The organism is Pseudarthrobacter sp. RHLT1-30-1 (assembly GCF_059383415.1).
The window spans coordinates 57,179-113,385 of the sequence record NZ_JBWZCG010000011.1; the positions used below are offsets into that span (position 1 = coordinate 57,179).

Annotated in this window: 55 protein-coding genes and 2 pseudogenes (2 of these 57 running past the window's edge); 29 read left to right on the forward strand and 28 right to left on the reverse strand. The window is 66.4% G+C overall.

The annotated features are described in order from the left end of the window. Positions 1-1,330, reverse strand: partial view of an amino acid permease gene (locus AC50YM_RS09970; RefSeq protein ID WP_494956788.1) — the 5' portion only. 80 nt of this gene lie to the left of the window's left edge; only the first 1,330 of its 1,410 coding nucleotides appear in the window; its start codon is at positions 1,328-1,330; its stop codon lies off the left edge, out of view. 47 nt (positions 1,331-1,377) lie between these two features. Then, complete coding sequence (gene hisC / locus AC50YM_RS09975) at positions 1,378-2,475, reverse strand: histidinol-phosphate transaminase (RefSeq protein WP_494956789.1); 1,098 nt, start codon at positions 2,473-2,475, stop codon at positions 1,378-1,380. A gap of 93 nt (positions 2,476-2,568) precedes the next feature. On the opposite strand from hisC, the gene AC50YM_RS09980 reads away from it, so the two are divergent. From AC50YM_RS09980 to AC50YM_RS10005, 6 genes are all read left to right on the forward strand, one after another. After that, positions 2,569-3,075: an Lrp/AsnC family transcriptional regulator gene (locus AC50YM_RS09980; RefSeq protein WP_494956790.1), complete on the forward strand. Its 507-nt coding sequence runs from the start codon at positions 2,569-2,571 to the stop codon at positions 3,073-3,075. A 119-nt stretch (positions 3,076-3,194) separates the two neighbouring features. After that, the gene (locus tag AC50YM_RS09985; RefSeq protein WP_494956791.1) at positions 3,195-4,868 is read left to right on the forward strand and encodes a thiamine pyrophosphate-binding protein; all 1,674 of its coding nucleotides are present in this window, start codon (positions 3,195-3,197) and stop codon (positions 4,866-4,868) included. A 35-nt stretch (positions 4,869-4,903) separates the two neighbouring features. Further along, positions 4,904-5,881, forward strand: coding sequence for a lipid kinase (locus AC50YM_RS09990; RefSeq protein WP_494956792.1), 978 nt, complete (start codon positions 4,904-4,906; stop codon positions 5,879-5,881). A 255-nt stretch (positions 5,882-6,136) separates the two neighbouring features. Continuing rightward, positions 6,137-6,436, forward strand: coding sequence for a hypothetical protein (locus AC50YM_RS09995; protein WP_494956793.1), 300 nt, complete (start codon positions 6,137-6,139; stop codon positions 6,434-6,436). Between the two features lie 191 nt (positions 6,437-6,627). Then, positions 6,628-6,981 (forward strand): hypothetical protein, encoded by a 354-nt coding sequence (locus AC50YM_RS10000; protein ID WP_494956794.1) that lies wholly within the window; start codon positions 6,628-6,630, stop codon positions 6,979-6,981. Positions 6,982-7,263: 282 nt separating this feature from the next. Further along, entirely contained in the window at positions 7,264-7,968 is a 705-nt protein-coding gene (locus AC50YM_RS10005) for a potassium channel family protein (protein WP_494956795.1), read from the forward strand. Positions 7,969-8,221: 253 nt separating this feature from the next. Here AC50YM_RS10005 and AC50YM_RS10010 read toward each other — a convergent pair whose 3' ends face one another. The 3 genes from AC50YM_RS10010 to AC50YM_RS10020 form a co-directional block, all read right to left on the reverse strand. Continuing rightward, on the reverse strand, positions 8,222-8,602 hold the full coding sequence (locus AC50YM_RS10010; protein ID WP_494956796.1) for a VOC family protein: 381 nt from the start codon (positions 8,600-8,602) through the stop codon (positions 8,222-8,224). A gap of 306 nt (positions 8,603-8,908) precedes the next feature. After that, positions 8,909-9,274 carry a hypothetical protein gene (locus AC50YM_RS10015; protein ID WP_494956797.1) on the reverse strand — a complete coding sequence of 122 codons (366 nt, stop codon included), beginning with the start codon at positions 9,272-9,274 and terminating at the stop codon, positions 8,909-8,911. A 222-nt stretch (positions 9,275-9,496) separates the two neighbouring features. Beyond that, positions 9,497-9,745: a hypothetical protein gene (locus AC50YM_RS10020; RefSeq protein WP_494956798.1), complete on the reverse strand. Its 249-nt coding sequence runs from the start codon at positions 9,743-9,745 to the stop codon at positions 9,497-9,499. Between the two features lie 261 nt (positions 9,746-10,006). On the opposite strand from AC50YM_RS10020, the gene AC50YM_RS10025 reads away from it, so the two are divergent. The 6 genes and pseudogenes from AC50YM_RS10025 (at position 10,007) to AC50YM_RS10050 (ending at position 16,046) form a co-directional block, all read left to right on the forward strand. Next, positions 10,007-10,459 (forward strand): SRPBCC family protein, encoded by a 453-nt coding sequence (locus tag AC50YM_RS10025; protein WP_494956799.1) that lies wholly within the window; start codon positions 10,007-10,009, stop codon positions 10,457-10,459. 39 nt (positions 10,460-10,498) lie between these two features. Beyond that, the gene (locus AC50YM_RS10030) at positions 10,499-10,999 is read left to right on the forward strand and encodes a hypothetical protein (RefSeq protein ID WP_494956800.1); all 501 of its coding nucleotides are present in this window, start codon (positions 10,499-10,501) and stop codon (positions 10,997-10,999) included. Beyond that, positions 10,996-11,202 carry a hypothetical protein gene (locus AC50YM_RS10035; RefSeq protein ID WP_494956801.1) on the forward strand — a complete coding sequence of 69 codons (207 nt, stop codon included), beginning with the start codon at positions 10,996-10,998 and terminating at the stop codon, positions 11,200-11,202. Before AC50YM_RS10030 ends, AC50YM_RS10035 begins: the two co-directional genes overlap by 4 nt. Positions 11,203-11,307: 105 nt before the next feature. Further along, positions 11,308-11,553: pseudogene (locus AC50YM_RS10040) on the forward strand (SWIM zinc finger family protein); the annotation flags it as partial. Positions 11,554-11,832: 279 nt separating this feature from the next. Beyond that, a complete protein-coding gene (locus tag AC50YM_RS10045) occupies positions 11,833-14,844 on the forward strand; it encodes a DEAD/DEAH box helicase (RefSeq protein WP_494956852.1) in 3,012 nt (1,003 codons plus the stop codon). A gap of 131 nt (positions 14,845-14,975) precedes the next feature. Next, complete coding sequence (locus AC50YM_RS10050; protein WP_494956802.1) at positions 14,976-16,046, forward strand: glycerophosphodiester phosphodiesterase family protein; 1,071 nt, start codon at positions 14,976-14,978, stop codon at positions 16,044-16,046. Between the two features lie 101 nt (positions 16,047-16,147). Here AC50YM_RS10050 and AC50YM_RS10055 read toward each other — a convergent pair whose 3' ends face one another. Then, a complete protein-coding gene (locus AC50YM_RS10055; protein WP_494956803.1) occupies positions 16,148-16,567 on the reverse strand; it encodes an ester cyclase in 420 nt (139 codons plus the stop codon). A gap of 341 nt (positions 16,568-16,908) precedes the next feature. Between AC50YM_RS10055 and AC50YM_RS10060 the strand changes: the two genes are divergently transcribed. Further along, positions 16,909-18,000, forward strand: a complete 1,092-nt coding sequence (locus AC50YM_RS10060; RefSeq protein ID WP_494956804.1) for a sigma-70 family RNA polymerase sigma factor — start codon at positions 16,909-16,911, stop codon at positions 17,998-18,000. Here the strand turns inward: AC50YM_RS10060 and AC50YM_RS10065 are convergent. Genes AC50YM_RS10065 through AC50YM_RS10075 form a run of 3 tightly spaced genes read right to left on the reverse strand, consistent with a single transcriptional unit; the run spans position 17,936 to position 20,022 of the window. Next, a complete protein-coding gene (locus tag AC50YM_RS10065; protein WP_494956805.1) occupies positions 17,936-19,297 on the reverse strand; it encodes an MFS transporter in 1,362 nt (453 codons plus the stop codon). The two genes, AC50YM_RS10060 and AC50YM_RS10065, sit on opposite strands and share 65 nt — an antisense overlap. Positions 19,298-19,355: 58 nt before the next feature. Then, complete coding sequence (locus AC50YM_RS10070; protein ID WP_494956806.1) at positions 19,356-19,793, reverse strand: DUF2510 domain-containing protein; 438 nt, start codon at positions 19,791-19,793, stop codon at positions 19,356-19,358. 52 nt (positions 19,794-19,845) lie between these two features. Continuing rightward, entirely contained in the window at positions 19,846-20,022 is a 177-nt protein-coding gene (locus AC50YM_RS10075; RefSeq protein ID WP_494956807.1) for a hypothetical protein, read from the reverse strand. 445 nt (positions 20,023-20,467) lie between these two features. Here AC50YM_RS10075 and AC50YM_RS10080 point away from each other — a divergent pair, with 445 nt between their 5' ends. Both AC50YM_RS10080 and AC50YM_RS10085 read left to right on the forward strand, forming a co-directional pair. Then, the gene (locus AC50YM_RS10080; protein WP_494956808.1) at positions 20,468-21,412 is read left to right on the forward strand and encodes a TM2 domain-containing protein; all 945 of its coding nucleotides are present in this window, start codon (positions 20,468-20,470) and stop codon (positions 21,410-21,412) included. A 119-nt stretch (positions 21,413-21,531) separates the two neighbouring features. Continuing rightward, the gene (locus AC50YM_RS10085; protein ID WP_494956809.1) at positions 21,532-21,936 is read left to right on the forward strand and encodes a hypothetical protein; all 405 of its coding nucleotides are present in this window, start codon (positions 21,532-21,534) and stop codon (positions 21,934-21,936) included. 91 nt (positions 21,937-22,027) lie between these two features. Here AC50YM_RS10085 and AC50YM_RS10090 read toward each other — a convergent pair whose 3' ends face one another. The 7 genes from AC50YM_RS10090 to AC50YM_RS10120 all read right to left on the reverse strand — a co-directional run bounded on the left by AC50YM_RS10090 (position 22,028) and on the right by AC50YM_RS10120 (position 28,908). Further along, positions 22,028-22,669: a class I SAM-dependent methyltransferase gene (locus tag AC50YM_RS10090; RefSeq protein ID WP_494956810.1), complete on the reverse strand. Its 642-nt coding sequence runs from the start codon at positions 22,667-22,669 to the stop codon at positions 22,028-22,030. After that, positions 22,666-23,433 carry an amino acid ABC transporter ATP-binding protein gene (locus tag AC50YM_RS10095; protein WP_494956811.1) on the reverse strand — a complete coding sequence of 256 codons (768 nt, stop codon included), beginning with the start codon at positions 23,431-23,433 and terminating at the stop codon, positions 22,666-22,668. Before AC50YM_RS10095 ends, AC50YM_RS10090 begins: the two co-directional genes overlap by 4 nt. Further along, the gene (locus AC50YM_RS10100) at positions 23,430-24,464 is read right to left on the reverse strand and encodes an amino acid ABC transporter permease (protein WP_494956812.1); all 1,035 of its coding nucleotides are present in this window, start codon (positions 24,462-24,464) and stop codon (positions 23,430-23,432) included. The genes AC50YM_RS10095 and AC50YM_RS10100 overlap by 4 nt, the downstream gene beginning before the upstream one ends. A 6-nt stretch (positions 24,465-24,470) precedes the next feature. After that, positions 24,471-25,379, reverse strand: coding sequence for an ABC transporter substrate-binding protein (locus AC50YM_RS10105; protein ID WP_494956813.1), 909 nt, complete (start codon positions 25,377-25,379; stop codon positions 24,471-24,473). 15 nt (positions 25,380-25,394) lie between these two features. Beyond that, positions 25,395-26,735: an alpha-hydroxy acid oxidase gene (locus AC50YM_RS10110; protein ID WP_494956814.1), complete on the reverse strand. Its 1,341-nt coding sequence runs from the start codon at positions 26,733-26,735 to the stop codon at positions 25,395-25,397. A 174-nt stretch (positions 26,736-26,909) separates the two neighbouring features. Continuing rightward, positions 26,910-27,245, reverse strand: a complete 336-nt coding sequence (locus AC50YM_RS10115) for a cupin domain-containing protein (protein ID WP_494956815.1) — start codon at positions 27,243-27,245, stop codon at positions 26,910-26,912. 52 nt (positions 27,246-27,297) lie between these two features. Beyond that, the gene (locus AC50YM_RS10120; protein ID WP_494956816.1) at positions 27,298-28,908 is read right to left on the reverse strand and encodes an HNH endonuclease; all 1,611 of its coding nucleotides are present in this window, start codon (positions 28,906-28,908) and stop codon (positions 27,298-27,300) included. Positions 28,909-29,123: 215 nt separating this feature from the next. Here AC50YM_RS10120 and AC50YM_RS10125 point away from each other — a divergent pair. Then, a pseudogene (locus tag AC50YM_RS10125) lies at positions 29,124-30,859 on the forward strand (RecQ family ATP-dependent DNA helicase). Positions 30,860-30,889: 30 nt separating this feature from the next. Here the strand turns inward: AC50YM_RS10125 and AC50YM_RS10130 are convergent. Continuing rightward, positions 30,890-31,195, reverse strand: coding sequence for an acylphosphatase (locus AC50YM_RS10130; RefSeq protein WP_494956817.1), 306 nt, complete (start codon positions 31,193-31,195; stop codon positions 30,890-30,892). A gap of 261 nt (positions 31,196-31,456) precedes the next feature. Here AC50YM_RS10130 and AC50YM_RS10135 point away from each other — a divergent pair, with 261 nt between their 5' ends. The 4 genes from AC50YM_RS10135 to AC50YM_RS10150 all read left to right on the forward strand — a co-directional run bounded on the left by AC50YM_RS10135 (position 31,457) and on the right by AC50YM_RS10150 (position 34,819). After that, positions 31,457-31,720: a YegP family protein gene (locus tag AC50YM_RS10135; protein ID WP_494956818.1), complete on the forward strand. Its 264-nt coding sequence runs from the start codon at positions 31,457-31,459 to the stop codon at positions 31,718-31,720. A gap of 54 nt (positions 31,721-31,774) precedes the next feature. Continuing rightward, a complete protein-coding gene (locus AC50YM_RS10140; RefSeq protein ID WP_494956819.1) occupies positions 31,775-32,731 on the forward strand; it encodes an ABC transporter ATP-binding protein in 957 nt (318 codons plus the stop codon). 4 nt (positions 32,732-32,735) lie between these two features. After that, the gene (locus tag AC50YM_RS10145; RefSeq protein WP_494956820.1) at positions 32,736-33,998 is read left to right on the forward strand and encodes an ABC transporter permease; all 1,263 of its coding nucleotides are present in this window, start codon (positions 32,736-32,738) and stop codon (positions 33,996-33,998) included. A gap of 233 nt (positions 33,999-34,231) precedes the next feature. Continuing rightward, positions 34,232-34,819 (forward strand): PASTA domain-containing protein, encoded by a 588-nt coding sequence (locus AC50YM_RS10150; RefSeq protein WP_494956821.1) that lies wholly within the window; start codon positions 34,232-34,234, stop codon positions 34,817-34,819. A gap of 134 nt (positions 34,820-34,953) precedes the next feature. Here the strand turns inward: AC50YM_RS10150 and AC50YM_RS10155 are convergent, their stop codons facing one another. Both AC50YM_RS10155 and AC50YM_RS10160 read right to left on the reverse strand, forming a co-directional pair. Further along, complete coding sequence (locus tag AC50YM_RS10155; protein WP_494956822.1) at positions 34,954-35,676, reverse strand: hypothetical protein; 723 nt, start codon at positions 35,674-35,676, stop codon at positions 34,954-34,956. Positions 35,677-35,737: 61 nt separating this feature from the next. After that, positions 35,738-36,457 (reverse strand): hypothetical protein, encoded by a 720-nt coding sequence (locus tag AC50YM_RS10160; protein WP_494956823.1) that lies wholly within the window; start codon positions 36,455-36,457, stop codon positions 35,738-35,740. Positions 36,458-36,646: 189 nt separating this feature from the next. Here AC50YM_RS10160 and AC50YM_RS10165 point away from each other — a divergent pair, with 189 nt between their 5' ends. Then, the gene (locus tag AC50YM_RS10165; RefSeq protein ID WP_494956824.1) at positions 36,647-37,924 is read left to right on the forward strand and encodes a mechanosensitive ion channel family protein; all 1,278 of its coding nucleotides are present in this window, start codon (positions 36,647-36,649) and stop codon (positions 37,922-37,924) included. A gap of 329 nt (positions 37,925-38,253) precedes the next feature. Next, a complete protein-coding gene (locus AC50YM_RS10170; protein ID WP_494956853.1) occupies positions 38,254-38,655 on the forward strand; it encodes an alpha-amylase family glycosyl hydrolase in 402 nt (133 codons plus the stop codon). 301 nt (positions 38,656-38,956) lie between these two features. Here AC50YM_RS10170 and AC50YM_RS10175 read toward each other — a convergent pair whose 3' ends face one another. From AC50YM_RS10175 to AC50YM_RS10195, 5 genes are all read right to left on the reverse strand, one after another. Then, a complete protein-coding gene (locus tag AC50YM_RS10175; RefSeq protein WP_494956825.1) occupies positions 38,957-39,901 on the reverse strand; it encodes a hypothetical protein in 945 nt (314 codons plus the stop codon). Then, positions 39,888-40,424, reverse strand: coding sequence for an RNA polymerase sigma factor (locus tag AC50YM_RS10180; RefSeq protein WP_494956854.1), 537 nt, complete (start codon positions 40,422-40,424; stop codon positions 39,888-39,890). Before AC50YM_RS10180 ends, AC50YM_RS10175 begins: the two co-directional genes overlap by 14 nt. Before the next feature lie 98 nt (positions 40,425-40,522). Next, a complete protein-coding gene (locus AC50YM_RS10185; RefSeq protein WP_494956826.1) occupies positions 40,523-41,404 on the reverse strand; it encodes an amidohydrolase family protein in 882 nt (293 codons plus the stop codon). Positions 41,405-41,669: 265 nt separating this feature from the next. Further along, complete coding sequence (locus AC50YM_RS10190) at positions 41,670-42,617, reverse strand: pullulanase X25 domain-containing protein (protein ID WP_494956827.1); 948 nt, start codon at positions 42,615-42,617, stop codon at positions 41,670-41,672. A 228-nt stretch (positions 42,618-42,845) separates the two neighbouring features. Further along, entirely contained in the window at positions 42,846-44,024 is a 1,179-nt protein-coding gene (locus AC50YM_RS10195) for an adenosine deaminase (protein WP_494956828.1), read from the reverse strand. A 48-nt stretch (positions 44,025-44,072) separates the two neighbouring features. Between AC50YM_RS10195 and uvrA the strand changes: the two genes are divergently transcribed. Together uvrA and AC50YM_RS10205 are read left to right on the forward strand one after the other, a co-directional pair. Further along, positions 44,073-46,637 carry an excinuclease ABC subunit UvrA gene (gene uvrA, locus AC50YM_RS10200; protein ID WP_494956829.1) on the forward strand — a complete coding sequence of 855 codons (2,565 nt, stop codon included), beginning with the start codon at positions 44,073-44,075 and terminating at the stop codon, positions 46,635-46,637. Between the two features lie 258 nt (positions 46,638-46,895). After that, a complete protein-coding gene (locus tag AC50YM_RS10205; protein ID WP_494956830.1) occupies positions 46,896-47,588 on the forward strand; it encodes a transglycosylase family protein in 693 nt (230 codons plus the stop codon). Positions 47,589-47,717: 129 nt separating this feature from the next. Here the strand turns inward: AC50YM_RS10205 and AC50YM_RS10210 are convergent, their stop codons facing one another. Next, the gene (locus AC50YM_RS10210; protein ID WP_494956831.1) at positions 47,718-48,245 is read right to left on the reverse strand and encodes a hypothetical protein; all 528 of its coding nucleotides are present in this window, start codon (positions 48,243-48,245) and stop codon (positions 47,718-47,720) included. Positions 48,246-48,459: 214 nt separating this feature from the next. On the opposite strand from AC50YM_RS10210, the gene AC50YM_RS10215 reads away from it, so the two are divergent. From AC50YM_RS10215 to AC50YM_RS10235, 5 genes are all read left to right on the forward strand, one after another. Continuing rightward, complete coding sequence (locus AC50YM_RS10215) at positions 48,460-49,362, forward strand: MSMEG_6728 family protein (RefSeq protein ID WP_494956832.1); 903 nt, start codon at positions 48,460-48,462, stop codon at positions 49,360-49,362. A gap of 320 nt (positions 49,363-49,682) precedes the next feature. Further along, a complete protein-coding gene (locus tag AC50YM_RS10220) occupies positions 49,683-50,594 on the forward strand; it encodes an SDR family oxidoreductase (protein ID WP_494956833.1) in 912 nt (303 codons plus the stop codon). A gap of 48 nt (positions 50,595-50,642) precedes the next feature. Beyond that, a complete protein-coding gene (locus AC50YM_RS10225; protein WP_494956834.1) occupies positions 50,643-51,032 on the forward strand; it encodes a DUF1622 domain-containing protein in 390 nt (129 codons plus the stop codon). A 716-nt stretch (positions 51,033-51,748) separates the two neighbouring features. After that, positions 51,749-52,324, forward strand: coding sequence for a DUF3592 domain-containing protein (locus tag AC50YM_RS10230; protein WP_494956835.1), 576 nt, complete (start codon positions 51,749-51,751; stop codon positions 52,322-52,324). 72 nt (positions 52,325-52,396) lie between these two features. Continuing rightward, a complete protein-coding gene (locus AC50YM_RS10235) occupies positions 52,397-53,143 on the forward strand; it encodes a YqjF family protein (protein WP_494956836.1) in 747 nt (248 codons plus the stop codon). A 34-nt stretch (positions 53,144-53,177) separates the two neighbouring features. On the opposite strand, the gene AC50YM_RS10240 is transcribed toward AC50YM_RS10235, so the two are convergent. The 3 genes in view from AC50YM_RS10240 to AC50YM_RS10250 are tightly spaced (at most 40 nt apart) and all read right to left on the reverse strand, a layout consistent with a single transcriptional unit that may run on beyond the window. Then, positions 53,178-55,019: a gamma-glutamyltransferase family protein gene (locus AC50YM_RS10240; protein WP_494956855.1), complete on the reverse strand. Its 1,842-nt coding sequence runs from the start codon at positions 55,017-55,019 to the stop codon at positions 53,178-53,180. A 40-nt stretch (positions 55,020-55,059) separates the two neighbouring features. Continuing rightward, positions 55,060-55,203: an MFS transporter small subunit gene (locus AC50YM_RS10245; RefSeq protein WP_494956837.1), complete on the reverse strand. Its 144-nt coding sequence runs from the start codon at positions 55,201-55,203 to the stop codon at positions 55,060-55,062. A gap of 1 nt (position 55,204) precedes the next feature. Further along, positions 55,205-56,207, reverse strand: partial view of an OFA family MFS transporter gene (locus AC50YM_RS10250; RefSeq protein WP_494956838.1) — the 3' portion only. It continues 392 nt past the right edge of the window; 1,003 of the gene's 1,395 nt are visible here — the last part of the coding sequence; its start codon lies off the right edge, out of view; the stop codon is at positions 55,205-55,207.

A 56,207-nucleotide genomic window follows, 5' to 3' on the forward strand; every position in this document is an offset into this window, starting at 1 on the left:
TCGCCACCGCCAGCAGCGCCACAAGCGAGAAGGTGCTCAGCAGCTGGGGGCGTGAGTCCTCGCCGATGAAGCCCACCGTGAAGATCGCCGCGAGGATGAGCAGGCCAAAGCCCGTCAGCCACGGGAAGCCGGGCATCCGCAGGGGAAGCTCCGTCCCCTCGCGGTCGGCGCGGAGCCGCAGCGCGAGCTGGGCCAGGAGCGCGGACGTCCACACCAGCAGGCAGGTCGAGCCCACAATGTTGAGCAGGACGGGAAGGACCTTCTCGGGGAACGCCAGCTCCAGCCCGACCGTGACAACGCCGAAGGCGACGCTGGCGAGGACTGCGATAACCGGGACCCGCGCCTTGGACACCGATGCGAGCAGGCGCGGCGCGTCGCCGCGCTCGGCGAGGGAGAACGCCATCCGGGAGGCGCCGTAAAGGTTGGCGTTGAGCGCGGAGAGCAGTGCCACCACGGCCACCAGGGTGATGGCGGTGGCTGCGCCGGGCATGCCGGCGGCGTCCAGTACCGCCGCGAACGGGCTCTTCAGCCCCGCCGAACCCACGGGAACCACGGCCGCAATAATGAAGATGGAACCGATGTAGAACACCAGGATGCGCCACAGCACCGTACGGACCGCTTTCTTCACGCTGCGGGCCGGCTCGGCGGTCTCAGCTGCCGCCACGGAGACAATCTCGGTGCCGCCGAACGCGAAGGCCACCACGAACAGTGCCGTGGCAATCCCGGCGAAACCGCTGGGTGCGAATCCGGCACCGGTGAAGTTGGACAGGCCCGGCGACTGCACGCCCGGAAGCCAGCCGAAGAGCAGGGCTGCGCCCACCAGCAGGAACCCGAGGATTGCTGCCACCTTGAGCAGGGCGAACCAGAACTCGAACTCGCCGAAGTTCTTCACACTGGTGAGGTTCACGGCGGTGAGCAGCACGATGAACACGAAGGCCATCAGCCACACCGGCAGGGCCGGGAAGATGGTGGCCAGCAGGCCTGCCGCGCCGAGCGCTTCGGCGGCGATGACCACCACGAGCTGCAGCCACCAGAGCCAGCCCACCGTGGCACCGGCCACCGGCCCGTAGGCCTTGGCGGTATAGACGGAGAAGGCTCCGCTGTCCGGGTTGGCGGCGGCCATCTCGCCGAGGGCCCACATCACCAGGATGATGAGGGTGCCGGCCACGAGGTAGGAGATCAGCACGGCCGGGCCGGCGGCCTGGATGCCGGCCCCGGAGCCGATGAAGAGGCCCGCACCGATGGCGCTTCCCAGGCCCATCATGGTGAGCTGGCGGGGTTTGAGTGTGGCGCCGAGCGGGCGGCCAGACGTCTTTGTCTGTTGTTCCATGGAGAGTCCTCTGGTTGTGGAACGGATTGATAAGGGTCAGAAAGTTCCTAGGCTGCGTGGGCTTCCAAAACCCGGAGCACGCGGTTGTTGGCGGCGGGGCCGGCAACGCTGATCCGCACCCCGTCACCCGGGTAGGCCCGGACCATGATGCCCGCGCGGTCAAACGCATCCACGAGCCTTGCCTGGCGGCTCTCATCCGCACGGATCCACAGGAAGTTTCCCTGGCTCGGCGGCAGCTTCCAGCCCTGGGCTTCGAGCTGCGCGGCCATCCGGGCGCGCTCCTGCTTGACTGCGGCCACCCGGGTTTCCATCTCCGCGCCGGCGTCCAGCGACGCGACGGCGGCCTTCTGGGCCAGCGCGCTCACGGCGAAGGGAAGGGCGGTCCGGCGCAGCCCCTCAGCGATGGCCGGCGCCGCCACGGCGTAGCCCACGCGCAGGCCGGCGAGGCCGTAGGCCTTGGAGAAGGTGCGCAGGATACAGACGTTGGGGTACCGGCGGTAAAGCGCCAGGGAATCGGGGCCGCTGCCCGCTTCGGCGTACTCCACGTAGGCCTCGTCGATCACCACGAGGATGTCGGAACGGACAGAGCGCAGGAAAGCCTCGATGCGCTCGTGGCTGATTGGCACGCCGGTCGGGTTGTTGGGGGTGCAGAGCAGGATCACCTTCGTGCGGGCGGTGACGGCTGCGGCCATGGCATCGAGGTCGTGGCCTTCAAAGGTGTCCAGCGGAACGCGGACCGGCCGGGCGCCGGCCAGCTCCACCAGGAGGGGGTACGCCTCGAAGGAGCGCCAGGCGAAGATCACTTCATCCCCGGCATCGCACAGGCCGGTGATGATCTGCTGGAGGACGCCCACGCTGCCGGGTCCCACCGCGACCTCTCCGGCGGTGACGCCGAAGTGGCTGGCGATCCGTTCACGGAGTTCGACGGCGGAACTGTCGGGGTAGCGGTTCATGGTACCGGCCGCTGCGGCCACCGCGGCGGCGGCAGCGGGCAGCGGCTCGTAGTGGCTTTCGTTGCTGGCAAGGGCGGCAATGTCCAGGCCGGCGCTGCGCCGGCCCGGGACGTAGGGCGGGAGGCCGGACACAGCGCCACGCAGGGCGGGGAGTGTTGCGTCCGGTGCGGTGAGGAGCTGATCACGGGTCATGAGGACTGATCATGGGTGTGACTCCGCCCACAATGCAAGGTACGCTCAACCCATTGGGACTTCTGCTCAACTTCTACTGTCTCTGGTGAAAATGTGACCACCCCGCACCCCCGCACCCTGGATTCACTCGACGGCAGGATCATCCTGGCCCTGGACAAGGATCCGGAGGCCAGCGCCCTGGCACTCTCCCGGACACTCGGCGTCGCGCGGAACACGGTCCACGCCCGGCTGGCACGGCTCGAGCGCAGCGGGGCCCTCCGCTCCTTCAGCCGGCGGCTGGATCCCGCCGCACTCGGCTATGGCCTGATGGCCTTCCTCTCCCTGTCCATCAGCCAGACCCGGACAGGTGCGGTGGAGGACGGGCTCGCCGCGATCCCGGAGGTCATCGAGGTGCACGCCACCACCGGAGACGCGGACCTCATGGCCAAGGTGGTGGCACGCGGCACGGCGGATCTTTATCGCATCACCAACCAGATCCTGGAAATCGAGGGGATTCAACGGACCAGCACGGCCATCTCCGTGCTGGAACTCATGCCGCCCCGCTACGACGGCCTGCTGAGCCGGCTCTCCGAGCAGCAGGGGCCCCACACCGCAGGCTAAGTGCGGGTGACGCAGGCCACAATTGGTCATATTTTCAATCAGGCCTCTTGTGACTGCCAAATCTTCTAGCCAAACATGACTCCCTTGCCTATCTGAGAACCAGCGCACAAGATTTCTGCATGACTACTCTCACCGTGTCCGGCCGCGTGGCGCAGATTCTCAGCAGCCATCTCAGCGATGTCTTCGGCGTCATGGGCAACGGAAACGTCTACTTCCTGGACGCCGCGGAAAAGCTGGGCCTCCGCTTCTCCGCCGTCCGCCATGAAGGCGCCGCCATCGCCGCGGCCGACGCCTACTACAGGACGTCGGGACGTCTCGCCGCGGGCACCACCACCTATGGCCCCGGCTACACCAATGCACTGACCGCCCTCGCCGAGGCGGTCCAGGCGCAGATCCCCGTCGTGCTGGTCACCGGGGACGCCCCCACCACCGGCGCCCGGCCCTGGGACGTGGACCAGGCGGCCATCGCCGCAGGCCTCGGCGCCGCCACGTTCACCGTCACCCGCGACGCCGCGGGTTCCATCACCCGGCAGGCGGTGGAGTACGCACTCACCAAGCGCACCGCCGTCGTGATTGCCATCCCCTACGACCTCGCGGCCCTCGAGGCTGCGGACGAGGAACTTCCGGCGGCACCGGCACGAATGGTGACGGACGACGTCGACGCCGGCCTTGGGCAGGTAGCCCGCCTGCTCGCCGGGGCGAAGCGGCCCCTGATCCTCGCTGGCCGCGGCGCGCACCTTGCCGGAGCCGGCCCGGAGCTGCGGGAGCTCGCCGACCGCCTCGGCGCCGTGACCGCCGGAACCGCCCTGGCGCTCAACCTCCTCGAAGGCGAGGGATACCTCGGCGTGGCGGGCGGCTTCGGCACGGACACCGCAGCCGGGCTCATGGGTGAGGCCGATGTGGTCCTCGTGGCCGGGGCAAGCCTGAGCGCCTTCACCATGCGGTTCGGGCATCTGCTCGGCCCGGACAGCACCGTCGTCCAGATCGACACCGCCCTGCAGCCGACGCACCCGCGGGTGGATACGTTCGTCAGCGCGGACGCGAAGTCTGCGGCCGGACACCTCCTGCGGATGCTGGAGGGCGCGGCCTCGCCGGACGCCGGCCGTGGCGGAGCGTGGCGCGCGGAAGCCCGGAAACGGCTGGCCGAAGGACCGGCCCACCACCCGGGCTCCGAGGAGACCGCGGACGGCCGGCTGGACCCGCGTTCCCTGGCCACCGCGTTGGACGCCGTGCTGCCGGCGCGGCGCACGGTGGTCCAGGACGGCGGGCACTTCCTCGGCTGGGCACCGATGTACTGGAACATCCCGCGGCCCCAGGACCTGGTGATGGTGGGGACCGCGTACCAGACCATCGGGCTGGGCCTCGCCAGCGCCGTCGGGGCAGCCCGCGCCGTGGAGGACGGCCGCACCCTGGTGCTGGCCTCCGGCGACGGCGGTTTCCTGATGGGCCTGTCCGACCTCGAATCGCTCATCGGCGCGGCAACCAGCGCCGTCGTGGTGATCTACAACGACGCCGCCTACGGCGCCGAAATCCACCAGTACGGCTCCCAGGGCCTGACCGAAAAGCCCATGCTGATCCCTGAGGTGGACTTCAGCGGCGTCGCCCGCGCTTTGGGTGCCGAGTCCGCGATCATCCGCTCCTTGTCCGACCTTTCCGCGTTGCAGGACTGGATCAATGCCGGCGCCAAGGGAACCTTTGTGGCCGACTGCCGGATCACCGCCAGCGTCCGGGCCCCGTGGCTGAGCGAATGGATGGAGGCCTCGCGGGCGGCGAAGGCGGCGGTGGCCGGCTAACGGAATTCACAGGTCCGCGGCCTACCATGTTCCGCATGAAGGCTGCCCGGGACGCACGCTCTGCCGCCGTTGTGATCAACGCCGGATCACGCCGAGGGGCGGCCCACGAACTTGCCGTGGACGCGATGCGAAAGGCAGGCGTACCAATCTCCGCCGTGCACCGCGTGCTGTCCGGGGCAGACCTGGCCGGGACGCTTGATCGGGTGCTTGCGAACGGGCACGACCTAATGGTTGTCGGCGGCGGCGACGGGACTGTCTCCTACGCCGCCGGCCGGATTGCCGGCAGCAACGTTATGCTCGGCGTTCTTCCACTGGGCACCGCCAACGACTTCGCCCGCACGCTGGAGATACCGAACAATCTGGCCGAGGCGTGCGCCACCGTCGCCGAAGGCAAGGTGGTGGACATCGACCTCGGCCGGGCCAACGGTGAGCCGTTCCTCAACGTCGCATCCGTGGGCCTCTCGGTGGCGGTTACCGAAGCGCTCAGCCCCCGCTTGAAGCGGTACATCGGGCCATTGGCCTACAGCATCGCCACGCTTCGGGCTTATGCCCGACACAAGCCGTTTCGGGCCCGCCTCGAGTTCCCGGAGGGCGACCACCAGCCGCTGGTGCTCGAGGATCTGCTTCAGGTGGCGGTCGGCAACGGCCGACATTACGGCGGCGGCAACACGGTCTCCCCCACCGCAGGGATCGATGACCACATCCTTGACATCTACGCAATTCTGGCCGGCCCGCTCCGGGAGCATGTGAGTATCGCACGGTTGCTCAAGGACGGAAGCTTCATCGAACACGACCGGGTCTACCACCTGACCACCAGACGTGTCCGACTGGTCACCGACCAGCCGCTGCCGGTGAACCTCGACGGCGAGATCGCGACCACCACGCCCGCCGACTTCACCGTCCAGCGCAACGCCGTCCACGTCGTGGTGCCCCAGAGCAGCACTAGCGCATTGTTCGACGGACCGGGCGCTGCGAACTGGCCGGCGAAAAGCTCACCACCCCCTGCTCCCTGAGCCACGAGTACAGGCGAGCGAATCCCAGCGCTACGCCATGGGCTGGTTCGCCCGGCCGCCGGTGGAGTCCGCCAATCCCGCAGCACCGCCCGCCCCAGCTGAGACGTTGCCTCTGCTCCTGGAGCACCGGGGGAACGGGGCAAATAGCCACACCTACCTGGCGGTGGTTCCGTCCGCCGCTTTGGCGTCGCGCTGGCCATCAACGGCAATGACGCCGCTGCCCAGTCACTGCTGAAAGCGATCGACACCAACCTCATGCCGACTCTCCACGGCCCCCCGCCGGTACACGAGGACTGGCTTCAGCGCTCAAGCTGCGCGGTCGCGCTCGGGCTGCTGCTGGCGCAGCTGCTGAGCCTGATACTCTCGCTCCGGTTCCTATTGCAGCGAAGTGTCCCTGCCCGAAAGCTGCGGGTTCCCCTGGCCTGGGCCGACGCGGCCCTCGCCCTCGATGGGTTTGCGATTTGGCTCTGCCTCATCTTCGCCCCCGCCCGGTTCGACATCAATCCATCGTCCGCCAGTTTCCCGACGTCGGCCTCACGCTGGCGCCGGTTCTGATCCTGGCGATCATGTGGCCGGTCCCTCGGACAGTGTGCTTGCTGGTGAGGATGCGCGCCCCGCGGTTGGCGCTCCGAGCGGGTACTGACCCCCTGCCGCGGCTTGCTCGCCGGTGGCGGCACCGCCGGAGCTCCACGGGCACCGTAGATAGACTGCACTAGTACGTGACCCTCGACTTTTAGGAGAAGTTCATGAGCTACAGCGGAAGTCAGTCCGAGAAGCCGGTAGCAGCCGGTGACCTGGACCGCAGCCACATCGGTCAGACAGTGAGCTTTCAGGCGAACGATTTCACCGTTGTCTTCGGAACAATCTCCGGCGTTGCCCGGACCGACGCCATGGTTTACCTGTCTCTTCAGGGCGTGGGCGGCGGCACTCATCTGAAGGACGAGTACGACCTCCCTGTAAGTCAGAACGTCTATCTCCAGATGGATCCCCTCAGCACCGCCGGCAAAACCCTCGCCGACGCGGAACGGGTCATCAAGGAGAAGTTCGACGAGATCAAGAAGAACCTCCGGGATCGGGAACAGAAACCCGGTTCCGAGTAACCTGGATCCAACCAGCGAGGAACCCCGCAGTGCCCGGCACTGCGGGGTTCCTCTGTTTGTCACTGGGCCCAGGGTGACGCCCCTAAGATGAGACATGGACTTTGAGGACACGCTCTGGACGGTTTTGGGCGCCGGGCTGGTTCTCCTGATGCTCGTCGACGTCTTCCGTACGCTGCTTTATCCCCACGGTTCAGGTCCCGTGGGCCGGGCGATCATGCGTGGATTCTGGCTGGTATCGAGAAAACTGCGGGGCCGGGGCTCCTTCATCGCAGCCCCCTGGCCATGGCCGCTGTCATTGGCACCTGGGCGGCCCTCGCGGCCATCGGCTGGGCCCTGCTGTACCTGCCCCATCTGCAGGCGGGCTTTATTCATGGAGTCGGGGTGCCGCGGGAGGGCGACTTCGCCGAGGCGCTCTACATCTCCCTGGTCACGCTTTCCACGGCGGGGTTCGGCGAGATCGTGCCGGCGTATCCGCTACTGAGGCTGGTTGTGGCCCTCGAGGCCGTCACCGGTTTCGGGTTGCTGACGGCAACGGTGACCTGGATTCTGCAGATGTACCCGGCCCTGAACCGCCGCCGGGCCCTTGCCCACGAGCTGAACCTGTTCAGGGAGGCCGCGGGTCCTGCAGGTGTACTGTCCCCCGATCCCCGGCATGCTGCCGGGCTGCTGGAGTCAATGGCTGGGAACGTGGCGTTGGTGAGCATAGATCTGCTTGCGTTCCACGAGACCTATTACTTCCGCGAAGTCGAGCAGCGCGGCTCTTTGCCGGCCACAGTCGCCTACGCCCAGAATTTGGCATCCCAGGCCCAGCGCAGCGAGAACTCTGAACTCCAGTTCGCCGGACGGATGCTCCACGCGGCCCTGGACTCACTCGCGGACGTCCTTCGCGGCAAGTTCGGCCATTCAGGAACGACCTCTACGGATGTGTTTGACAGCTACGAGCTGCACTACCGACACCTACGGGGTGGGGAAGTAGGCACGAATTAGCGTGCGGGTAGCCGCTGCTGCGTACCCTGCCGCTCTGACCGTGCTCGTTGCCCTCTCCAGCGAAAGAGCACGGGCTGAAGCTGCCCACGGCATAAAAGTTCGAGGGCTGATGCGCACCGATTTCCAGGTCCCGCGTTCTAATCTCTCGTAGCCAGCTGAAACCGGCTCCGGCTTTGAAGGCCGGAGCCGGTCCCCGTCGGCTTCACTGACGGCGTCGTCGATGCATCGCGGCGTGCCGGTGCCAGACTCCGACTTAGACGCGCTGGGAGATGTTGAGGATATTGCCCTCGCTGTCCAGGAACCAGGCAGACTTCCCCCAGTCAGCGGTAGCGACGCCGTTCTCCGTCTTCAGGCCGGGGAAATCGTAATCTTCAAAGACGACGCCGCGGCCGCGCAGTTCTTCCATTTCTTGTTCGAGATTGTCCGTTTCCCAGCCCATCTGGGTGTTCTTGGCTGTCCCTGCATTCTCTGTCTGGTAGACGAGGAAGCCCGTTCCTTGGCCGCAGCTATACTTCACCGTGCCCTCCTCCATGGAATCGGAGGGTTCCATTCCCATCTTGTCCCGGTAGAACTCCTTCGCCCTGTTGATGTCCTTCGCGGGGAGGACAGCGATGATGTTTGAATCCTTGAGCATGATGATTCCCTTCAGTGCGTTGATGATCGCAGCGATGGCGTTGCTCCCCCGGTTTGGGTCCCCGGAAGTCTTGTCCGGAGCCCGTGACCACCCCTTGCGCCGAGCCGGGGCAGCCACCTGGAACTCTTCATCGCCGCGCCACCCATCACCAGCGCGAGGGGTCCCCGAAGCTTATGTGGCCATTATGGACTGATTTGGACCTGCGGAAATAGGGGTGAACGATGTTTCGGTTCACGATGGGCCCCGGTCTCCCAACGGGGCTGCCAGCCTTACAATTCCGCTGTCCGCAGGGCGTTCCCGCTGCCTTTAGCGTCTCTTGCCCGCTTCGGTGACGGTGACGGTGAACGAGGCATCCAATTTCACTGTCGCCGATGTCCCGTCGGCCTTCCGGATATGTGCCTCGTAGGCAGCCCCCTCCGCATCGGTTTCGACGCGGACTATGGTCGCCCCAGGGTTGGCGGCCTTCGCCGCCGCTTCCACACGGGCGGCAATGTCGCCCGTCAGCAGCTGCTCGGTGATGCCGTTGGCTTGGTGGCTACCCTTGTGCGGGGAAGCAGACTGTGTTGTGGAGGTCGCTGCGCCGTCCGGAGCGGCCATTGCGAGATACATGCCGCCGCCGGCGAGGGCGGCAGTTAATGCTGCACCCGCTGCGACGTTTTGAACTGTTTTCATCCCTAGCTCCTGACTTCTGCGATCAGGCCCATCGGTGCTTTCGCTGACCGCTGTATCGTCCTGGCCATCGCGTCCCAGCAACGCCCCGCGCGGGTGGATCCAGACAGTGTGGATTCTACGCAGTTGTCAGGGCGGCGACTAGGAGCATTCACGACCATGGTTTTCCCGGGTTGGTACAGTCCGTCCCGCCGCCGTGGTTCGACTCACCCCTGCGTCTTCTGGCTACCGTGCCGCTCTCTCCATAAACGTGGAAAACAGGGCCGCCAATGGCGGGCCGGCGATCGCCAGAAGTCCTGCGAGCACAACGGCCGAAAGCAGTGCGACGATAACCCACACCCTCACGCCTCCGCGCGCTGGGTGGTCGTCACCGGCGAGGTCCCTCTGGGACCTCAACGGCACGACGGCGGCCGGCCCGGGCACCATGCCGACCGCCCAGGCCAGAAGAGTCATGATGATCCTGCTGTTCTTCACGTTGCCCTCTTTCCCGTACCTCGCAGCACCTCGGCCGATGCGCCGCCCGTGCCTCGCATTCTCGTCCAGCGTGCTTGGGTCTTCCTAGAGCCAATGGCCCCTTCCCCTGCGCGCACCCCTGACGGCCGACGCCTTGGCGGGCATCGCCGTCGCCGCGCCAAACGCCGAAGCCGGCCCCGCGCCGTCGTCGAACGCTGCCGTCACGGCAATACCCGGCGCCATCCCCTTACAAGAGCGTTCGCAGCATGCCAGAGTGGAACAATGGATGCGGAAACTGGCGGGCTGGTCCTGAACCTGGAATGCGTACTCGATGCTCCCCCGGAGGAAGTCTTCGGGATGCTGACGGAGCCGGACGAACTGGTGAAGTGGTGGGGTCCGCACGGCTTCACCATTCCCTCAGCCGAGCTGAACCTTACGGAAGGTGGCAGCTACGGGTTCCGCATGACGCCACCGGAGGGCGAACCGTTCCACCTCTCGGGCGAGTTCCTGGAGATCGATCCTCCATGGCGTCTGGTGTACACCTTCCGCTGGGAGGAACCGACCCCAGACGACCGGGAGACCGTCGTCGACCTCTCCCTCGGGAGTACCGGCGAAGCCACGCGCCTGCTGCTCTCGCAGGGACCGTTCCTGACGGAAGAACGGCTGAACCTGCACCGCACCGGATGGACCGAGTCGTTCGAGAAACTGGAGTCGGTACTGAACAGCCGCACCTGAGCCACCTTGATCGTCGGGGCTCCGACTTAAGCTGGTCGCATGCCACCGATTCCGTCACCGACCCCGATCGAGGTCCTAGTACACACCGGCCCTGCCGACTGGTGGCAGATTCTTGCCGCTTTAGGTCCGCTGGCGGTCCTCCTTGGGGCCTTGGTCGCCGGAGTGATCGGCTGGCGGACTTTGAAACAGAAAGCAGATGCGGACAACCGCGCGGAGTGGTGGAGGCGGACCCAGTGGGCCCTGGACGCCGTTTACTCCGGGGACAACAAGCGCGGCACGATCGGGCTGAAAGTCCTCAAAGTCCTGGGTGAAAGCCCGTTGGCCGGCGACGGAGAACTCGCCGTCCTGGAAGCCGCCTCGGAGCGGCCTCTCGACCATGCGGCCCAGGCTCGTGCGGCCCGCGCAATGGCCGAAGCGCAGCCCCCATGGGTGGCTCGGGCCCGAGTCCCGCACAGGGGCGCCGGTGTGGACGGCGAACCCGCGCCGCGGGACAATGGAGAAGACCACGAGCCCGGCGAGCCTGACGGAGGAGCACGATGAGCACGGCGGCCCGCCCGATCGGGCACGGCGCACACGCCGGGCCCCCACAGGTCGAGCACGAAGACATCTTCGACGACGATGACCGCGCCATGCAGATCGCGGCGGCCCAGCTTCGCGAAGTCACGGACCGCCGCCTCGGCAAGGTGACCCCGGAATGGGTCAAAGCTCTCGCCCAGGAACAGCCCCCCAGCCACACCGCCTGAGCGTTGCAGGCGAGTGACGCCTTCGCGACCGGACCGGCGCCCCCCGCTCTGAACCGGTACCGTTAAGCCGTGACATCCGAGTCCCCTCCCCAGCTCGCCGACCCTGTGATCAGCCGTCTTGTCGGCAGCACCTCCCTGAGCCGCGGCCGAACCTACGCGCGCAAGGGCGCCGTTTTCAACGTCGAGTGGAATCCCAGGAACTTGGAGTTAAGAGGCAAGGTCCAAGGAAACCGCAGCGCCCCGTACCGGACCAAAGTATCGTTTAAGGAGGGCATCAGCGGTTTGCGTCTTGAGTGGGGCGATTGCTCCTGCCCTATGGGCGCCAACTGTAAACACGTAGCTGCTTTGCTCGTGGAAATCAGCAGCGGGCCCGCCCTGGAGCAGCCGGCGCTAGTGGATCTTCCGCTGGCCCCGGCGAACGCTCAATCGTCCAAGCAGCCCGCGCCCTTCGTTCAGAACCCCGCCGTTCAGAATCACGGGGTTCAGGTAACCGTCCAGAAGCAGCCGCCCCCGGCGCCGTGGCAGGAGCAGATCCATTCCCTTCTCCACCCGGAGCCAGTTTCACGGTACTCGGGTTTCTCTGGCGTACCTACCATTCGAAGCGCCAGCAAGCCGACGCTGCGCCTCGGTGTGCAGCTGGAACTGCAGGAATCCAGTACCAGCCAGCCCGCCTGGTACCAGCGCGGCCGCGTTGACCCGTGGAAACATCAGTCCGCGCCGCAGGTCAGCCTGACGGCCAGACCGGTGAGGCTGAATGCCAAGGGCAAGTGGGTGGTGGGCCAGCTGCGCTGGGATACTTTTGGGCGTTCCTACTATGGAGCCCACCTCGAGGAATTCGGCCCGGAACAGGTTCGATGGATGCGCACCTTTGCCACGCTCTACGCTGCCGAGGCCGCGTCGGCTCCATACACCCATCTGTCCCTGGACGGCTTCAACAACCCTCTGCTCTGGCAGCTCCTCGCCCAGGCAAACGACATTGGTGTGGCGCTGGTGGCCGCAAAGTCCGGCGACGCCGTGGTGGTTCATGAGCCGGTCAGCATTTCACTGGACATCCGCGATCACGACGGCGGACTGCGCCTGACGCCGTACGTCGCCACCGGCGGGGGTTCCGCGGATCGCACCGCGATGGGCGTGATTGGCCGACCCGGTCACGGCCTGTTTTGGTGGGACACCGCCACCGGCCCGGGCACCTCCTCGGCTCCCGGTGTTTTCCATCTGGCCCCGAGCGCAGCGCCCGTTCCTGACGTCATTCGTCCGCTGATCAGCCACCGCACGGAACTGCTGGTTCCGGCGCCGGCCCGCGATTCCTTCCTCGGTGCGTTTTTCCCGCAACTGGCCCAGGCCGCCGATGTTATCAGCAGCGACGGCTCCGTGAAGCTGCCGCAGATCCTGCCGCCGGAGCTGGTGCTGACGGCCGCCCACGTCCCGCATGAATCCACAGCCGGGCGTGCACCGTCGAGCCGGACCCGGCGCCGCCCTGCGGCAGGAGCGCCGCAGGATCCCGGCGCCCTGCAGCTTCAATGGCACTGGGAGTATTCCTCCGCCGGCACCATCACCCGGCAGCCCCTGCCGGACGCGGGCACCGGCTACCGCGACCGCGGATTTGAAGGGCAGCTCCTGGCCCGGGTGGCCGGGGCCCTGGCCCCGTTCACGGCCGCCTGGCAGGAGCAGTTCCCGGACACAGTGTCCGGCCATCCTGGCAGCACAGAGCCGGCAGTGCTCAGAAACGTCGCCGCCGGCCGGTTCACCACCGAGGCGATGCCGGCCCTGGAACGGCTCGAGCACGTCCGGGTCGTGACCACCGGCACCGTGCCGGACTACAGCGAGCTGACGGACAGCCCGCTTATCGGCGTCAGCACCCAGGGAACGGACGACAGCGACTGGTTTGACCTAGGCGTCACCGTCACCCTGGGCGGGGAGGACGTACCCCTCGACCAGCTCTTCCGCGCCCTGGCTGCAGGCGAGGAACACCTGATGCTGTCCAACGGCAACTACTTCCGGCTCGACCAGCCCGAATTTCTCCAGTTGCGCCGGCTGATCGAGGAGGCCCGGTCCCTGCAGGACCACGAAGGGCCCCTCCGGATCAGCCGGTACCAAGCCGGGCTCTGGGACGAGCTCGAGGAACTGGCTGCCACGGCAGAACAAGCCGAATCCTGGCGGCAGAGCGTGGGCGGGCTGTTGCGGTTCTCGGAATTGCGGGATGTGCCGCTGCCGGCGGGCCTCAATGCCTCACTGCGCCCCTACCAGCAAGACGGCTTCAACTGGCTGGCCTTCCTCTGGGAGCACGGACTCGGCGGTGTACTTGCCGACGATATGGGTCTGGGCAAGACCCTGCAAGCCATCGCCTTGATCTGCCACGCCAAGAACGGCGTCGGCGCTCCGGAGCGCGACGAAACTGCGCGCCACCCCTTTTTGGTGGTTGCCCCTACTTCCGTGGTGCCGAACTGGGCAGCGGAAATTGGGCGTTTCGCCCCCGGGCTGCGGGTCACCGCCGCAACGGACACACTGCGCCGCAGCGGGACGGATCTGGCGTCACTCACGGCAGCGTCCGACGTCGTGGTTGTTTCCTATACGCTCTTCCGGCTCGACTACGAGGCCTACGCCGCACAACGATGGGCCGGGCTGCTGCTGGACGAGGCACAGTTTGTAAAGAATCCGGCCACCAAGGCCAGTCAAAATGCCCGCCGTTTCCCGGCCCCGTTCAAGCTCGCCATTACGGGCACGCCCATGGAGAACAACCTGATGGAGTTGTGGTCCATGTTCGCGATCACCGCGCCCGGGTTGTTCCCGTCGTCGAAGAATTTCGCCGAGTATTACCGGACGCCGGTGGAGAAGGAAGGGGACGCAGAAAGACTGGCGCAATTACGACGCCGGATCCGGCCCCTGATGATGCGCCGAACCAAGGACCTTGTCGCAAGGGATCTGCCCGCCAAACAGGAGCAGGTGCTGGAGCTGGACCTGGCGCCACGCCATCGCACCATTTACCAGCGGCATTTACAGCGCGAACGGCAGAAGGTGCTGGGGCTGCTGGACGACATGGACAAGAACCGGTTCGCGATTTTCAAGTCCCTCACGACGCTGCGGAGGCTCAGCCTGGACGCGTCCCTGGTGGACGAGAAATACGCCTCCGTGCCGTCCAGCAAGCTCGATGCCCTGTTGGAGCAGCTCGTCGACATCGTGTCCGAGGGACACCGCGCCCTGATCTTTAGCCAGTTCACCGGCTTCCTGGGCAAGGCCGCTGCCCGGCTGGACGCAGAGGGCATCCAATATGCCTATCTGGACGGCCAGACCCGGCGGCGCGGCGAGGTGATCGAGCAGTTCAAGTCCGGAAGCGCCCCGGTGTTCCTGATCAGCCTCAAGGCCGGCGGATTCGGACTGAACCTGACCGAGGCGGACTACGTCTTCCTGCTGGACCCGTGGTGGAACCCCGCTTCGGAGGCGCAAGCCGTCGACCGCACCCACCGTATCGGCCAGACCCGGAATGTCATGGTCTACCGGCTGGTAGCCAAGGACACCATCGAGGAGAAAGTCATGGCGCTCAAGGAAAAGAAAGCCAAGCTGTTCACCGCCGTCCTTGACGACGACGCGATGTTTTCCTCGGCACTGTCAGCGGAGGACGTTCGCGGCTTGTTCGACGGCTGAGACACGGCCAGAGCCGACGAAGTGTTCACCCGAGGTCCAGTTTCCCGCACACGGCAGTCCATCTCGCCTCCCTAGGGTGGTCGGGTCGCCGGCGCAGCGCCGGCAACCGCCACCCAGGAGGAACCACACCCATGCGCACAGTCCTGACTGCCGCGGCCACCGCCGCGCTCCTCGCCTCGCTGGCGAGCCCCGCCGTCGCCGCTTCACACACCGAAGCAGGCGCCGCGCCGTCGTCGAACACTGCCGGCACTGCCACCTCCGAGATCAAGACCAACGAGCGCAACGGCTCCTTTGACCTGCAGTCCCACCGCGGAGGCCGCGGCGAGTGGACCGAGGAATCCCTGGCCGCGTTCGCCAACTCGCTGAAGCTGGGCGTGACCACCCTCGAGCTGGACACCCACCTGACGTCCGACGGCAAGGTCATCGTCTGGCACGACGACACCATCCAGGCGGACAAGTGCCTGGACACCGCGCCGGCCACGCCGGGCGACGCCGCCTTCCCGTACGTCGGCGACCGGGTTGCAGAGCTGTCGCTGGCGCAGATCACGACGCTGGACTGCGGCTTCACCCAGCTCAAGGGGTACCCGGAGCAGGACGTGATCGAGGGGAACCGGATCGCCGAACTCAAGGACGTGTTCCAGCTGGTGCGCGACGCCGACGCCAAGAAGGTCAGCTTCAACATCGAGACCAAGGTCGAAGACGGCAGGTCCGGCGGCGAGGGCATGGTGGCGCTGACCAAGGCGGTCGTCGCGGAGATCCAGGCCTCCGGCATGGCGGACCGCACCACCGTGCAGTCCTTCGACTGGTCATCGCTGAACCTGACCAAGGAGCTCGCCCCGGAGCTGCCGCTGGTTGCACTGTCCAGCGGCGATGCCTGGCTCCAGGTCGGCCAGCCCGGCGCCAGCCCCAACCTGGGCGGCATCGACATCGACACCTACGGCGGCTCCCTCACCAAGGCAGCCGCGGCCCAGGGCTACGACGTCATCTCCCCCGCGTTCCGCTCCGTCACCGAGGGAATGATCGCCGAAGCCCACGAGCTCGGCCTGCCGGTCGTCCCCTGGACCGTCAACACCACGGCGGACATGGAGCGCCTGATGGAACTCGGCGTCGACGGCATCATCACCGACTACCCCACCCGCCTGCGCACTGTCATGGAGGAGCGCGGACTGAAGCTGCCGAAGGCCTACGCCCCGACCGTGTAGCCGTCCGCAGAAAAGGCTGTCTGCGTTCCCTTTCGGAACGTGGACAGCCTTCGTTGTACCTGGCGGTCGATCGGGCCGCCGTAGTACGTCGGTTCCTACTTTTAGGCCATGGCCATGGCGCCGATCTGCCGCATGATGCCCATGTTGTCAGTGGTGCCCCAATGCTCGGCTACCTTGCCGTCCTCGACGCGGACGATGTCGGTGCAGTCAAATTCCACCGTCTTGCCTGTTGGCGGGACACCGGCGAGTTCCCCACGGTGTGTGCCGGTCAGGACCACGTGGCATGCCTCCATGTTTCCGGCGCTCAGGGATGGCGTGAGTTCCTTGACTTTGATGTCCGGGAACGCCGACCGAATCGTCGTCACGAAGTACTTGACGCCGTCCCTGCCCGGCGGTTGCCCGGGGAGCCCCTCCTCGTGATCCACATAGCTGTCCAGCGCCAGCTCATCAACGAGGTCGAGGTTTCCGCTCTCCATGACGTCCTTGTAGAACCGCTCTATCAACTTCAGCTCTTCAGACATTTTCGACTCCTGGTAGATGCGAGACCGAATTGGATCCCCCCAGCGTCCAGCCCCGGCAGGACGCGCGTACGCCACCCGGTGAGGCCATCCTTCCGGGCAGCGGCCCCGCGCAGAGCGCCGGGAAACAGTGTGAAAAAGTGGTTAGGATCGGGCGAAACGCCCCGTTAAGGCTGAACTTATTCCCGGGTTTTGAGCCTGTCAAGGGGCACAAGATCGCGTTCGCCGCGCTGCTCCTGGGCCTCGGTAGCGGGCAGGCTTATGCTGCCCCGCGCACTCCGGAGATTGTCACACCGCCCCCGTAGTCTGCCGTCAGGAGCTTGAAGCGTCTGACAGGGGATGACATGGCTGAGCTGATCCACGAGGCAACCGGCGAATTCACCGACCACGCCGCCGCGGACTACCTGCACCGGCTGCGCCATTACGACCTGCTCACCGCCGGGCAGGAAGTGGAACTCGCGCAGGAAATCGAGGCAGGACTCTTCGCGGAGCGGCTCTTGGCGGACGGCACCTTGAAGCCTGACCTGGACCCAGTGGAGCTTCGGACCATCACCATTCTGGGCAGACATGCCGAAGAGGAGCTGCTGCACGCCAACCTCCGGCTCGTGGTCTGGATCGCCAAGCACTACACCAACCGCGGACTCGACTTTCTGGACCTGATCCAGGAAGGAAACCTGGGACTGCACCGGGCCGTCCGCACCTTCGACTTCACCAAGGGTTTCAGGTTCTCCACACACGCCGCATGGCCTATCCGGAGCGCCATCACACTGGCCGTGGCCAATCAGGCTCGTCTCATCCGGCTGCCGCTTCCCGTCGGTGCACAGCTGAAGACGGTGCGGGCAGCGCAACAGGCGGCCGCCATGACAGGGACCGTCTGCAGCATGGAGGAGCTCAGCCAGCTGACCCACACTTCGATCGGGAACATCGAATGCCTACTGGCTTTGGACCAGCCGCTCCTTTCACTGGAATTGTGGGTGCCTGACGGCAGGGGCGGAGCAGAAGCCCTGGCCGAACAGCTGTGGGATTCCTCCGAACCAGACGCGGACGAGGTAGTTTTCCATGAACAGCTGCGGGCCCAGGTCCACGCCGTACTCGCCACGCTCGAGGACCGGGAGGCCCGGGTCATTGCGATGCGTTTCGGATTATTGGGCGGTGAAGGGAAGACCCTGGAGGCCGTCGCGAGGGCGTTCGGCACGACCCGCGAATGCATCCGCCAGATCGAGATCGCAGCTATGCAGAAACTCAGGGACCCGTCCCGGTCCAACGTGCTGCGGCAGTACCACTTTGACTGCGAGAGCCCGTTCGGTGACGCGTCCTCACCCGCCGCGGAGACGGCGTCGGAGTCTCCGCCGGAGTCCGCACCCGCGGCCCTCATCCTCTCCGTTCCTGCCACAGCAGCGACACGGCAAACACGACCGCGCCGAGTCCCAGCATGACGAAGACCATGAGCCCCCAGTTGGCCTGGTTGACGCCTGTGCCGTAGAAAATCCCGATCAGGACCGTGGCCGTGATCGCCCCGATATAGCGGCAGGTCTGGAAGATCCCGGCGGCCACCCCGCGCTCCTCCGGCCGGGTGGACAGGTACATGCCCTGGCTGGAGGCGATGCTGACCACCCCGTACGGCACCCCCATCAGGGCCGTCACGGCGAGGACCAGCGGAACCGCGAACGAGGCGGTCAGCAGCCACATGGTCCCGGAGGCGATCAACAGCAATACGACGCCGGCGATCAGCACCCGCTTGACGCCGACCCGGTCCATCGTTCGGACCGCCAGGGGCGTCACCAGCACCGACATCGCGGCCAGCGGCAGCATCAGCAGTCCGACGACCCCGGGCTCGTAGCCCCCGGCCTGCTGGAGCAGCTGCGGGAGGCCGAAGAAGGAGAAGTAGTAGACGCCGTTGAACAGGGCGAAGCCCAGATAGACCAGCAGCAACGGCCGGTTCCGGCCCAGCAGCCGCAGGTCCAGGAACGGCGGGGCGAACCTCAGCTCCCGCCCGACGAAGAGCACCGCCAGCACCGTGCCCGCTCCGAGCAGCCACCAGCGGTAGGCCGGCAGGACGTTCAGCAGCGCCATCATCACCAGGACCATGGAGCCGATGAAGGCCAGAATGCCCGGGATGTCCGAGTCGCGCAGCAGCTCCGAGGCCCGGCCGCGTTCCCCGTCCTCGTCGGCCGGGGCGAACTTTTGGACCAGGAGGATCGCGGCCAGAGCCAGCGGGACGTTGACCAGGAACAGGGCCTCCCAGCCAACGAAACCCACCAGCAATCCGCCGACCACCGGGCCGACGGCGGCCGCGGAGGTGTTCGCCATCTGGATCCGGCCCAGCGGCCGCGTGGACCGCACTTTCGCCTGCCGGGCCAGCGCATTGACCATGACGACGGCGCTCGGGTACGCGGTCGCCGTGCCCAATGCCATGACGGCGCGCGACACGCAGAGCAGGATGAAGTTCGGGGCGAACGGAGCCAGCGCGCAAGTCACGGCCACCAGCGCCATGCCGAGGATGAACAGCCGCCGCGGGCCGAAACGGTCCGCAAGCCGGCCCATCAGCGGCTGGCCCGCCGCGGAGGTGAGGTAGAAGGAGGTGATCACCCAGGTGACGGTGGCGAAGTCGAGCCCGAAGTCGGCGCGCAGCACCACGAGGGCGACGGCGATCATCGAGGAGTTCAGCGGGTTCAGTGCCGTGCCCAGGCTGAGTCCTGCGACGGCAAGACCCGTCCGGGGAGAGTTGCTCACGGCAACAGTCTGTCCCACGGCGTGCAGCACCCGGAACTCTGTGACGTGCCACCCCGGGCTAGACACAAAAGCTGAGGAGGTGTCTCCGGCAACAGCAACAAAGGTCGGAAAGGCCGGCCAGCGTTCTCGTAACCGGAATTTGACCTATTCCGACCGGGTCTGGCCCCGTCCACGAGGTGCCGTCCCAGAAACCAAGGACACCGGGCGCTCCGGTCGGATACCAGCCCGATGGCGGCATCGGTGGCGCGGGCGGCTCCTCCATGTGAGGCTGTATCAGGGTCGCCGATTCGACAGCTGCTTGGGGCCGAATTGAGGCCGGACTTGATTCGTGGGCGGGGAGGGTCGGACCTGCGCTGTTGGCGTAGCTCTCGGCCGCTAGTCGTTTGACCAACTCCCGAGCAGTGTCCAGCGACGTGGTGTGGTGTGTCCACGCACTTCCGTCCCAATAGCGGGCGGTACTTCCCTCGTTGTACCAACCGGCCCGGGCACCCCCCACATTGACTCAGACGCCCTGCAGAGACTTCCGCGTCTGCCCACTGGCACAATCGCTAGTACTCCGCGGTGAGTTGCTGGTGCCGCATGTGAGCAAGCTGCGCTGCGGCCAGTTCCGCTTGGACGGCATTTTGTTCCATTAGCGTCCGCTGCACGTTTAGTTGCTGACGGCCGGCGATAAACGTTCCGACATTTGCCGCCGTGTTGTGGCGGTTTCCCTTCATCTTGCCCATCGGGACCGTCCATTCCGAGATTTATATTGCCGGGTTGCCTGCGGGCCACAGCTGTTCTGTTGCTCGAACGCTGAATCGCCGAGGTTCGGCTGACTTGGACTTTGTCCCAACTCTTCAGGCGATTCAGCCATTCAGGAACTTTGTGATTCAAACGCCGCCGGGGGCAACCACCGGTCACAGGGCGGCCATTCCGCTTAATATCGAGTCAAAGTCGACGGCCCCGCCAATTTTCTGTGTATTCTCTGAACGTGCGGCGATACCGCACATTTGCTTTGGGGGAAAATGGGCATAGATGCCTTTCTTGGCGCGCTAATTCCGCGAGCGGTCCCGTCTGCTCCCAGGGCAAATGTCGCCCCCACAATTGGCCAAGTTGCCAGTTACTTCGCACTGCATCCAACACGCATCCACAGTTGCCCGCCACAGGGCTGCCCATGAAAGGGTCTCAATGAGCCAGCCAACACCCCCTCCCGTCGGTCCAAAGGCAGACTACCCGCCGGCCCCTGCCCCCTACCCGGGCGCCACCGCAGCCTACCCGGGCGCCCCGGCACCCTACCCGGGGGCTCCCGCAGCTTACCCGGGGGCCCCCGGCGCTTTTCAGGGACAGCAGCCCGGAAATCAGTCCGCCGTCGGGAGCAAGTCTTTCCTGACGGCTTGGCTTCTGTCGCTGATCGTCGGCGTCTTTGGTGTTGATCGCTTCTACTTGGGCAAGGTCGGCACTGGCATCCTCAAGCTCATCACGGCAGGCGGCGCCGGTATCTGGGTTCTTGTGGACCTGATCCTCCTTCTCACCAACAAGCAGACGGACAAACGCGGTTACAAGCTTGCCGGTTACGACCAGCACAAAAAGGTCGCCTTGATCGTCACTGGGGTCGTCATGGTGCTCGGCTTCATCTTCAACGCTACGCGGCCTGCTCCGTCGTTGACGCCGGCCGCAACCCCGGCCACGACAACTGCTGCCTCCGCCGCTCCCGCTGACACGAATGCGGCTGCAGCTGCCACCGGGGCCAAAGTCGGCGAGCCATTCACTGCTGACATGGGCAACGGAAACGTCGCACGGATCACCATCGTCTCGGCATCCTACGGACCCGCTGCGTCCACGGGCCCGCTGGCAACCCCGGCGACGAACGGCGGCTACTTGATCCTGGACGTTCTTTGGGAAACCGACAAGGGCGAGACGTCCAGCAACCCGCTGTACTTCAAGGCCAAGGATGCCGACGGCCGATCCGCAAACACTGAACTGGCCATTGATGATCAGCTCGGCTCGGGCGAGGTACCTGTCGGCGACAAGGCGCGCGGCAAGGTTGCCTTTGATATCAAGCCTGGTACGTCAACCGTGATCGTCACGACTCCGCTGCTGCAGGAAGCGGCTCGGGTTCAAGTCACTCCGTAGTCAGCTGCTTCGCGAACCCGGGCTCCGGCGACTTTGTCACCGGAGCCCGGGTTCGCGTTCGAAGGTTGTTCCCTCGTCGACGAGGTCACAGCAAATTACAGATATGTGAATGGGGAGAAATGAAGAAAGCACTAGTCCTAGGTGGCGTCCTCTGTTTGACACTGTCCGGTTGCGGAGGGGGAACCGCGCCGCAGGCCGCCCCGACGGTCACTCAAACCGCAATGGCAACCGTTACAGCGACAGTCACAGCCGCCCCGGTAACGGCCGCTGCTGCGGCCCCTGTGGCAGCTCCGCCGGCGCCTCCAGCAACGCCCCTGACCGCTGTGATTCCTGCAGTCGTGCCAGGGACGAACGCCGAAGCGTTGGATGACGATCTGACGGCTCTTGGCTTTAAGAAAGTCGTCTACAATGCGGACACAGGCAAGACGGTCCTTTTGCTCAGCAACTGGACCGTAACAGGCATCGACAACGCCGGAGTGGAACAGTCAGTAGAAAAGGCAGTCGTCGTCCACGTTACAAAGTAGAGCGTCGGGCACCGGCGCGGACTGGCTAGCTTTGTCAGCGTCGGTGCCGCGAATTGCCGTATTGCCGTATTGCCGTATTGCGTTCAGCGACTCACGGTTTGCGGGCGATGACGTCGAAGATGTGCCAGTGCTTGGGACCGCGGAACGACTGCCCGTCGTCGTCGTACACCTCGAACTTCAGGATCTCCAGCCCGTCGAAGAGTTGCCGGGCCTCCGCCTCGGTGTGGAAGTTCCATTCGGGGACGTCCGCCCAGGAGTCCCGCTCGCCGAACAGGTTTACCGCCACGATGCCCCGGGTCTGGAGGGCATTCAGTATCAGCTGCCAGAAGCGTTCGAAGTGATCCGGGTGGATGAACGGGAGCGAATAGCCGGCGAAGATCAGGTCCGCGTCCGGAAGTGTCCGGAGCTCCTGGAAGGGCCGTACCTCGATGCTGAGCCGGCTTACCATCTCCGCCGGAGCGATCCCGAGCAGCCGCTCCCGGGTGTCCGGCAGCGAGTCCACGGCGTGCACCCGCCAGCCATCGGCCAGCAACGCCAGCGTTTCCTTTCCGGCGCCGCAGCCCAGGTCGAGGGCACGGCGGCCGTGCCCCGGACCGGCGAAAGCCATCGCGTCGAGGCAGAGGGGGCGCACGGGCCGGGCCGCCTGGGCCGCGTTGTAGTCCGCCCAGATTGCACTGCCGGTGTCGCGGCCGGCGCCGGCCCCCTCCGCCGCGCGCCCGGCTTCCGGTGTCACAGGACCTTGGAGAGGAACGCCTTGGTCCGGTCGTGCTGCGGATCGCTCAGGATCTGCCGGGGCGGGCCGGCCTCCACCACTACGCCTTCGTCCATAAAGACCAGCGTGTCCGCCACTTCGCGGGCGAACCCCATCTCATGGGTCACCACGATCATGGTCATGCCGCTCTTGGCCAGTTCCTTCATCACGTCGAGGACCTCGCCCACGAGTTCCGGGTCCAGGGCACTGGTGGGCTCGTCGAAGAGCATCAGCTTCGGGTCCATGGCCAGCGCACGGGCGATGGCCACGCGCTGCTGCTGCCCGCCCGAGAGGTGCGCCGGGTAGGCATCGCCCTTGTCCCCCAGACCAACGCGGTCCAGCAGTTCAATGGCCCGGGCGGTGGCTTTGGCCTTGGACAGACCCTTCACCTTGATGGGGGCCAGCGTGATGTTCTCGACCGCGGTCAGGTGCGGAAACAGGTTGAACCGCTGGAACACCATTCCGATTTCCTGGCGCTGGAGGGCTGCTTCCTTGAGCTTGAGTTCGTAGAGCTTGTCGCCCTTCTGCCGGTATCCCACCAACTGCCCATCGACCGAGAGCCGGCCACCGTCGACCCGTTCCAGGTGGTTGATGCAGCGCAGGAACGTCGACTTGCCCGAACCGCTGGGCCCCACAATACAGAGCACCTCCCCGGGATCGACTTCCAGGCTGATCCCGCGCAGGACCTTGTTGGTGCCGAAATTCTTGGAGACCCGCTCGGCAAGCACCATCGGCACGTCCGTCATCCTTTTCCTCCAAAGTCTGTGCCGATCGGTGCGGCGGGCGTGCCGGGGACCGCAGTCTCCGGTCCCGGCGTCGACGGTTCCTTGCCCGTCTTGATCCGTCCGGTTCCCCGGGAGAACCGCTTTTCAATGAAGTGCTGGCCCACCATCAGGATGGAGGTGAACAGCAGGTACCAGAGGGAGGCCACAATCAGCAGCGGCACCGGCGTGAACGTCACGGCGGAAATACCCCGGGACACGCCGTAGAGGTCGATACTCAGCGGGATGGCCGCCACCAGGGAGGTGGTCTTGAGCATCGAGATCACCTCGTTGCCGGTGGGCGGAATGATGATCTTCATGGCCTGGGGAACCACCACGTACCGCATGGTCTGGCCCCAGGACATCGCCAGCGCCGTCGAGGCTTCCTCCTGGCCCGTGTCCACGGACAGCAGGCCGGCCCGCACGATTTCGGACATGTAGGCGGCCTCGTTCAGGGCCAGCCCGATCACGGCGGTGATGAAGAGGTTGGTGAAGACCTCATTCGGGATGGTGGCCCACGGCTCCATAAACGGGATGCCCAGCGTGAACACCGGGTAGATCAGGGACACGATGCCCCAGAAGACCAGCTGCACGTAGACCGGGGTGCCGCGGAAGATCCAGATGTACAGCCAGGCAATGCTCTTCAGCACCGGGTTTGGCGAGAGGCGCATGATGGCCAGCAGCAGGCCGAGCACGATGGCACCGATCATCGCGTAGATGGTCAGCCACAGCGTCACCCACGCCGCCTGGCTGATCCGGCGGTCGAAGATGTACTTGCCCACGTCCGCCCAGCCATAATCCTGGCGCTGGGCGGCGTCGAGCACAAACACCGCCAGGCCGAGGACGAGGAGCACCGCCACCACGTTCCGCCAGGGGTGGCGCAACGGGATCGCGACGATCGCTTCCGGCGGTGCATCGTCGTCGTGCCGTCTGCTGCCGGCCCGCGGCTTGATACCGGCTTCCGGCGTCCTGCCGGGTTCCGCCTCAGTCATCCGGCCCGGTTCCGGCTCGCTCATCTGCGGTCAGCCCTTGGCTGCCACGTTGAGGTCCGCCGTCTTGACTCCGCCGGCTTCGACGCCCCACTTGGACAGGATCTTGGTGTAGGTGCCGTCGTCGATCAGCGTCTGGAGCGCCTTCTGCAGGACCGGCGTGAATTCGCTGCCCTGGGCGACGGGGATGCCGTATGGTGCCACTTCGAAGGCGTCGCCGGCGGTCTGCAGCTTGTCCTTGGTCTTGGAGATCGCGTAGAGGGTTACGGGTGAATCGGCGCTCATCGCGTCGACCTGGCCGACCACGAGGGCGTTGGTCGCCTGGTCCTGCGCGTCGTACTTGAAGATGGTGATGGCCGGCTTGCCGGCGTCGGTGCAGGCCTTCGACTTGGCGGGCACTTCGTGAGTGTCCTCATAGGTGGTGGCCTGGACGGCGACCTTGAGCCCGCAGGCGTTGTTGGGGTCGACGGTCTTGCCCTTGGGGGCGGCCCACTGGATTCCGGCGGAGTAGTAGTTGACGAAGTCGACCTGCTTCTCGCGTTCCAGGGTGTCGGTGAAGGAGGACATGCCCATGTCGTCCTTCCCGGCGCGGACGGCGGGGAGGATGTTGTCGAAGGTGCCGATGTCGAAGTTGACCTTCAGGCCCATGACCTGGCCCAGGGCGTTGGTCAGGTCCACTGACCAGCCTGCCGGGTTGCCATTGTCGTCCTTGAACTCGTTGGGCGGGTAGTTGTTGGCCATGCCGACGTTGAGCACCCCCGCGCTCTTGATCTTCGCCGGAAGCATCGCGGCTATGGCGTCATTCTTCTTGACCGCGATGGCGTCGGCTGTTCCGGTTCCGGAGGCCCCGCCGGTGGCGGCCGGGGTGCTGTTGTCGACGCAGCCGGAGAGCGCGAGCGCTGTCGCCAGGGTGAGAACGGGGAGGGCGTATCGAGTGCGCATGGTTTCCTTAGTTGTTCAGAGTGTCCCTTGGTTCCCGCAAGTCTGCGGGAGGAAGGCACCAGGTGCCTGCAAGCTCAGAACTCGTTCGTGCGTGTTGCCTGACGCTGTTGATTCACGGATTTCCCCGGAATGCCGGATGTCCCGCAGAATTTCGCCGCCCCGGGCCTTCACCTCCGCAACGCTGGAAACGCCCACTAACGTCATGGTACGCCGCAGCTCATCGGCGAAAATCTCGATGATGCGCCCGACGCCGGGAGACCCCGCCGCGACCAGTCCGTACAGGTAGGCCCGGCCGATCGAGCAGGCATCGGCACCCAGCGCCAGCGCCTTGAGGATGTCGCTGCCCCGGCGGATGCCCGAGTCCACGTAGATCTCCAGCGAGTCGCCCACCCGCTGGCGGGATTCCTGCAGCACATCCATCGGGCTCAACATGTGGTCGAGCTGGCGGCCGCCGTGGTTGCTGAGCTGGACGGCATCCAGTCCGATCCGGGCGGCCTTTTCGACGTCGGCCGGGTTGACGCAGCCTTTGAGCACGATCTTGCCGGGCCAGGCCTGCCGCAGGGCCTCCAGTTCGTTCCAGCCGCTGGTCGCATCCGAGTGGCCGAGGATGTGCTGCCACATGGACGGGGTGACCACGGAGGTGGCCGCTGGACTGCGCGGGTCCAGGTTCGGGAAACTGATGCCGTCCGACTTCAGGAAGTTGATCCACCAGGACGGCCGCCGGGCGATGTCCGCGATGGTGGACAGCGTCAGCGCCGGCGGTGCCGTGAAGCCGTTGTGCAGGTCACGTTCCCGGGCGCCCAGGGCACGGGTGTCGACGCCGACAATCAGTGTGGTGAATCCGGCGGCTTCGCAGCGCGCCAGTTTGTCCTTCATCGCCTGGGCGTCGGAGGTGAGCCCGAAGTTGAACCAGCGGTCCAGGTCCGGGTGGTCCACGGCGATGGTTTCCATCGGCACGGTGCTCAGTCCGGCGAGTCCGTAGGGGATGTTCGCCCGGTCGGCGGCGGCCGCGACGGCCAGTTCGCCCTCGGGATGGAACAGCCGGGTGGCTCCGGTGGGCGTCAGGGTCAGGGGCAGGGCACTGGTTTTCCCGAGGATGGCCGTGCTGGTATCGGGTCCGGTGACCGGGCCCCAGCTGGGCATCAGCGCCCAGGAATCGAAGACCGCACGGTTGCGGCGGAGCGTCACTTCGTCCTCGGAGCCGCCGTCGAGGTAGTCGAAGATCCCGGCCGGGAGGACCCGCTGCGCCGATTTCCGGTATTCCTCCACATTGAACGCGTTGGCCAGCACCCGGCGGCGCCGGGACAGGACGGGGGCTTTGACCTGGATGAGCTGCCTGGCTTCGCTGATTTTCAAGGGGACGGCCTTCCACTGCGTGCGAGCGTTACGGTTGAGCGGAGACAGCAGCCGCTGCGATCGCCGGTCCCGATCAGACGATTCTGGCCCATCCACCCCTCCGGGACCGTCCCATCGACGTGACACGCCGGAGGGCCCCACCGCAGCGTCCCCGCCACGGCCGCGGCCGTGCCGTCAGGTCTTGATCTTCGCGACGGTCATCAGGATCGCCGAGTCCTCTTCCGCTTCCAGGCTGTGCAACCCATCCGGCACAATCAGCAGGTCCCCGGCCTTACCCTGCCAGGATTCCTCGCCGGCACGGAGCCGGACGCAGCCGCGGAGCACAAAGACGGTGGCTTCGCCGGGATTCTGGTGTTCGCTGAGCCGCGTCCCGGCCCGGAACGCCATCACCGTCTGGCGGAGCGTCTTCTCATGGCCACCAAACGCGGTATCCGCGGCCCGGCCGCTGGGTGCCGCCAGCGCAGCCGTGAGCTGCTGACGGGCTAGGGCATCGAGCGATATCTTCTGCATGCGGCCCACCCTACCCAGAAACGCAGCCGCTGCCGAGGGCCCTTGGCCCCCGTCAGGGCCAAGGTGGGGCTTCACTCCGGTTCCTGGCTTTGAAGTTCTTCCAGGACCATCTCAACGAGTCTGCCGAAGGACCGTATCCCGGCGCCGAGGGAATAACCTGCAACTTCTGGTCGTGAAACCTTCGCAGCACTATGTAGGCGGCATCGTCCGAATCCGCCAACATTATTTCGTCAGCAATCCCAACCGTCAGGTCCTCGCGTATGCCTAACAACCCGGCGTCGAACGCGGCGTGATGTGTTTTGCAGAGTACGAGCCCGTTCACTGCAGAGGCGATCCCGAATTCGTCCCGGTCTGGAATGATGTGCGCGGCGTCGACTAATTCGTTGACGCCTAGACCACACACAGCGCATCGGCCCCCGTAGGCGCGAAGCACGTCTCGACGGAATGCACGCTGATGTACCCGTTGACGGACGGTACTGGTCGTCCATGAACGGCTATGCTCCGGGGCAATGTCACCGGCTAAGTGGATGTCAACAGAATTCAGATCCAGCTCAAATGCTTCCACTTTTCCGGCATACCGCTGGACGAATACGGGAAATATCGCTTGGTAAGTGCCCTCTAGATCAGCGACCAGCAACACAAGCGGCGCGCGCTTAGTGATCGCTGCCAGAAGAGCCTGGTCTCGTGGGTGCTTCAGTAGTTTGCTCTTCCTTGGATACTGGACAATTCCTTGGGCGTTGATTTCTGTACCAAATGAAGATGCCACTGCTGTCGGCATTACGATGCTGATCGGGGCTTCGAATCCAACCGGCATGCTGGCGCCGATGTTTTCATCGAGTAGCGGAAGGGTTTCTCCGTTGACGTCGAAGTTCAGAAGGAAATCCTTGGAGAAGAATCCCTCCGCATCGTCGGAAAGACGTCTGAAAATGTGAGCTCGAGCTTCCGTTTGTCGGGGATCCTCACTCTCCCCGCCCTTGTAGCTGTCCCCACGCCAGGCTCGAAAAGTTTCAATCTGTCCGGCGGGCAAGAGTGTACGTGGATCCCATTCAACAATCAGCCACATGAGTCCTTGTGCGGTGAGTAGGTCGGGAACACCCAAGCCTCGGGTTGTGGCGGCCCTCTGAAACGTGGTCAGAGACCTTCGAAAGCTCGCATACGTTTCGTGCGGAGTGGCATTCGTGTCCGGAGTAGGCCACCGCACCGTTTTCCAGAAGCGACTCACGGCCTCGGTGCGATATGGCGGGTAATCCTCGGCCCCCAGCGCCATGAGCATCACGGAAGCAATCGCCGTCCCGATACCTACGCTGAATACATCGCTGAGCTGCCGTAGCTCCGTTACAAACCTATTAAACGTGGCCGCATTAAGTCCCCCGCGCCATAGGAGCTTGAGCAACGCTCCGACACCCTCGGGGTTCAGAAGTGTCGCGCGAATGAGTTCGTCGCCATAGCGCCAGTCCAGGAGGTTGGACTTCCGGAACGAAGCCACAAACAAGGCTTTCCATTCGTCACTATCAGCCAGCAATGCGTTTCGCACGTGGCTTAGTTCGGTTGCATATGCTTTCTTGTACTCCATCTCGCCAGTCTCGAAATCGACTTGCGGAAGCATTTTGGAGACCCATAAAGCCGATTCATCAAATCTTTTCACATACTCTGATTGAGCCATGTGGCTAGCCTAGGCGTCAACTTCCGATATCACCTGACTCTTGCGTCCTGTTTATTCCGGGGATATCCAAATCAACATCGGGCGGGTTTTCGCCGGACGTGCCCCGGCATCCAAGCGCCGAGAGGCTCCGATCAGTCATTCGGGGATAACCTGAAATTAACGCAGGCACCTGCCTGCCCCGCCTCACCCCACACCGTCGCACCGGAGCTGCACCCATGACCGAGGCCCTCGCCGCGAATGACGCTTCGGACGACGAGGCCGACCTCCGCCGGCTCGCGGCCCTCACCCTTGGCCTCACCCAGCTCCGCGACGGCCAGCTCACCGGGATGCGGGCCCTCACCGCCGGCCGGGACGTCCTCGCCGTGATGCCCACCGGCTACGGAAAGTCGGCCATCTACCAGGTCCCCGCGCTCCTGCTGCACCGCCGGCACCAGCGGCCCACCGTCGTCGTGTCCCCGCTGATTTCCCTGCAGGTGGACCAGCTGGACGGGCTACGGGAAGCCGCGGGGCCAGGCGCCGCCGTCGCGGTCAATTCCTCGCACAGCGCCGCGGACCAGGAGCGTGCCTGGCAGGCCGTAAAGACTGGCGAGGCGGCGTTCCTCTTCCTTGCCCCCGAGCAGCTGGCCAAGCCGAGCACGGTGGAACGGATCGCGGCGCTCAACGTCGCCCTTTTCGTGGTGGACGAGGCGCACTGCGTCTCGTCTTGGGGCCACGACTTCCGGCCTGACTACCTGCGGCTCGGCGAGGTCCGCGAGCGCCTGGGCAACCCGACCACCGCCGCGCTCACAGCCACCGCATCTCCCCCGGTGCGCGAGGAAATCCTGCACCGCCTCGGCATGGACCGCGCCCTGGTCCTGGTCCACGGCTTCGACCGGCCCAACATCAGGCTGGACGTCCTCCGCCACCACGAGGACAAGGAGAAACGCCGGGCCGTGGTCCGGCAGGTCACCGAGCTGGTCACCGGGAAGGGCGGGCCCGGGCTGGTGTACGCCGCCAAGCGGAAGGACACCGAGAAGTACGCCGCGAAGCTGTCCCGGAACGGTCTTCGCGCGGCGGCCTATCACGCCGGCCGCACGCCCGGCGAGCGGGAACTCGTCCACCAGCAGTTCCTCGAGGGCGGCCTGGACGTGGTGGTCGCCACCACCGCGTTCGGCATGGGGATCGACAAACCCGATGTCCGCTTTGTTATCCACGCGGACATTCCGGAGTCGCTGGACAGCTACTACCAGCAGATCGGCCGGGCCGGACGGGACGGACAACCCGCCGGCGCGGTGCTGAACTACCGTTCCGAGGATCTCGGGCTGCGGCGCTACTTCGCCACGCACACCCCCGACAAGACCGCGCTGCTGGCGGTGCTCACCGCGCTGCGCGCAGCGGGCGCGCCCGTTCCGTCCCGGGCATTGGCCAAAGGCACCGTCTGGCCGGCCCGGCGGATTACCGGGCTGCTGAACCAGTTGCAGGAGACCGGCGCCGTCACCTCAGACCACGACGGCGTCCGGCTCGACCCAGCGGCGGACCCCGCCCAGGTGGTGGAACACGCCGTCGCACTCGCCGCCGCCCGCGAGCGCGTGGACAAGTCCCGCATCGCGATGATCCGCAGCTACGCCGAGACGCACCGCTGCCGCCGGCAGTTCCTGCTCGGCTACTTCGGCGAGGACCTGCCGGGGCCCTGCGGGAACTGCGACAACTGCACTGACGGCACCGCGCTGCTGCCGGAGGACGACGGCGGGCACGACGCCGGGGCGTCCGCCGGCGGGGCTCCCGACACGGCCTCTCCTGCCGCGGGCTCCGGGGAATTCCCGCTGAACTGCCGTGTGGAGCATGCCCTCTGGGCCCAGGACTGGTGGTGGGGCACGACGGCGACCTCATCACCGTGCTGTTCGACCGCGAGGGCTACCGGACGTTGTCCCGGAAAGCGGTCCTGGGCCACGGTCTGCTCACGCGTGCATAAAGCGGCCAGCAGACCCGGGGCGCCTGGCCCTCAGTACACCACCCGGAAGTTACTGAACGCCCCGGTCGCCCGGGAGATCGATTCCTGCACGTTCTCCACCCGCCCCGGTGCCTCCGGCGAGCGCAGCCAGCGCCGGAACTCCAGCACCACAGACTGCGGACCCTCCGCCAGGATGCCCACCGACCCGTCGTCGTTGTTCCGAACGTTGCCGGTCAGACCCAGTTCCTCGGCCTGGCGCACCGTCCAGTACCGGAAGCCAACGGCCTGCACCACGCCGTCCACCCGCGCGGTCAGCCGGACCCACTCGCCGGCATCGCCCTTCGGAAACTCAGCCATGCTCCCAATCTAGCGCGCTGCGCAAAGCGGACAACCGGAGCGCACGTTGGAGCACACAACGGGAGCACACAACGGCGAAACAAGGGACAGCACACCGGGAGGAGCGTGCGCTGTCCACATAGGGACCTTTGCCCCTTACTTTCCCCGCACCCCAGCAGGAACGATGGTTTGACGCGCCGCGGGGACGTGTCGAGAAAACGGCATGGCACATGGAAGTGCCTCACCCTCCCGCTGTGCTGCATTGCCCGAAAGGACAACAAGATGGCAGGACAATTCGAAATCTTCACGGACGCTGAGGCCAACGTCCGATTCCGGCTCCTCGGCGCCGACGGCACGGTCTTGGCGATTTCCAAGGCTTTTGAGGACAAGCGGTCCGCCGCCGACGGCATCATGGCAGTCCGCGAGTGCGCCGGCACCGGCCTGATCAAGGAGGCCCGCTCCAACGCCTGGGGCGGCACCGGACGGACCAGGGCGGGCCTGCCAACGCCGGCCCAACGCAGGCACCGGCATTTCCCCGCCGTGTAGGCGGGCTAGCGAGTAAGACCCCGGGCGCACAGCCCGGCACTTTCGGGAGCCGCAATGGACGAGGCACGGGTCCACATCAGCGGCTTCCGGATGGACTTCGGCGACACCACGGTGATCCGCGACCTCTCCTTCGACGTGCACGCCGGCGAGACGTTCGGTTTCCTCGGCAGCAACGGCTCCGGCAAGACCACAACCATCCGGGCCCTGCTCGGCATCTACGAGCCCACCGCCGGCGTGCTCCACATCAACGGCCGGGACTTCAAACCCGAGCACGGCGACAGACTGGGCTACCTTCCCGAAGAGCGTGGGCTGTATAAGAAGGAAAAGGTCATCGACGTCATGACCTACTTCGGCCGGCTCAAAGGGATGAAGCGTCGCGCCGCGAAGCAGTGGTCGATGCAGTACCTGGACCGGGTGGCGCTGGCGGACCGTGCCACCGCGGTGCTCGACAAGCTGTCCAGCGGCCAGCAGCAAAAGGTCCAGCTCGGTGTCACCATCATGAACAATCCCGAGCTGCTGATCCTCGATGAACCCACGAAGGGCTTCGACCCGGTCAACCGGCGCCTGCTGATGGACATCATCGCGGAACAGAAACAGGGCGGCGCCACCGTGGTGATGGTGACCCACCAGATGGAAGAGGTGGAGCGCCTCTGCGACCGTGTGATCCTGCTCAAGGACGGCACCGCAGAGGCCTACGGCACCATTGACGAGGTGCAGAACAAGTACGGCGGCCGCATCATCCGGATCAGGCACAGCGGCCCACTGCCCCGCTCCCCGCATTATGAGGTGCTGCTCGAGGACACCAACTACTCGGAGCTCTCCGTCACCGATGCGACCGACGAGGCCATCATCCTCAAGGACCTGGTCGACGCCGGGGTGACGGTCCGGAGCTTCACCACCACCAAGATCTCCCTCGAGGACATCTTCATCCGGGTCTACGGTGACCAGAACACGCCAGCCCCTCCCGGGACTGCCGCCGCCGCACCGTCCGGGCAGCGGGAAGGAAGGTAGCTCCGTGGCGCAGCACAATCTGGGCACCGTCGTCAGCTTCGAGTTCATCCGCACCGTGACCAAAGCCCGGTTCTGGATCGGAACCCTGTCGGTGCCGATCATCATGGCAGTGGTTTTCGGGCTGATCTTCCTCAGCAACACCACCACGGACACAGCCGCCGAGGCGCAGAAAAACGCCCAGTTCAGCATCTCCTACACGGACGCGTCCGGACTGATCACCGCACAGGACGCCGTCCTCTACGGGGCGACCCCCGCCGACTCCCCCGACGCCGGAATCCGGGCCGTGCAGTCCGGCACCGTTGACGCCTACTTCAATTACCCCCCGCACCCCGAAACCACGGCCGTGCACGTCTACGGTGCGGACACCGGGATTTTCGAGAACGGCAAGTATGCCGCCGTCGCGCAGGCCATGCTGACGCACGCCGTCGAGCAGAAGATCGGGTCACCCCAGTTGTCCGCGCTCGACGCCGGCCGCGTGAAGATCGAGACCATCACCTATGACGGCGCCAAGGAATCCGGTGGCCTGGGCTCGGTGATTCCGCCGCTGATCTTCCTGGTCATTTTCTACGGGCTGATCGTGCTGCTGGCCGGGCAAATGCTCAACTCCACGTTGGAGGAGAAGGAAAACCGCGTCACCGAAATGATCCTGACCACGCTCAAACCGACGACGCTCATCGCGGGCAAAGTGATTGCGCTGTTCGCGATCGGGCTGGTGCAGATGCTCGTCTTCCTTTCCCCCATCGTGATCGCCCGGCTGTACTTTCCCGCGGAGCTCAGTCTCGCGTCCCTGGACCTGCCTCCGCTGATCCTGGATCCGGTCCGGATGACCGTTGGCCTGCTGATCCTGGTCGGTGGCTTCGCCCTGTTCACGACCACCCTCGTGGCGATCGGAGCCGTGATGCCGACCGCGAAAGAGGCCGGAAACTTCATGGGCGTGATGATGGCGCTGATCTTTGTGCCGTTTTACGCCGTGGCCCTGGTGGTCTCCGATCCGCAGTCCGTGATCGTGCAGATCTTCACGTTTTTCCCGTTCTCGGCACCGGTGACAGCCCTGCTGCGTAACGGCTTCGGCTCCCTGAGCCTGCTCGAGGCCGGCATTGTGATCGTCATCCTCTACGTGGGGGCCGCGGTGATGCTCCGCCTGGCCGTGCGGCTCTTCCAGTACGGTTCCATCTCCTACACCTCGAAGGTCAACGTCCGGAATGCGCTGCGGGCCCGGGCGCGGCAGCATCCTGTTGCCGGCGAGCCTTCGGCGGCGGACCGCTGAGCGCTGTCCCGGCCACCCTGGTAGCGCTGTCACGGCGGCGGGGGTGCTGCCACTCGGGGTGCAATCCCGGCGATCGCGTTCGCGACGCATAATTCGGCTGCCACCCCCAAACAGAAAGACATACTCCCGGGGTCCAATTTCACTTTAAGTTGTAATGTCAATCATCACTGGAAGCGCTGGTATCTTATGATCGAGCGGGCCACGTCCTGGACCCGCCACAACTGGGGGATACATTGAGAAAAACACTTGCCACGGTCATGCTTGCCGGCCTCATGCTGACCGGCTGCGGCAGCAGCACGGTACCCGCAAAAACCCCGACAGCGACCGCAGCAGCGGCCGTCACTTCGGCAGCGACCATCAAAGTCCCCGCGGTCATCGGGCTGAATCTGGACACGGCTACGGACCAGCTGAAGGACCTCGGGCTGGAGGTTGAGGCTAAGGATATCGAGGACGACAAGATGATCGTCCTGAAGAAGAACTGGGAGGTCGTCACCCAGGATCCCGGCGACGGTGCGGAGCTCACCAGGGGCTCTACCGTGAAGCTGGGGGTCCGGCAAATTGCCAAGGAAACACCGACCCCCACTCCGACGCCGCCAGCCCCAGTAACGTTGGTGGCCCCAGTTGCCCCGCCGGTCGTAGTCCCGCCGGTCGCCCCGAAGGCCCCCGTCGCCCCGGTTGCTCCGAAGGCCCCGGTGGCCCCGGTCGCCCCCGCGCCCGCGCCCCCAAACGTCGGCGGCACAATCATCTGCAAGGACGGCTACGTCTGGCCGGGGACCACGCGACAGGGCGCGTGCAGGGGCCACGGGGGCATCCGGAACTAGGGCCGCCGGGACCTTGGCGTCCGGTTTTGCGCGGAACGCGTCCGGCACGTGCCGGTCGCGTTCCGCGTGCTGCGCCAGCTCCATCTGGGCCGCGTCCGGCCACAGGGACAAAGTCCAGCGCGCCGGTGCCCCTGCTACTTTCCGGCCGTCACGCCTGCGGTGCCGCCCGCCGGCCGCAGCGAGGTGATCATCGTCCGGATTTCCTCGTATTCCGGGGTCGCGGCATAGAGTTTGACCTTCTCCAGATAGGGGAGCGACGGGTCCCCCGGGGTGTCGTTGTTCTCCGGGTTGTACGTCCCGCCGAAGAACGCACCGCTGGGCGGCCACAGGAACAGGTGGAACATCGGGCACGCGGTGTCGCCGGGCCCTTCGGGGACCATGGTGATGCCGTAGGCGGCGATGGTGGACTGGGTAGCCACGGCGGACGTGTCCTCTCCGCGGGATTCGAAGACGTAGCGGGGCACCCCGCCGTCGCCTCCGCCGTCTTCGGCCAGGGCCAGCATCGGCTCGGAATCGTAAACCTCCGCAGGGATCTTGTCGGCGCATACCGCCCCGGTAACGATGTTGGTCCGCAACCCCGCCATCGGTTTCCCCGCGGCGTTCAGCACGTCCACGAACTCTCCGGCGAGCGCCCCGCCGGGGTCGTTGACCGTCCAGCCGGCCGGGTAATCGAACGACAAGTCCCCGGCGTGCGTCGTGAAGGTCTTCCAGCCCGGCGACGGCCCCTCCGACGCCGGCGGCCCGGCCGGCGTCGGAGAGGATGGCAACGAGCTGCCCGGTTCGGCGGTTCCGGCCGGCGGGGACTGCGACAGGCTGCAGGAGGCCAGCAACAACGCCGAGCTGAGGGAGAGGCCCACAGCGGTTCCCCGGCCGGCGCCTGGGCGCCGCGTGCCGGGTGAAACCGCCGGCCTCCTCACGTCATGGCTTTCCGACCGGCCGCAGTGACGTGATTGCCTGCTTGACGTATTTGTACTCGGCGGTGTCCTTGTAGACCTCGGGGGTGTCCACATTCGTGGGGGCTCCCGGAACAGTGTCAAACGGGTCATAGACTCCGCCGAACATTGCGCCGCTGGGCGGCCAGGTGAAGAAGTGGAAGATCGGGCAGGCAGTGTCCCCGGTGGGTTCCGGCGCGGTGGTGATGCCGTAGGCCAGGCTGAGCGACCCCGCCGGATCATCCGAGGCCGGGCCGGTCCGGCCCTCGTAGACGAAGCGCGGCGTCGCGCCGCCCTGGGTCAGCGCGGGGACGGGTTCGGTGTCGTACTGCATGAACGGCAGCTTCGCGGTGCACTCGGCACCCGTGACCATGTTCGTCCGCAGGGTCGCCATCGTCTTGCCGTAGTCACTCACCAGCTCAACAAAGACGCCGCCCTCGGCCGGCTCTCCGGCCGGGTCCTTGATGGTCCACGACTCCGGGTAGTCGAACGCCAGTGAGCCGTCCGACGTCGTGAACGTCTTCCAGCCCGCCGGGACGGCCGGTGAGGGGGTGGCGCCCGGCGACGCGCTCGCCGTCGCGGACTGGCTCGATGTGGCCGGCGGGGAACTGGTGGCGGGGGCCGGTGCCGGCGACCCACATCCGGCGAGAATCACCGCTGCGCAGAAAGCGGAAACGGCTGTGGCGACTGACGTGGCGCGGCCCATGGCACCCTCCCCCTGGGAAAATCGGCTGGTTGGACAATTCTCGGAGGTTTCCGTGAGGAAACTAGGGCCTTAGGACCCTTGGCGTCCTGTCGTGTCCGGCCGGCGGCCGCAGGTTCGCCCGCCGTGAGGCTTCCCACGTTGTCCCGTGAGGATTTCGGTTGGCGGCGGAAGCTTGCTAGAGCTTAAGTAATGCAAGACGTCTTTGATCCCGCCCTGCCGTATCTGGCCCCCGTCCTCGCCATTGCCCTCGCGGTGGCCGGCGGGCTCCTCGCGTCCTGGCTGGTGCGCCGGATTGTGCTCAGGCTCAACCGCAACCAGCCGGCCCTCCGCGAGACTTCCCGGGTGGCGCGGCTGCCGCTGCGCTTCGCGCTCTGCCTGATCGGGGTCCGGATCGCCCTGGGCCTGACCACGGACGAGGCCGGATGGAGCGGCACGGCGGACCACGCGCTGCAGATCGCGCTGATCGGGTCCCTGGCGTGGCTGGCCATCGCGGTGCTCCTGATCATCGAGACCATGCTGCTCACCCGCTACCGGACGGACGTGGCGGACAACCGCCGGGCCCGCAGGCTCCGGACCCAGGTGATCCTCGCCCGGCGGATCGGCGTCGCCCTGATCGTCATCGTGGCGCTGGGCATCGCCATGCTGACCTTTCCGGCGATCCAGGCCCTCGGCGCCGGGCTGCTCGCCTCGGCCGGCGTGATCTCGATCGTGGCCGGCCTCGCCGCGCAGACGTCGCTGGTCAACGTCTTCGCCGGCATCCAGCTCGCTTTCACGGATGCGATCCGGGTGGACGATGTGGTGGTGGTGCAGAAGGAATGGGGCCGGATCGAGGAGATCACCCTGACCTACGTGGTGGTCCACATCTGGGACGACCGGCGGCTGATCCTGCCCTCCACGTATTTCACCACCACCCCGTTTGAGAACTGGACCCGGCGGCAGTCCGAGGTCATGGGCACGGTGGAGTTCGATCTCGACTGGCGTGCCCCGGTCGAGGACATGCGCGCCGAGCTCAAGCGGGTCCTGGCCGGCACCGAGCTCTGGGACGAGCGGGTCGGCATCCTGCAGATCACCGACGCGACCGCGGGCTTCGTCCGGGTCCGCATCCTGGTCAGCGCCGCCGACAGCGCCACACTTTTTGACCTCCGTTGCCTGATCCGCGAGGAGCTGGTGCTGTTCCTGCAGCAGGAACACCCGACGGCGCTCCCCCGGGTCCGGCTCGAAACGCTGGGTTCCGCTGGGGACGATGCATCCCGCACGTCCGGGACGTCCACGACCTCGGCGAAGCGGGCGGCCGGCCAGCCGGGCAAGGTCTCCGCCGCGGACGAAAACCGCCGGCACCCGGCCGATCCGCACGACTCCCAGCTGTTCACCGGCTCGATCGAGGCGATCCAGCGTTCACGGGCCTTCACCGGCCCGGGCGAGGAAGTCTTCGAGGACCGCGACAAGAGCATCGCCGCGAAAGACTAGCGTGTTTGCAGCCCGCCGGGCCGGGCAGGCTCCCCTGCATGGCCCGGCGCGGTGCACATAGCAACGGCGGGGTCTTCCCTGTCTGCGGGAACTGTTCAATAATCACGGTGGGGCCTCAGCGACGGAGCTGGCGCCGCGGAGCCCGCTGGACCAGCTGAGGAGTCCCATGACGGTACAACAGCCGACTGACGAATCCCTTCAGCCTCCCGCCCGCGAGTGGTTCCGGAGCGCCGTCGTCTATCAGATTTATCCCCGCAGTTTCGCCGATTCCAACGGGGACGGCATCGGGGACCTGTGCGGTTGCCGACGTCGTCGCTGCGCTGGCACCACTGAACCGCGACAACGCGCGCACCCCGGTCCAATGGGACACGTCGCGGCACGCCGGCTTCACCACCGGAGCCCGCTGGATTGCGGTCAACCCCAGCGCCAACCACATCAATGCCGCCGCGCAGGTCGACGACCCCGACTCGGTGTACAGCTTCTACCGAAAGGTGATCGCGCTGCGGCACACCGATCCCATCGTCGCGCACGGCGACTCCACGATGCTCCTGCCGCGGGACGAGCACGTCTACGCCTCTGTCCGGTCGCTGCCCGGGACCCGGCTGCTGGTGCTGGGCAACTACCCGGCCGATGCCGCCGTGCCCCGTCTGCATCTCAGGCCGTGGGAGTTGAAGGTCCTGCGCGCCGGGGCGGCGCGGCCGCACCGGCAGCCTGCGGAGCAGCAACCCTGAGTAACACACGTTCAACGATGAGTGAGGGAGCCTGACATGACCATCCCACCGCCACCCGGACCCGAGCCGTTTCCGCCGGAACCCGGGCCGACCACCCCTGAGCCGCAGCCCGGGGACCCGTTCCCGCCTGAGCCCGGACCGATCCCGGCGCCGGCGCCGATTCCGGAGCCTGGTCCCGCACCCGGGCCGTTCCCCGCACCCGGGCCGCTGCCGATTCCCGATCCCGGCCCGGTCCCGCCGCGGCCGGACCCGACACGGTTCTAGGTTCAGCCGCTGGCCGTCGGGCGCTTCCGCAGAGTCCCTACTGCGGGAGGATGCGCACGGAGGTCAGCATCCGTTTGTACCTCAGGTATTCGTCCGTCGCCATGAATGCCCTGGCCTCTTCGAGCGATGCGAAGGTTGGGGTCAGCGAAGTCGTCGAGGTCGACAACCAGCCAGCGGCGCTTCCGCTGAACTGGAAGTGGTCTGACACGATGAGCATGGTTCCACCGGGAAGGGATTCAACGTGATGGAATTCTGTGCACCCGTCCACTGAAGTTCCGGGCGGCTGCGATGTAATCCCAAGGGAAGCCTTCAACGACGGTCCTGTCACAACGCGGTAGACGAAGCGTGGAGACGTTGTTCCCGGGGCTTGCGCGTTGAAGGGCAGGTCAACCGGGACGCTGTCCAACTCCACATAGTCCTCCGGCCTAGCAATGCACGCCTGCGGATCGCGCTGCGGCATCACCTTCCCGTAATAGATCTGTGCAAGAACACCTTGGGGTGCCGAGTCCCGCACGATCCTGATGGACATGGAGTCGTAGCTTTCGTTGGGCACGTCGCTGCTTATTATGAAGCCGGGTGCCAATTCAAGCTGGATCTGCGGTCCGGCCGCTCCGCCTGTCTCTGTCGTGGACACTCGCAGCACCCGCCACTCGCCCGTGCCGGTGACATTGCTGCTAACGCTCGGTGAGGGTGAGATTGCGGGCTGTGAGGGTTGCAGCGAGGCGAGGACCTGGGTCAGTACGACGGCGCCGATTACCAGTGCGGACAACACGGCCACCGCCACCGCCACAGCCCAAGGCCTCCGTCCCCCGAGGCTTCCAGGAACCCGGTTTCCCCCGCCGCCGACAAAGTCCGGCCCTGCGGCGTCCACGGCGGGCGCGGCATCGAGTGCCGCGCGTAACTCAGCACGGGCATTCACCCGCGGAGCGATTGAGGGCCGCACGGGATTCGCCGAGTCCAGCAGTACGTCAATCCTGTCCATGGAAGTGCTCCCCTGCCTTTTCTGTGTGGCCAGCTTTGAGTTGTTCGGGCATGGCCGCTGCGAATGCGCGCTTGGCCCGATAAAGACGAACTCCAACGCTGTTTTCGGTGCATCCAAGGCAAGCCGCCATCTCAGCGGTGGAAAGTCTGTCCCAGAAATGCAGCATGAGAATCTCCCGGTGACTTGGCTTGAGCTTGCCCAGCGTTTCTGCCACCGCGGACTCGACATCGCCCCCGGCGGGTTCGGCTGCCGCGCGGACACCCTCGATGAGCTTAAGGATCAACTCGCGTCTGCGTCGCCTGCCGCGATATTCGTTCCCGATGACATTCCGCGCCACAGCAAACAGCCATGCCACCTCGGTGGTGGGCTCATCCTCCGACTTTTGCCAGGCGATGCGGAAGACTTCCGCCGTGAGATCCCTGGCAACTTCGAGGTCGCCGATTCGGCGGAGTACGTAGTGCAGGACGCGCTCGTACTGGGCAACATGAAGGGAGATGAACTCGGCTTCCCGCTGCAATAACATCACGCTGCCCTGCCCTCGCTCATTGAGAAGTTGGGATTCCCAGACACCCCTCATATTTCCGCGAACCGGCGAATTCTTACAGCAATGGGCGCGGAATCTTATGGATTGCTGAGCTTGAGCCGGGGAAACAGGGCCTCGGAGTTGCTGCGGTCTATCGCGGCCCGCAGGGATTGCTCCAGCGGGTAGTTCTCGTACTGCCTGTTCAACAGCCCGATCGCCATCGACGGCGCGAACGGGAAGTCAGTGCCGTGGGTGATGCGGCGGGGGTCAGCGACTTTGAGCAGTGTGGGCAGCGTCGCCGGGCTCGCGGACAGGGCGAGGTCGTAGTAGAACTGCCGCAGGATGGATTGTTTCTCATCTGTCAGCGCTACCAACGCGCGCAGGGCCAGGTCTCCATCGTTAAGCATCGTGAGCAGGATCCTGAAGGCGATGTACGGCACGAAGCCGCCTGCGTGGGCCAGGATGAACTTGATTCCCGAGTACTTCTCCATCGCACCGGACAGGATCAAGCTGATAGCGGCGCGGGTGGTGTCAAGCAGGAAATCCGCGGCGAAGCTGGGGATGCCCGGCACCGCCGGACCGGGAAGCTCGGCAGGGTGAATGAAGACAACGGCCCGGCGGCGGTGCAGGTTGTCCAGCGCGTAAGCGGCCTCCGTCAGGGCGCCCTCCACATCCGGCAACGTGAGTGTCGCGAAGAACCCGAATCGATCCGGCCGACCGGCCACCACCTCTGCGCTGTACTCATTGACCTCCCGCGCCCATCGCCGCGCCTCCAGCGCGTCCCCAAAGTAGACGCCGGGCGTGGAGAGGGACAAGATGCCCGTCTGCACGTCGTTCCCGTCCATGAACTTCAGCGCGGAGCGCTCCGACCACGACGGCAGGCTCAGGCCACCTGGGCGGATGCCCTTCTCGCGCATCCATCGTGCATACCCCGGCGGAATGATGTGCTGGTGAGTGTCAATGCGGTGCGGCCGGTTCATTCGAATCCCCTGCCCAACGTGCTCGGTTCGCTGACCCGCTTGGCCCCTCAAACATCAGCGGATGCTAACAATCTACTCGCCGTGTACCGTCAGGAGCGTGGGGCCCATGAGCCTATCCATCGGGGCCGCTCATGGCGGAACCACACACTTTGGGCTCCAGGAGATCGACAGTACCCCTGGCGCACAAAGGACCCCTCGACGCCGGCATTCAGGCATCGAGGGGTCCTTGGCGTGACGCCCGGAAAAACGAGCGTCGCAGGGCTTGCTACGGCAGGACGATGTCGCGGGTCCGGTGGTCGTAGTGGATGACCAGCAGGCCGCCGGAGTGGCGCACCTCGTGGTTCGGGCCGTCGAAGGCACCGTAGGCGCCGAAGTTCTCGTCCCAGGAGCGGTTGAGCGCGATCTTGAAGCTGTAGGTACCGGCCGGAAGATCCGCCGCGAGCTTCCAGAGCTGATCGACCAGATCGAGCTCCATCTGGGATTCGTCGTACTGCGGCGCCCAGTTGGCCGGTGCGCCCAGCAGGATGTTGAAATCGCCCGCGACGGCGACTGCCTCCGGCTGGTCGATGGTTTCCTCACTGGTGGCGGGGGCCTCGGGGGTGGCGGCACCGTTGGGGGAACTGGCGGCGGCCAGGGCATCAACCGCCGGCGATTCACTCTTCGGGGCGGAGGCGGCAGGCGCTGTGGTGGCTGCTGCCGGTGCGGCCTTGTCGGCCGCCTTGCGCTTGCGGACCGCCTTGGCGACGGGCGCGACGGCCTCTTCGACGAGCTTGGCAGCCTTGCCGGCGATCTTCCCGGCAACCGTGGCGGCCTGCGGAGCGGTCTTCGCAGCCGGCCTCAGGACCGGCTCCGACGGCAGGGGCGTGTCGGCAGGAACGGGAGTTCCGGCGTCGAGCGCTGCGGCGAAAGCGGAGGGGTCAGCGAACGCGACGGTGGCCCGCTGGCCGTCCTCGGTGATCGTCCAGCCCGAACGGCCCTTGACCAGCCAGCCGGCCTTGACCAGACGCGCGGTGGCGGTGGTCAGTGTTTTATGGCCGCGGGGAATTCCGCCGCTCAGCAGCTCGCGCTCAAAATCGTTGAGCGGGACGCGTTCGATGGCCTCGCCCAGCACGGCTCCGGCGTTCAGCTTCTCATCCGTCCAGACCCCCTCTGCCAGAACGTCCAGTACAGCCTTCAGTCGACGGGTGGTGTTTTCAGCAGTGTTCGCGCCCATGGGTCTCCTCTAGAAGCAATTGATCCACCTGCATTTTGCCAAGAACGGATGGGTTCCCGCGAGTAGCAAAGGTTAACTCTGTGTGTCGTGACCCACTATTACACCGCATTCCGGGGTCCGCGAGGGGCCGATGACAGGTTACCCGTGGGTAGCCAAAGCAACGCGGGGTCACTTCCAGCCCATCCGGAGGCACCGGATGGGCTGGAAGTGACCCCGCGTTGGTTGGGTTTAGTGGCCGGAGGCCGCCAGTTCGGCCAGCAGCTCGGTCTTGCGTTCCTCGCTCGCGAAGGAGGAACGGATGGAGTTCGCGGCCATCCGGACCAGGTCGAACTCGGACAGCCCGATCACGGATTTCAGCTGCGCGAAGTTGTCATCCACGTAGCCGCCGAAATATGCCGGGTCGTCCGAGTTCACGCTCACGTTCAGCCCGGCCGCGAGCATCGCCGGCAGCGGGTGCTCGGCCAGCGTGTCCACGGCGCGGAGCCGGACGTTGGACAGCGGGCACACGGTCAGCGGGGTGAGCTCGTCGACCAGCCGTTCCACCAGCTCGGGATCCTCCATGCAGCGGATGCCGTGGTCGATCCGTTCCACTTCCAGGATGTCGAGGGCGTCAATAATGTACGACGGCGGGCCCTCCTCGCCGGCGTGCGCGGTCCGGTGCAGCCCGGCGTCCTTGGCCCGGGCGAACAGCCGCTCGAATTTCGCCGGCGGGTGGCCCACCTCGGCCGAGTCGAGTCCGATCCCGGCGATCGGCGCGTCCATCGCGAGCAGCTTCTCCAGCACTTCCAGCGCGGAGTCCTCGGAGAGGTCGCGCAGGAACGCGGCGATGAGCAGGGTGGAGATCCCGAACTCCTGCTCCGAAACGGCCAGCACCGACGCCACGCCGTTCACGCAGGTTTCCAGGGACACACCGCGGGACAGGTGCGCCTGCGGATCCAGCATGATCTCGGCGTGCCGGACGCCGGCGAGCACGGCCCGGGACAGGTAGGCCCGGGTCATGTCGGCGAAGTCCTGCTCGGTCCGCAGCACGGCCATGTTGGCGTAGTACAGGTCCAGGAAGGACTGCAGATCTGCGAATTCGTACCGGGAGCGCAGCTCATCCAGGTCCGCGTACGGCAACTGGATCCCGTTGCGCTCCGCCAGGGCGAAGATCAGCTCGGGTTCGAGGGTTCCCTCGATATGCAGGTGGAGTTCCGCGACCGGCAGCGGGGCGTGGACGGCTTCGGGAACCTCGGCGAACTCGGGAACCACGGGTGTGGCGGTTGCCGGGCCGCCGGGTCCGGCGTCTTCGGTGGCAGCAACGCCGGGGGCGGCGACTTCGGTGGCAGGAACGCCGGGTCCGGCGTCTTGGTTGGCAAAGCCGGTGGCAGCGTCTTCGGTGGCAGCGACGCCGTCGTTAGTTTCCATCCGGTAAGGATATGCCCGCAGGCAGCAGACACCGATAGAGTCGATTGGATGCACAGTGATCAGCATGCTTCCCATCTTCCCGGCCAGGCCATTCCCGCACCCGGCGCAGACCACGCCCCGGACGGCTTCGTCCGCGTGCGCGGTGCCCGGGAAAACAACCTGCGCAACGTGGACGTGGATGTGCCCCGCGACGCGATCGTGGCGTTCACCGGGGTCTCCGGGTCCGGCAAGTCCTCACTGGCCTTTGGCACCATCTACGCCGAAGCCCAGCGCCGCTACTTCGAATCCGTGGCGCCCTACGCCCGGCGGCTGATCCAGCAGGGCCACAACCCCAAGGTCGAGATGATCAGCGGGCTGCCGCCCGCCGTCGCGCTCCAGCAGCGCCGCGGGACGCCCAGTTCCCGCTCGACGGTCGGCACGCTCACCACACTGTCCAATTCGTTGCGGATGCTCTTCTCCCGCGCCGGCAGCTACCCCGACGGCGCCGCACCGCTGGACTCGGACGCGTTCTCCCCCAATACCGCCGCCGGCGCCTGCCCGGAATGCCATGGCCTCGGCATCGCGCACACCGTCACCGAATCCTCCCTGGTCCCGGACACCTCACTGAGCATCCGCGACGGCGCGATCGCCGCCTGGCCCGGCGCCTGGCAGGGCAAGAACCTGCGCGACATCCTCACCCACCTGGGCCACGACGTCGACACCCCCTGGCGGAAGCTGGCCAAAAAGGACCGCGACTGGATCCTCTTCACCGCGGAACAGCCCGTGGTGGAGGTGACGCCGCAGCGCGACCGCGTCGCGAAGCCGTACAAAGGCCGCTTCTGGAGCGCGAAAAGCTACGTGCTGCACACCCTCGCCGACTCCAAGAGCACCACGATGCGCGAGAAGGTGCTGCGTTTCATGGAAACCGGACCCTGCCCGGTCTGCGGCGGCGCCGGCCTGACACCGGCGGCCCTCGCGGTGACGTTCGCGGGACGCACCATCGCCGAGCTGAACGCCGTGCCCATGTCTGAACTGACGGAGATCATCCGTCCCACCACCGAGCTGACGACCGCAGGGACCGCCTCGCGGAAACAAAGCTCGGGCGAGGCCAACGAGGTCGCCGTCGCCATCACCCGGGACCTGCTGCAACGGGTAACCGTGCTGCTGGACCTTGGCCTGGGCTACCTCGCGCTGGGCCGGGCCACCCCCACGCTCTCCCCCGGCGAGATGCAGCGGCTGCGGATCGCCACCCAGCTGCGCTCCGGCCTCTTCGGCGTGATCTACGTGCTCGACGAACCCTCCGCCGGCCTGCACCCGGCCGACGCCGAACCCCTCCTCGCGGTGCTGGACCAGCTCAAGTCCTCCGGCAACTCGGTGTTTGTGGTGGAGCACAACATGGACATCGTCCGCCGCGCCGACTGGCTGATCGACGTCGGTCCACGCGCCGGCGAGGGCGGCGGCGAGGTGCTCTACAGCGGTCCGATCGCCGGGCTCGCCGAGGTGGAGGCGTCGGTGACCCGGCCGTTCCTGTTCCCGGACGGCCCCGGTGGCGGTGCGGCCGCGGTCCGCACCCGCCGCGAAGCCGACGGCTGGCTGGAGCTGCGCGGCATCAGCCGGCACAACCTGCGCGAACTCGACGCCGACTTCCCGCTCGGCGTACTGACCGCTGTCACCGGCGTCTCCGGCTCCGGCAAGTCAACCCTGGTCAGCCAGGTCCTCGCCGAGGTGGTCGGCAGCCGGCTGCACCCGGAGGCCGACGCCGCGGCGAAAGCCACCGCGGACCTCGAATCCGAGGCCGCCGAGTCCAACGCGCCGCTCAGCGTGGGCCCGGTTTCCGGCCTGGACCGGCTGGACCGGCTCGTGAAGGTGGACCAGAAGCCGATCGGCCGCACGCCGCGGTCCAACCTCGCCACGTACACGGGTCTCTTCGACGCGGTCCGCAAGGAATTCGCCGCGACCGACGAGGCCCGCGCCCGCGGCTTCGGCGCGGGCCGTTTCTCCTTCAACGTCGCGGGCGGCCGCTGCGAGACCTGCCAGGGCGAGGGTTTCGTCGCGGTCGAACTGCTGTTCCTGCCCGGCAGCTACGGCCCCTGCCCGGAATGCCACGGTTCGCGCTATAACCCGGAAACCCTCGAGGTCACCTACCGCGGCAGGAGCGTCGCGGAGGTCCTCGGCATGACGGTCAACGCCGCCGCGGAATTCCTGGCCGAGGTCCCCTCCGCCGCCCGCAGCCTGCAGACCCTCCGCGAGGTCGGGCTGGGCTACCTGCGGCTGGGCCAGCCCGCCACCGAGCTCTCCGGCGGCGAGGCCCAGCGCATCAAGCTCGCCACCGAACTGCAGCGCGCCCAGCGCGGGCACTCGCTCTACCTGCTGGACGAGCCCACCACGGGCCTGCACCCCGCCGACGTCGAGCTCCTGATGGCGCAGCTGCACCGGCTGGTCGACGCCGGCAACACCGTGATCGTGGTGGAACACGAAATGGACGTCGTGGCGGCCGCGGACTGGGTGATCGACCTTGGTCCCGCCGGTGGCGACGCCGGCGGCAAGATCATCGCCGTCGGGACACCGGCCGCCGTCGCGCGGTCCAAAAAGAGCCGGACGGCGCCGTATCTCGCCGCAGTTCTCGGCGGCTGAGCAGCGCTTGAGTGGGGTTCGGCTGACGTTGCCTTAAATAAAAACAGTTTACTGATGATAACGGCTTGATAACGGGCGTGGCCTGGTTTAGCGTAGAGTCCGTGTCCGGACTCCGGGCATGTATGCCCGGTGCTACCACCACCAGATACTGCCCGTCCGGTAGACACCTCAACGACCTCTATTCGTCAGGGGCGGGCAGTAGTGCGACAACGTCCGGGGACGGACCGAGCACCGGTGGCCCTCAGGAGCATGAATCCCATGAAGAAATCCACCTACAGCACTGTCGCGCGCCGCGGCGCCACTTTTGCGGCCGTCTCCATCGCCGGGATCGCACTGTCCGCCTCGGCGGCCAACGCAGCCGTCCCCACCGCGACAGCCGGTTCCGTTTGGGATTCCCTGGCCCAGTGCGAAAGCAGCGGCAACTGGAGCATCAATTCCGGAAACGGTTTTGCGGGCGGGTTGCAGTTCACCCCCAGCACGTGGGCCGCGTACGGCGGCACCGGGTCTGCGGCTAACGCCAGCCGTGAGCAGCAGATCGCCGTGGCCGAGCGGGTGCAGGCCGGTCAGGGCTGGGGCGCATGGCCGTCCTGCTCCGCGAAGCTTGGCCTGAGCGGCGGCGCCATCGCTCCGCAGAGTGTGCCCCAGGCACAGCCGGCGGTTCAGGCCCCGGCCAAGGCTGCCCCCAAGGCCGCTGTCAAGGCAGCACCCAAGGTCGCCGTCAAGGCCGCCCCCAAGGCGGCAGCACCGAAGGCGGCCGCTCCGGCGCGCCACGCGGCGGCCGTCGCGCTGAGCGGCGAGAGCTACACGATCCAGAGCGGCGACACCTTGAGCAAGATCGCCAAGAAGCTCAACATCACCGGGGGCTGGCAGTCGCTTGCCGACGCCAACGCTGCCTCCATCAGCAACCCGGACCTGGTCTTCCCGGGCCAGGTGCTGCAGCTTCCGGCCTAGTCTGCTCCTGGGCGGCCCAGCGGCAGCGGTTTAAACCACGACGCCGGAGCGTTCCCTCACGGGGACCCTCCGGCGTCGTGCTGTCTACGTAGTGTGTCTTATGCGGCCCGCGGTTATGCGGCCCCGGACTTATGCGGCCCGCGGAATCTCGCGGACGATCTGCACTTTCCAGGCGGTGTCATCGCTGGTGTCCAACAGGGCGACGGTGCCCATTGCAAGATGCAGGGCCACGCGCTTGGCGGCGAGCAGCTCGAGGTAAAGGTTTTCGTTCATCCGGGCCGGGGCGTCGATGACGTATTTCACGGCGTCGCGGACCTTGCGGTAATTGGCGCTTTTCTCGCGGTGGAGGTGCAGTTCCAGCATTCCCCGCTGGCGGATCTTTGGCTCGTGGCGGTTCAGCCAGGACACGGCCGCGTGGACTGCTACGACGATGGCCAGCGAGACAACGTAAATTTCCCAGCCGCTGGAAAGCAGGAACAGCGGGAGATTCGCGATCGCAACAACGGCGATGAACAGCCGGAGTGCCAGCAGACGCCGCATGGTCAGCGCCGCCGACGCCAGGGCCGACCGGAAACCGGATTGCTCCTTGCGGGCGGCCGCGGGATCGATTGTAAACTCCTCCAGGATGAGAATCCCGTTGGCGTCGGGGCTCAGCATTTGGCCGTATTTGGGGAGTTTTGCGGGCGCAGGCCGCGCCGATGATTCAACTAATGGCTTCTTCGGCATTGGCGTGTCTTCCGGACGTCAGGGGTGGTTTGTGTTAGTTTACCCGCCGAAACTGCGGACTGTCTGTCCCATTCCAAAATGTGAACACGCTCACCCGCAGCCGCCCGCAATTGGCGCATTGGCCCCATGGCCTCAAACTGGAGAGATGCAGACTTTTCTCCCCTTCCCCGATTTCCAGCAGAGCGCCGCGGTCCTGGACCGCGCGCGGCTCGGCAAGCAGCGCGTTGAAGCGCTGCAGACCCTTCGGGCGCTGGTGATCCCGGAGTACGGCTGGCAGTCGCACCCGGCGATCCGGATGTGGATGGGGTACGTCCCCGCGTTGACGCTGTACGGCCTGACCATGGTCGACGAGTGGACTGCCCGTGGCGGGGAGGACACCACCCGCGGGAAGATCATGGAGTTCGCACCGCAGGCGGCGCACCCCGCTTATGCCGCCAAGATCCCGATGCCGCCGTGGCTGGGCGCCCCCGAGGTGCACCTCAGCCACCGCTCCCGGCTGATCGCCAAGGACCCCCGGTTCTATACGCCGCTGTTCCCGGACACGGAGCTCGACCTGGAATACGTCTGGCCCGAACCCAAGCACGAGCTGTTGCCGGAAGATCCGATCGGCGACCGCATGTGGGTCCTCCGCCAGCCGCTGGGCGACACCGACCCGACCAAGGTGGCTACTGTCAGCCTGCCGCTCGTGGGTCGGGCGAAGGCTGCCGCTGAAGGCGACGAGGAGTACCAGTTCGTTTACGCGGATTCCGGTGCCCGCCGTCCCGCCAAGGTGCGCAAGCTCCCGCCGAAGCAGCTCGTCAAGAAGCCGACGCGCAAGCGCCAGCACCAGGAGGAGGCGTTCAACACGCTGCCCGGCAACTCGACCGTTGCGATCCCGTTCGACGACGGCGCCTCCTTCGCCGTCGGCAAGGTCCTGGGCCGTCCGATCACTGTGGAGGGACGCTTCGCGCGGAACTTCCAGGTCGACGAGATCCTGGACCGTTCGGCGTTTGACTACCCGGCGCTGCTGCAGGATCCGCGGGTCTTCTTCCCGGTCCCGGCACGCTGACCCGCGGGCAGCGCTAACCGAGGCCACCGCTGACGGCCGCGCAGCACCACCCCCCGGGCGGTGTGCAACCCCCGGGCAGCGCGCCCATTCACCCCAACGCGGGGTCAGATTCGGCCCATGGAGCGCACCGGGATGGGCCGGTAGTGACCCCGCGTTGTTGGTCGTTGGCGTATCAATGCTGATGAATTTCGTGGCGAACTGCCGCCCGACCTTTCCGGCGGAACCACGCCGGGTTCCCAGCATCAGTCAAGCGCCCACGGCCGGTTAGCCGCCGGGCCCGCCTCGCCCGGTTGGTTCTGGATTGCTGGCAGACTGGGCGTATGACTGTACTTATGGCCGGTTGCGGCGATCTGGGCACCGAGGCTGGTCTGCGGTTCGCCGCGGCGGGCCACCGCGTGGTGGGCTGGCGGCGCTCGCCCGAGAAGCTCCCGTCCGCCATCGAAGGTGCAGCGGCCGACCTGAGCGCCGGCGAACTGCCGCCCGTCCCGGCGGACACGACCGCCGTCGTCGTCGCGATCGCGGCGGACTCCCCCACCGAAGCTGCCTACCGGGCCGCCTATGTGGACGGTCTGTCGAATGTCCTCGACGCCGTCCTGAAGTCCGGCGCCCCGGTCCGGCGGGTGCTGTTCGTCTCCTCCACCGCCGTCTATGGCGACGCGGGCGGGGGCTGGGTTGATGAGAGCACGACGCCGGAGCCCGGCGGGTTCTCCGGCCGCATCATCCGGGAGGCGGAGGATGTCCTCGCCAGCCGGTTGAGCGGGACCGGGATCGCGCCGGTGGTGCTGCGGCTCGGGGGTATCTACGGTCCCGGCCGGACGCGGCTCCTGGACCAGGTGCGCAGCGGGTCCGCAGTCATTCCGGCAGAGTCACGGTTCACGAACCGGATCCACCGGGACGACGCCGCCGCCGCGATCGTCCGCCTGTGCACCATGGACCCGGTCCCGGCGCCGGTGTATCTGGGCGTGGATAACGAGCCGGCCGAACTGGGCGAAGTGCTGCGCTTCCTGGCCGCCGAGCTGGGACTACCCCAGCCGCCGTCGGGCCCTGCCGAAAGTGGCTCGCAGACCGGCGGACCGGCCGCCGGGCAGAAGACCAGTGGCGAGCCGTCCCGCGGCGGCAACAAACGCTGCAGCAACGCGCTGCTGCGCAGCACCGGATTCGAGTTCACCTACCCGAGCTTCCGCGAAGGCTACCGCGCCATGCTCGCCGGTGTGGGTGAACGGCACGCCTGAGTACGCCGTTTCCAGGGGTCAGACACCGAGTTTCCAGTGAGGGGAACAATGGATTTGCAGCACATTATTGAAGCGGTCGGCGGGTACATGGACATCGCCGGGGTGGCCGTGATGGTGATCGGCGCCGTGGTGTCCCTTCCGCTGGCGATTCGCGGTTTCCAGCCGCGGCGGATGCCCGAGGGGTCCGAGCCGCTGTCCGTGTACCGCTCGTACCGGCAATTGCTGGGCCGTTCCATCCTGCTCGGGCTCGAGCTGCTGGTCGCGGCGGACATCATCAAGACGGTCGCTGTGACCCCGACCTTCGAAAGTGTCGGTGTGCTCGCCGTCATTGTGCTGATCAGAACCTTCCTGAGCTTTTCACTCGAACTCGAAATCACCGGGCGCTGGCCCTGGCAGAAGCAACCCGAAGGCTCTTCTGCCGCTAGATCTGCAGGCTAAAAGCCCGGCCACCCCTCACCGGTGGTCTGCACTGCCCGCTGAATCTCCGTCAGATTCACTGGAGTTCGCTACGTATTGCCCGCCGCTGGGTGACGAACCACAAGTCACCCCGTAGCCTCGTCGTATGGGGAAGATTGTTCGGCTTTGGTTTGTGGGCATGTCCGCGTTATTGGCCGGATGCTCGGCCGGGCCCGGTTCGATTGCTGAATCTGAACGCCAGGGCGGGCTTCCCGCGGAAGCAATCACTGCGCGACCAAGTTCTTCTGCTCAGGCTCCCTTATATCCTTTCCCACCCGCAGGCTGGCTCGATGCCGGGGCGAAATTCGCTGTCGTTTTGAGCGGCAGTTCCAGCTGCCCCGCGTTCCCATCTTCCATCGAGGTCCTCGACGCACATCGCCTAAAGCTTGGTCTCGACACCCGGGGTGGACCAAACTGCACCGCGGACTTGGCTCCCCGCACCTACGTAATCTGGACCCCGGCCGAGGTGGACCTCTCGCGTGAAGTAACGCTGCAATTTGGGGAGACGACTGTCGTCCTGCCGCCGCTCAAGTAGCGGACCTGCGCTGACCGGCGGCTCGGTCTCCATGGTCCAGGCCTGAACACTGCCAGCCCCCTAGGCTGGGCAGTGCCTAATATTTTCTGCCGTGACAACTCGGTGTGACGGGCACAAGGACGCGGTGAAGCGATCCGCGATTCAAAGCACAAAGGAAACTTGAATGCATCCTCCCGGCTGGTATCCGTCCCCGTTCCATCCCGACTCAATGCACTACTGGGATGGGACCGGGTGGACGTCCCAGATTCAACCTCGAGAAAATCCTGCCAAGATCAAGTCCACAACCGGCCTGCGGATTATGGGAGGGTTCTTCCTGCTCGTCGGTCTCATTCCATTGTCGTTGACGACTCCATCGGTAGTGGAGCACCTCACACCTGGTCTTAGCACGGTGGTGGTGACGGGCCAGGTCGTTGAGCTCGACATGAATGAGATGCGGAGGCAGGGCCCGAGAAGTGGCTGGGTTGACAAGTGCAAAGCGACCGCAGAGTTCACCGTAGATGGCACACGGCATGAGGCAAAGTCTGAGCTGTACGTCTACCCATGCGAATGGGAAATCGGCGAAAGCGTGGAGGTAACCTATGACCCCCGTCACCCTGAATTTGGCGCTATCGTCGGAGAATTCAGAGACGTCACTATGTTCGGCACCTGGCTGTTTTTTGGAATTGGTTCAGCTTTTGCGATTGCAGGTGCATCGATATTGGGCGCATCCCTCCTTCGGAAGGTTCGGCAGCAGCAGTAAGGGGATCCATACGGCTACCACGCGCTGCAGTTAGGCTCGGGAGATGACTGACTCCGCAACGGGCACCGACTGATGAATGTTGATCCGTGGCCGAGCGCCCCTGAACTTCCCGCCCCGGTCATCATGGACCAGCGGTGGTCCGACGCAGTCTTTCTGCACTGGCGGATCCCTGCCGCGGTCGCGGCGCCGTTCATGCCTCCGGGCGTGGTGCCCGACGACTTCGACGGCTCCGCCTGGGTGGGGCTGATCGGTTTCCGCATGCAAGGCGCCAGCCTGGGCCGCGGGCCCGCGATCCCCTATTTCGGGAGCTTCAACGAGATCAACGTGCGCCTCTACTCCCGGGAACCTGACGGCACCCGGGGTGTCGTCTTCCTGAGCCTGGATGCGACGCGGCTGGCGGTCGTGCTGGCTGCCCGGGCAGCGGGGATTCCCTACGTGTGGTCGCGGGCGGGCTTCCGCGATGCCGGGAGTCTGGATGCTTCGGCCGGTGCCAGCGCCGGATACTGGGTGCGCCGGTTCCGGGGCGGCGCCCGAAGCAACTTCACGGTTGCCCCGGAGCTCGACGCCGAAGCAACCGACCCGCTGTCCATCCACCTCACCGCCCGGTTCGGCCTGCACACCCGGTTCCGGGCGAGGACCCTGTATGTTCCGAACACCCATGGCGCGTGGCCGCTCTACCGCGCACAACTGACTCACCTTGAGGATCAACTGATCGCCGCGGCCGGTATCGACGTCGCTGGACCGCCCGAATCAGTGCTCTTCTCCCCCGGAGTCCGCACCCAGTTCGGCCGGCCGCGTTTCCTGGCCGGCGCGTCCTGAAGCGCGGGCAGACGCAAAAGGAACCCGCAACGCGCTACCGCCCGGCAGCGTAGCCCTGCGCGCCCCTGGGATTCGCCGCTGCCTGCAGGACTCCGGTCGAAGGATCCCGCACCACCGCTGACAACCGCCCCAGCGTCCAGCCGCCCACCCTGGTGACGACATGCCCGCGGCGCTCCAGTCCCGCGATGACATCCTCGCCCAGCCGGTCCTCGACGACGGCGCCGCCGGGCTCCCAGGTGCGCGGCCAGAACGAACCAGGCATCGACGTCGTATGGAAGGTGGGGGCGTCGATGGCCTGCTGGGGTGAGTAGCCGCCGACGATCGTGCGCAGCAGATACGGCAGCTGCCACTGGTCCTGTTGGTCACCGCCCGGCGAACCCAGCGCGGTCACGGCCTGGCCGTCCCGGAGCACGAGGGTCGGCGTCAGCGTGGTGCGTGGCCGTTTGCCCGGGGTCAGGGTGGAGGGTGTCCCAGGTTCCAGCCAGGTCATCTGCAGCCGGGTGCCGAGGCAGAACCCCAGTTCCGGGATGGCCGGTGAGGACTGCAGCCAGCCACCGGACGGGGTGGCCGAGACCATGTTGCCCCAGCGGTCCACGACGTCGATATGGCAGGTGTCGCCGCGGGTCTCCCCGCTCGGTGCCACAGTAGGCTCCCCCACGCCGAGCCCGGCGGAATCAGTACCGGTGGAACCAGCGCCGGCGGCCCCCGCCGCCACAAGGGCAGGCGGCGTGTACTGGGTGCGCAGCGGCGGCAGGTAGGGTTCATGCCCGGGTACCGTGCCGGGCCGGAATTCGTGTGAGGCCCGCTCCCCGATCAGCGCCCGGCGGCCCGCGCCGTACTCCGCGGACAACAGGTACTCCAGCGGCACGTCGGTGTCGCCGTAGTAGGCTTCCCGGTCCGCGAGCGCCAGCTTTTGGGCCTCCAGGAGGGTGTGCGCGCCAAGCCCGGTGGACGGGTCGAGGTACGTGTCGTCGAACCCCTCGAGAATCGCGAGCGTCTGCAGCAGCGCCGGGCCCTGCCCCCACGGCCCCGTTTTGGCGACCGTGTGCCCCCGGAACTCCACGGTTGCGGCCGGCTCGTAGGAAGCCTCGAAGCCCGCGAGATCCGCCAGCGCCAGGACCCCGCGGTGGTCGGTGCCGGAAGAATGCCGGTGCGGGATCTGCACGGAATCCACCATGGCCCTGGCCACGAAGCCCTCGCGCCATTCGCGGCGGGCAGCGTCGATCCGGGACTCGCGGGAATCTCCGGCCACGCCGGCGTCGACGAGGCGCTGCAAGGTCCGGGCGTAGGCCGGATTCCGGACGAGCTCCCCTTCGGCCGGAATCCGTCCCCCGGGCATCCAGAGGTCCGCCGACGTGGGCCAGTGCGTCCGGAAGAGCTCGGCCACCGCCGCGATGGTCGTCCCGACCCTGCCCAGCATCGGGTGCCCGTCCCGGGCATAGCCAATCGCGAAGGCAAGCACCTCGTCCAGTTCCCAGGTCCCGTGGTCGCGCAGCAGCAGGAGCCAGGCGTCGACGGCGGCCGGCACCGCGGCGGCCAGCGCGCCCGAGCCCGGCACGAGTTCCAGGCCCTCGGCGAGGTAATGCTCCACGGTGGCTCCGGCGGGTGCCGGGCCCTGGCCCATCAGCACCACCGGTCTGCCGGGCGCCTCCGCGGTGACGAAGACGCCGGTCATGTCGCCGCCGGGACCGTTCAGGTGTGGCTCGACGACATGCAGGACGAAGGCAGCCGCGGTAGCGGCGTCGAACGCGTTACCGCCGCGTTCGAGCACAGCCTGGGCGGCCGCCGTCGCAAGCCAATGCGTCGAGGCGCTCATCCCAAAGGTGCCCTGCAAGGTGGGGCGGGTGGTGAACGGATCCGGGCGGGTGAACGCCACGGGTCCGGCCTCCGGCGGGGTGACGGTATCTTCAGCGAGGTCAGCCAAACAGGGCCGCCACCCGGGTGAGGGTTTCGTAGACGCCGTACCCCAGCGGCACGCCGACCAGCGCCCAGGCGATGACCAGTTTCCCGGTGGACGGTTTCCCCGATGTCTGTTCAGCAGGCAGCTGTGCAGTACTCATTTCAGGCCTCCATGGCGGGTTCTTCGGGCCGGACGCGGTCCGGGCGTGGTTCGTGGAACTTGCTGTCGACCGGTTTGACCATCAGGTTGGCCGCAAAGCCGATGACGAGCAGCCCCACCATGGTCAGCAGCGCCGGCTGGTAGGACGCGGCGGTGAGCTGGCCGGGCTTGCCCTGGGCATCCAGGAACGCGTTGACGATCAGCGGCCCGGCAATACCGGCCGCGGACCACGCCGTCAGGAGCCGGCCGTGGATCGCGCCGACCTGGAACGTGCCGAACAGGTCCCGCAGGTAGGCCGGGACGGTCGCGAAGCCGCCGCCGTAGAACGAGATGATGACGAACGCGAGCGCCACGTAGAGGAACGTGGTGCTCGAGCCGGCCAGCGCCAGCACCGTGTAGAGCACGGCGCCGACGCCGAGGTACATCATGTAGATCCGCTTGCGGCCGGTCACGTCGGAGGTGGCGGACCAGGCGAAGCGGCCGGACATGTTGCCGATCGAGAGCAGCCCGACGAAGCCGGACGCGACGGCGGCGCTGACCAGGGACACGCCGTCGGACTGCCGGAAGAAGTCCTGGATCATCGGAGCGGCCTGCTCCAGGATGCCGATCCCGGCGGTGACGTTGCAGAAGAGTGCGATCCAGACCAGCCAGAACTGCCGTGTCTTGACGGCGTTCTTGGCGGAGACGTTGTCCGTGGTGACGAGCGTGGCGGCCTTGACCTTGGAGGCGTCGAAGCCGGCCGGCTTCCAGCCATCGGCCGGGACCTTGATGGTGAACGCGCCGAACAGCATGTAGGCGAGGTACACGGCGGCGAGGGTCAGGAAGAGCTTGCCGACGGAATCGCCGCTGGCCACCCAGCCCTTGGCCCCGGAGTTGGGGTCGTACATTTTCAGCAACGCGGTGGACACCGGGCTGGCGATCAGGGCGCCCCCGCCGAAGCCCATGATGGCCATGCCGGTCGCGAGGCCCGGCCGGTCCGGGAACCATTTGATCAGGGTGGAGACC

Bases quoted from the DNA above. Each gene is read 5' to 3' on its own strand.
- hisC (WP_494956789.1), bottom strand. From the start codon at position 2,475: ATGACCCGTGATCAGCTCCTCACCGCACCGGACGCAACACTCCCCGCC.
- AC50YM_RS09985 (WP_494956791.1), top strand. From the start codon at position 3,195: ATGACTACTCTCACCGTGTCCGGCCGCGTGGCGCAGATTCTCAGCAGC.
- AC50YM_RS09990 (WP_494956792.1), top strand. From the start codon at position 4,904: ATGAAGGCTGCCCGGGACGCACGCTCTGCCGCCGTTGTGATCAACGCC.
- AC50YM_RS09995 (WP_494956793.1), top strand. From the start codon at position 6,137: ATGCCGACTCTCCACGGCCCCCCGCCGGTACACGAGGACTGGCTTCAG.
- AC50YM_RS10000 (WP_494956794.1), top strand. From the start codon at position 6,628: ATGAGCTACAGCGGAAGTCAGTCCGAGAAGCCGGTAGCAGCCGGTGAC.
- AC50YM_RS10005 (WP_494956795.1), top strand. From the start codon at position 7,264: ATGGCCGCTGTCATTGGCACCTGGGCGGCCCTCGCGGCCATCGGCTGG.
- AC50YM_RS10010 (WP_494956796.1), bottom strand. From the start codon at position 8,602: ATGCTCAAGGATTCAAACATCATCGCTGTCCTCCCCGCGAAGGACATC.
- AC50YM_RS10015 (WP_494956797.1), bottom strand. From the start codon at position 9,274: ATGAAAACAGTTCAAAACGTCGCAGCGGGTGCAGCATTAACTGCCGCC.
- AC50YM_RS10025 (WP_494956799.1), top strand. From the start codon at position 10,007: ATGGATGCGGAAACTGGCGGGCTGGTCCTGAACCTGGAATGCGTACTC.
- AC50YM_RS10030 (WP_494956800.1), top strand. From the start codon at position 10,499: ATGCCACCGATTCCGTCACCGACCCCGATCGAGGTCCTAGTACACACC.
- AC50YM_RS10035 (WP_494956801.1), top strand. From the start codon at position 10,996: ATGAGCACGGCGGCCCGCCCGATCGGGCACGGCGCACACGCCGGGCCC.
- AC50YM_RS10050 (WP_494956802.1), top strand. From the start codon at position 14,976: ATGCGCACAGTCCTGACTGCCGCGGCCACCGCCGCGCTCCTCGCCTCG.
- AC50YM_RS10055 (WP_494956803.1), bottom strand. From the start codon at position 16,567: ATGTCTGAAGAGCTGAAGTTGATAGAGCGGTTCTACAAGGACGTCATG.
- AC50YM_RS10060 (WP_494956804.1), top strand. From the start codon at position 16,909: ATGGCTGAGCTGATCCACGAGGCAACCGGCGAATTCACCGACCACGCC.
- AC50YM_RS10075 (WP_494956807.1), bottom strand. From the start codon at position 20,022: ATGGGCAAGATGAAGGGAAACCGCCACAACACGGCGGCAAATGTCGGA.
- AC50YM_RS10080 (WP_494956808.1), top strand. From the start codon at position 20,468: ATGAGCCAGCCAACACCCCCTCCCGTCGGTCCAAAGGCAGACTACCCG.
- AC50YM_RS10085 (WP_494956809.1), top strand. From the start codon at position 21,532: ATGAAGAAAGCACTAGTCCTAGGTGGCGTCCTCTGTTTGACACTGTCC.
- AC50YM_RS10095 (WP_494956811.1), bottom strand. From the start codon at position 23,433: ATGACGGACGTGCCGATGGTGCTTGCCGAGCGGGTCTCCAAGAATTTC.
- AC50YM_RS10100 (WP_494956812.1), bottom strand. From the start codon at position 24,464: ATGAGCGAGCCGGAACCGGGCCGGATGACTGAGGCGGAACCCGGCAGG.
- AC50YM_RS10105 (WP_494956813.1), bottom strand. From the start codon at position 25,379: ATGCGCACTCGATACGCCCTCCCCGTTCTCACCCTGGCGACAGCGCTC.
- AC50YM_RS10115 (WP_494956815.1), bottom strand. From the start codon at position 27,245: ATGCAGAAGATATCGCTCGATGCCCTAGCCCGTCAGCAGCTCACGGCT.
- AC50YM_RS10120 (WP_494956816.1), bottom strand. From the start codon at position 28,908: ATGGCTCAATCAGAGTATGTGAAAAGATTTGATGAATCGGCTTTATGG.
- AC50YM_RS10130 (WP_494956817.1), bottom strand. From the start codon at position 31,195: ATGGCTGAGTTTCCGAAGGGCGATGCCGGCGAGTGGGTCCGGCTGACC.
- AC50YM_RS10135 (WP_494956818.1), top strand. From the start codon at position 31,457: ATGGCAGGACAATTCGAAATCTTCACGGACGCTGAGGCCAACGTCCGA.
- AC50YM_RS10140 (WP_494956819.1), top strand. From the start codon at position 31,775: ATGGACGAGGCACGGGTCCACATCAGCGGCTTCCGGATGGACTTCGGC.
- AC50YM_RS10160 (WP_494956823.1), bottom strand. From the start codon at position 36,457: ATGGGCCGCGCCACGTCAGTCGCCACAGCCGTTTCCGCTTTCTGCGCA.
- AC50YM_RS10165 (WP_494956824.1), top strand. From the start codon at position 36,647: ATGCAAGACGTCTTTGATCCCGCCCTGCCGTATCTGGCCCCCGTCCTC.
- AC50YM_RS10175 (WP_494956825.1), bottom strand. From the start codon at position 39,901: ATGGACAGGATTGACGTACTGCTGGACTCGGCGAATCCCGTGCGGCCC.
- AC50YM_RS10180 (WP_494956854.1), bottom strand. From the start codon at position 40,424: ATGTTATTGCAGCGGGAAGCCGAGTTCATCTCCCTTCATGTTGCCCAG.
- AC50YM_RS10185 (WP_494956826.1), bottom strand. From the start codon at position 41,404: ATGAACCGGCCGCACCGCATTGACACTCACCAGCACATCATTCCGCCG.
- AC50YM_RS10190 (WP_494956827.1), bottom strand. From the start codon at position 42,617: ATGGGCGCGAACACTGCTGAAAACACCACCCGTCGACTGAAGGCTGTA.
- AC50YM_RS10195 (WP_494956828.1), bottom strand. From the start codon at position 44,024: ATGGAAACTAACGACGGCGTCGCTGCCACCGAAGACGCTGCCACCGGC.
- uvrA (WP_494956829.1), top strand. From the start codon at position 44,073: ATGCACAGTGATCAGCATGCTTCCCATCTTCCCGGCCAGGCCATTCCC.
- AC50YM_RS10205 (WP_494956830.1), top strand. From the start codon at position 46,896: ATGAAGAAATCCACCTACAGCACTGTCGCGCGCCGCGGCGCCACTTTT.
- AC50YM_RS10210 (WP_494956831.1), bottom strand. From the start codon at position 48,245: ATGCTGAGCCCCGACGCCAACGGGATTCTCATCCTGGAGGAGTTTACA.
- AC50YM_RS10215 (WP_494956832.1), top strand. From the start codon at position 48,460: ATGCAGACTTTTCTCCCCTTCCCCGATTTCCAGCAGAGCGCCGCGGTC.
- AC50YM_RS10220 (WP_494956833.1), top strand. From the start codon at position 49,683: ATGACTGTACTTATGGCCGGTTGCGGCGATCTGGGCACCGAGGCTGGT.
- AC50YM_RS10225 (WP_494956834.1), top strand. From the start codon at position 50,643: ATGGATTTGCAGCACATTATTGAAGCGGTCGGCGGGTACATGGACATC.
- AC50YM_RS10230 (WP_494956835.1), top strand. From the start codon at position 51,749: ATGCATCCTCCCGGCTGGTATCCGTCCCCGTTCCATCCCGACTCAATG.
- AC50YM_RS10235 (WP_494956836.1), top strand. From the start codon at position 52,397: ATGAATGTTGATCCGTGGCCGAGCGCCCCTGAACTTCCCGCCCCGGTC.
- AC50YM_RS10245 (WP_494956837.1), bottom strand. From the start codon at position 55,203: ATGAGTACTGCACAGCTGCCTGCTGAACAGACATCGGGGAAACCGTCC.